This window comes from Rhizobium sp. GN54, assembly GCF_021026345.1.
Lineage (GTDB): Bacteria > Pseudomonadota > Alphaproteobacteria > Rhizobiales > Rhizobiaceae > Mycoplana.
Genome location: NZ_JAJNCZ010000001.1, coordinates 956,831 through 1,012,237, shown reverse-complemented (window position 1 = coordinate 1,012,237; position 55,407 = coordinate 956,831). Strand labels below are relative to the sequence as shown.

Sequence of the window (55,407 nt, the reverse complement as noted above, 5' to 3'; positions counted from 1 at the left end):
GATCCTTGCCGAGCAGCCAGAACATGATTCCGCCGGCGATCACCGTCAGCACGAGCGCGATAAAGGGCGACAGGATAGCGTAGAGGGCCGAGGCGCGGGGCCGCCTTTCCAGTTCAATGCGCATGCGCGGCCTCCGGCACCCTCTCGCCGTGCATGCCGCCCATCAGCAGACCGATCTTCTCGCGCGTCAGCGCGCGCGCCGGATAGGCGTCCGACAGCCGCCCCTCGCTGATGACGGCGATCTCGGTCGCCACCTCGAAGATCTCGTCGAGATCCTGGCTGATGACGAGCACGGCCGAGCCGGATCTGGCCAGATCGACCAGCGCCTGGCGGATGCGGCTCGCCGCCCCCGCGTCGACGCCCCAGGTCGGCTGGTTGACGATTAGGACCGCCGGCTGGCGGTCGAGTTCACGGCCGACGATGAACTTCTGCAGGTTGCCGCCCGAGAGCGAGCCCGCCGGCGGGTCCTCGCCGCTCTTGCGGACGTCCATCGCCGCGGAAATCCGTTTCGCGGCCATGTGCACGGCCGCGGACTTGATGATGCCGAGCACGCCGCCGCCGAGAAACGCCCTGCGGTCGGACTGGCTGCGGGCGAGCACGAGGTTGTCGGACAGCGACATGGCGGGGACGGCGGCGTGGCCGTGGCGCTCCTCGGGCACGAAGCCCGCCCCCATCAGCCGGCGCGCGGTGATGCCGAGGCTGCCGACGGGACGGCTGCGGATCAGCACGGCCTCGCCCTTCGATACCGGGTATTCGCCGGAAAGCGCGTCGAAGAGTTCGCCCTGGCCGTTGCCGGCAACGCCTGCGATCGCCAGCACCTCGCCGCCATGGACCTTCAGCGACACGTTCTTGAGCGAGACCGCAAAGGGCGTGCGGGCGGCGACGTCCAGGTCGCGCGCCTCCAGCAGCACCTCGCCCTTCGTGTTCGTTCCTTCCGCCGAGACGGCCGCGACATCGCTTCCGACCATCATGCGGGCGAGCGAGGCCGGCGTCTCCTGGCGCGGGTCGCAGGCGCCGGTGACCTTGCCGTGGCGCAGCACGGTGGCGCGGTCGCAGATGCGCTGCACCTCCTCCAGCCGGTGGCTGATATAGAGGACAGAGCGGCCCTCGCCCTTCAGCTTGGCCAGCGTCTCGAACAGGCGGTCGGCCTCCTGCGGCGTCAGCACCGAGGTCGGCTCGTCGAGGATGATCAGTTGCGGATCCTGCAGCAGCGCGCGAACGATCTCGATGCGCTGCCGCTCGCCGACCGAAAGGTCGGCGACATGCGCCTTCGGATCGAGCGGCAGGCCGTAGGCGTGCGACAGGCGGGCAGCCTCTTCGGCAACCCTGGCAAGCGAGATGCCCGGCGGCAGCGACAGGGCGATGTTCTCGGCCACCGTCAGCGCCTCGAACAGCGAGAAATGCTGGAAGACCATGCCGATGCCGAGCCTGCGGGCAGCCCCCGGGCTTGCGATCGAGACCGGCGCGCCCAGCCAGAGGATCTCGCCGGCCGTGGGCGCCAGAACGCCGAACAGCATCTTCACCAGCGTCGACTTGCCGGCGCCGTTTTCGCCGAGAAGCGCGTGGATCTCCCCCGGCCGGATGTCGAGATCGATGCCGTTGCAGGCGGCAAAAGTGCCGAAAAGCTTCGTCAGGTTGCGCACAGCCAGCAACGGGCTGCCCGCGGACGCTCCAGCAACTGACACTATGCCCCTCTCCTCTCGCGGCCCTTTCGCGACGTCGCCCTTCAGGGAATGAGCAACGTCGCTCCGCTTGTTTTTCTGGTTTCCAGATCCGTGTGCGCGCGCCCCGCCTCAGCCAACGGATAGGTCTGGTTGATATTGATACGCACTTTGTTGCTGCGCACAACATCAAACAGCGAGTTTGCACACGCATCGAGTTCAGGCCGCGTGGCGATGTACTGGAACAGCGTCGGGCGCGTCGCATAGAGCGAGCCCTTCTGCGCCAGAAGGCCGAGGTTGAAGGCGTCGACCGGGCCGGAGGAATTGCCGAAGGAGACGAACATGCCGCGCATCTTCAGGCAGTCCAGCGACTTCGGGAAGGTGTCCTTGCCGACGGAATCGTAGACGACGTCGCACTTCTTGCCGTCGGTCAGTTCCAGCACGCGGGCGACGAAGTCCTCCTTCGTGTAGTCGATGACGTGGTCGTAGCCGTGCGCCAGCGCCAGCTCGATCTTCTCCTTCGATCCTGCCGTGCCGATGACGGTGGCGCCGAGCGCCTTGGCCCATTGGCCGGCGATCAGGCCGACGCCGCCGGCCGCCGCATGGAAGAGGATCGTCATGCCGGGCTTGACCGGGAAGGTCTGCAGCAGCAGGTACTGCGCCGTCATGCCCTTCAGCATCATCGCCGCCGCCGTCTCCAGCGAGATCCCGTCCGGCACCTTGACCAGATGGGCCGTGTCGATATTGCGCTCGGCCGCGTAGGCCCCTTCCCCTGCCGCATAGGCGACGCGGTCGCCGACGGCAAAGTCCGACACCCCGTCGCCGAGCGCCGTCACCGTGCCTGCGCCCTCCTTGCCGGGAATGAAGGGGAGTTCCGTCTTGTAGAGGCCGGTGCGGAAATAGACGTCGATGAAATTCAGTCCGACGGCCGCCTGCTTGATGCGGACCTCGCCGGGCCCGGGCGGCGTAAGCTCGACCTCTTCGACCTTCAGAACCTCGGGGCCGCCGAGCGACCGGACGACGATTGCCTGTGTCATTTCATTCCTCCCGGATCAATGCTTACCGAGGCGCGGGAATATCTGAAGGATCGCGCCGATGAGATAGAGATAGAGGCCGGTTCCGACCACGCCCAGCACCACCCATTGCGGCGTCTCGAAATGCAACAACAGCGCATAGCCGCCGAGCGCGGACCAGGCGAAGAAGATGATCAGGTTGAGCGTCCGCAGCCGCTCGACGCGCACCGGATGCAGGAAGTTGATCGGCATGAAGGTCAGGAGTACCGAGACGAACACGACGATCGAGGCCGTCACCTCGCTCGCCTTGATGACGAACAGGGTAAAGACCACCATGTTCCAGACGACGGGAAAACCGGAGAAGAAGTACTCGTCCGTCTTCATGCCCATGTCGGCGTAGTAGATCGCACTCGACACGACGATGGCGCCGGCGGCGACGAAGGACCAGGGCTCGCCGATCATCCCGCTCTGGTAGAGCGCAAATGCCGGCAGGAGCACGTAGGTGACGTAGTCGATGACGTTGTCGAGCGTATCGCCCGACCAGTTCGGCAGCACTTCCTTCACCCGCACCTTGCGCGCGATCGGGCCGTCGATGCCGTCGACGAGCAAGGCGAGCCCCAGCCACCAGAACATGTCGACGAAACGGTGCTCGGCTGCGGCGACGACGCCGAGGAAGGCCAGGAACGAACCCGACGCCGTCAGGATATGGACGGAAAAGGCACGGATCTCCGCATAGGGAACGCGCTTGTAATTGAAGAACTTCATCGCTTGCCCTTGTCTTCTCCCAAGCGCCCCGGCCACTGCGCCGCATGGCAAGACCCGCCGTCATCGCAGGATTTTGCCCGGTAATATGCACCGATTGGCCGCCGCTTCCAGCGGAAATCCGGCACTTCGCCCCTCATGGCAGCCGATGCGGCGCCGCCGCGGCATTGGAACCCATGGATTTTGGCCGGTTCCGGGCGTAGTTTGCGGTTTCAGCCCCGCAGGCATTTCTGTGGGAAAGCATGAACGGAAAGCAAGACGTCGCATGGAAGCCTTTGATATCGCTATCGTCGGGGCCGGGCTCGCCGGCAATATCGCTGCACTCGCTCTTGCCGATTCGGGCAAGCGGGTGGCGCTCGTGGCACCGGCGGGCCGCAGCACCGACGGTCGCACGACGGCGCTGATGGCGCAGTCGATGGACTTCATCCGCGATCTCGGGCTGTTCGAGGAGATCGCCGCCGTCGCAGCTCCGCTGGAGACGATGCGCATCCTCGACGGCACCGGACGGCTTTTCCGTGCACCGCCGGTCAGCTTCCGGTCCAGCGAGGTCGGCCTGCCCGCCTTCGGCTACAACATCCCGAATGCGCCCTTCCTGGCCGAACTGGAGACGCGGATTTCCGCGCACCAGGCGATCACCCGCCTCGAGGCGAAACTCGAACGCCTCGTCCTCACCGAAAGCGCCGTCGAACTGCACCTTTCCGACAAGCGCTCGATCATCGCCGGGCTGGTTGCCGGCGCCGATGGCCGGCAGTCCGAGGTGCGGCGTCAGAGCGGCATTGCGGTGCGCGCGTGGACCTATCCGCAGACCGCGCTGGTCCTGAATTTCGCCCACGACCTGCCGCATGCGAACACCTCGACCGAGTTCCATACCGAGCACGGGCCGTTCACGCAGGTGCCGCTGCCGGGCCGCCGCTCGAGCCTCGTCTGGGTGCTCTCTCCCAGGGAGGCGGAGGCCACCCGTAGCCTGCCGCTCGAAGCACTCGGCCGCGCGGTCGAGGAGCGCATGCAGTCGTTGCTGGGCAAGGTCACCGTCGAGGCCGCGCCGCAGGCCTTCCCGCTTTCCGGCATGCAGGCGGAGCGCTTCGGCAAGGGGCGCGTGGTGCTGCTCGGCGAGGCCGCGCACGCCTTCCCGCCGATCGGCGCCCAGGGCCTCAACCTCAGCCTGCGCGACGTGATGGCGCTGCGCGACCTGCTGGCCGATCCCGCCCGGCCCGCCGCGACGATTGGTGAGGCCTTCGACCGCAGCCGCCGCGCCGACATCCAGAGCCGCACCATGAGCGTCGACCTGCTCAACCGTTCGCTGCTTTCCGGCTTCCTGCCGGTGCAGATCCTGCGGACGGCCGGGCTGCACATGCTGTCCGCCATCGGGCCGCTGCGCAGCGTGGTCATGCGCGAGGGCGTCGAGCCGGGCGGGTCGTGGAAGGCCGTCCGCGATACCTTAAGGGAACGGGTCACCCGGAAGCAGGCCTGACTTGATCGCATAGAGCAGGAGCGTGACGGTCGCGACCGAGAGCACGGTGGTGATCAGGATCGTCGCAGACGCGCGCTCGGGCCAGACCCCGTATTGCTGGCCGATGACGAAGACGTTCGTCGCCGTCGGCAGTGCGGCGAGCAGGACTGCCGTCTGCACCCAGACCGGATCGAAATTGCCGGCGGCACCCAGCAGCAGATACATCGTCAGCGGCAGCAGCAGGAGCTTTGCCGGCACGATGTAGCCGATCTCGGCCGGCACGCGCTTCAGCGGCCGCAGCGCCAGCGTCACGCCCATGGCGAACAGCGCGCAGGGGGCGGCCGCCTGCGCAAGATAGTCGATCAGCCGCTGCGCCGGCGCCGGCGCCTCGAAATGCCAGAAGGCTGCGAGGAAGCCCACCGCCGTGGACAGGATGAAGGGGTGGGTGACGATGCGGCGGACCACATCCCTGACGATCGCCGGCGTCCCCCGCCGGTCGCCGCCGGAAAACGACATCAGCGCCGGCGCGACCATGAAATGCAGCATGTTCTCGAAGCAGAAGACCAGCGCCACCGGCACCGCCGCCGGCTCGCCGAAGGCCAGCAGTGCCAGCCCGGGGCCCATGAAGCCGATATTGCCATAGGCGGCGGCCAGGCCGTGCATGGTCGCCTCGGCGACGCGAGCGCGCCGGAACGCGATGCCGATGGCAAAGATCAGGCCGAAGACGAGGTAGGTGGCACTGACATTGGCGAGGATGAAGTCGACGCGGGTCAACTGCTCGATCGGCGTCCGCGAGATGATCTTGAAGAACAGCGCCGGCAGAGCGATGTAGATGATGAAGGTGTTGAGCCAGCCGAGCGCCTCGGCCGGCTGGCGCGTGATCTTCGCGGCGACGTAGCCCAGCAGGATCATGCCGAAGAACGGCAGGACCAGTCCCATAATTTCCGCCATGCCGTCCGCCGATACCCGTACTTCGAATTGCCTTCGAATGCCTCTAGCGCAAGTCGGCGCCGACCGGAACAGCCGGTTGGAAAGAAACAGGCCCGCTCACCTGATCTGCTCAGCCGATCTGCGACAGGATCGGGAAGGTCTGCTGGAACCAGATCGCCACCGAGCTGATATAGCCGAACATGAAAGCCAGCCCGGTCAGGACGAGCAGCACGCCCATGATGCGCTCCACCATGCCGAGGTGCTTGCGGAAGCGCATCAGGAACCGCATGAAGGCGCCGGAAAAGCCTGCGGCGATCCAGAAAGGCACGGCGAGCCCCAGCGAATAGACGGCCAGCAGGGCTGCGCCCTCGCCCACCGTCTCGCGGGCGGCAGCGACGCCGAGGATCGCGCCGAGCACCGGGCCGATGCAGGGTGTCCAGCCGAAGGCGAAGGCGAGGCCCATCACATAGGCGCCGGACAACGTTGCCGGCTTGCCGCCGCCCTGGAAGCGCGCCTCGCGGGAGAACAGGCCGATCCGCAGCACGCCCAGGAAATGCAGCCCCATCAGGATGATGACGAGGCCGCCCACCTGCGCCAGGATATCCATGTGCCGCCTGAGCGCCATGCCGATCGTGGACGCACCCGCCCCGAGCGCGACGAAGACGGTGGCGAAGCCGAGGGTGAAACACAGGGCGGAGAACAGGACGGCCCGGCGCGCGCGGCCGTCGTCCACGGCGACGGCACCGGCGCCGGCGACTGCACCGTTGCGGAACTGCTCGACGGAAATGCCCGCCATGTAGCAGAGATAGGGCGGCACCAGCGGCAGCACACAGGGCGACAGGAACGACAGGGTGCCGGCCAGAAGCGCGCTCAGCAGGGATATTTCGGCAATCGACAACTGCTTCTCCACGGGAGGCCACGCCCCCATGGGACCGGCCCGCCTCTTCCGGGTCTCACCCGGATGCCATGTACAACCGTTCGACGCCGGTTGCGGTCTTCTGCTTGCGGCGCCGACGTCCATGGCATCCATAAACGCCCGGCCGGGCTGCGCCAAGCACGTTTCTCCCGGCGCGGCGAAATGCAGCAAAAGCCCGATTCGACGCGATTTTACGGGTTGACCGGAAAAAGACGCCTGCTATATGTCCGCCCACTTCCAGGGGGCCCGCGCCCGCTTTCGGGAGCGCGTAGCTCAGCCGGTAGAGCAACTGACTTTTAATCAGTAGGTCCAGGGTTCGAATCCCTGCGCGCTCACCAATAAAATCACTCATTTCGACGCAAGACCTGATGTTTTACTTCAGGAATGGCTGCCCTCATCCCGTCAAACCGGACGTCATTCTTTGCGCAACTGACCGAATGCAAACCGGTGGTCTCCTGTCGGCGGGCGCTTTGTCGGCTTTCCGGCAAGCGCTTGAAAAACATGATGCGCTTGCCGGCGCGGCGTGCCAAATAGACGTGCCTGCAGGCGTGCTCCTGCCGGCCCGGCCCGGGGAGCGGCCGGAGGGGCAGGACAGTCGGGCAGGAAGGCAGAAGCACAGAAGATGAGCCGTAAGATTCGATCGCTATCGTTCGTCGCCTCGCAGGCACCGGAGGCGGAGCAGGCCCGCGACCAGCTGGTCGAACGCTACGGGGACGCCCTGCCGGAGGAGGCCGACGTGATCGTCGCGCTCGGCGGCGACGGGTTCATGCTGCAGACGCTGCATACGACCATGAACTCCGGCAAGATGGTCTACGGCATGAACCGCGGCTCGATCGGCTTCCTCATGAACCGCTTCAGCCTGGCGGACCTGCCCGCCCGCATCGAACGGGCGGTGGCCAACATCTGCCGGCCGCTGGAAATGCGCACGGTCGATGCCGACGGCCAGGTCAGCGAGGCGCTGGCGATCAACGAGGTCTATCTCTTCCGCCAGTCCTACCAGGCGGCCAAGCTGAGGGTCGACATCGACGGGCGGACGCGGCTGCAGGAACTGATCTGCGACGGCCTGCTGCTGGCGACGCCGGCCGGATCGACCGCCTACAACCTGTCGGCGCACGGCCCGATCCTGCCGCTCGAGGCGCCGCTTTTGGCCCTGACGCCGGTCAGCCCGTTCCGGCCGCGGCGGTGGCGCGGGGCGCTGCTGCCGAACCGGGTCACCGTCGACATCGAGATCCTCGAGCCCGAGAAGCGGCCCGTCAACGCCGTCGCCGACTACACCGAGATCAAGTCGGTCCGCTCGGTGCGGATCGCCCAGTCGGAGAGTTCCACCGCCATCATCCTCTCCGATCCCGACCACTCCTGGTCGGAGCGCATCCTGTCCGAGCAGTTCCAGTACTAGCCCGAACCGATCGCTCAGGACCAGCCAGGCACGAAAGGCGCAACAGATGTCCCGTCCCTACCCCGCAATCATCGCCCTTACGGCCCTGCTCGCCGTCGCTCCTGCCGCAGCGGCGCAGGAACCCTCGCCGTTGCCCGCGAACGTGACCTTCGCCGTCAGCACCGGCTACTGGGAGGAACAGGCGGGCGACGAGGGCGGGAAGCAGGCCGCCTCCGGCGCCGCGACGCCGGAAGCGTCGGCGGTCCGGCGGGGCTACTACAAGCTGTTCTCGCTGCGCCAGCCGGACGGCACGGCGCAGATCCACCTGCAGCGGATCGAGGCGACGCCCGAGGGACCGGCGATCGCCTCGTCGACGGAGCTGGAGGAATTCTCGACGATGAAGGCCTATGTCACCGATATCCGGCCGGAAAGCTCCGACGGCGTGAAGGGCCAGCCGGGCATGTTCGCCACCGTCCATCTCAAGACGGACCCGCAAGCGGCGGAATCGACCGCCTGGACGGTGCTGATCGACGATATCGGCGAATTGACGGTGGAGAAGGCCAGCAACTGAGCGGGCCGCGGGGCGCTATCGCGTCCCCTGCAGGCCACCGGCATCGGCGCCTCTCCCGCTTCGGGAAACAGACGGCGCCTTGCGGCGCCGTCATCTATCAATGGACCGATAGGCCCGTCAGGCCAGGTCGTCCACGACCGCGTCGGCGCCGCCGCTCACGCGGTGGGCGAGCGCGGCTTCCATGAAGTCGTTGAGTTCCCCGTCGAGCACGTCGGAGGGCGACGTGCTTTCGACGCCGGTGCGCAGGTCCTTGACCAGCTGGTAGGGCTGCAGGACGTAGGAGCGGATCTGGTGGCCCCAGCCGATGTCGGTCTTCGACGCGGCCTCGGCATTGGCGGCCTCCTCGCGCTTCTTCAACTCGGCCTCGTAGAGGCGGGCGCGCAGCATGTCCCAGGCCTTGGCCCGGTTCTTGTGCTGCGAGCGTTCCTGCTGGCAGGCCACCACGATGCCGGAGGGAATGTGCGTGATCCGCACCGCCGAATCGGTCGTGTTGACGTGCTGGCCGCCGGCGCCGGACGAGCGATAGGTGTCGATGCGGCAGTCGCTCTCGTTGATGTCGATGCTGATCGAATCGTCGACGACCGGATAGACCCAGATCGACGAGAACGAGGTGTGGCGACGGGCATTGCTGTCATAGGGCGAGATGCGCACCAGCCGGTGCACGCCCGATTCGGTCTTCATCCAGCCATAGGCATTGTGGCCCTTGACGAGGATCGTCGCGGACTTGATGCCGGCCTCTTCGCCGTCGTGAATCTCGAGCAGCTCGACCTTGAAGCCCTGGCGCTCGGCCCAGCGGGTGTACATGCGCAGAAGCATGTTCGCCCAGTCCTGGCTCTCGGTGCCGCCGGCGCCGGAATGGACCTCGACATAGGTGTCGTTGCCGTCGGCCTCGCCGGAGAGCATCGCCTCCACCTGGCGGCGGTTGGCTTCCGTTCGAAGCTCCTTGAGCGCGGCCTCGGCATCCTTGACGATGTCGGCGTCGCCCTCTTCCTCACCGAGCTCGATCAGCTCGATGTTGTCCTTCAGCTGCTGCTCCAGCCCGCGCAGGCCGTTGATGCCGTCATCGAGCTGCTGGCGCTCGCGCATCAGCTTCTGCGCTTCGGATGCGTCGTTCCAGAGGCTCGGGTCCTCTGCCTTGTTGTTCAACCAGTCCAGTCGTCTTACCGCCTGATCCCAGTCAAAGATGCCTCCTCAGCAGGCTTATGGCCTGCTTGATTTCGTCGACTACGTTCTCGATTTCCGCGCGCATATCCGTTTTCTTCTGTGGTTTGCGAGTTGGCCCGTGAGATAGTCACATGGCCGAAAGATGTAAAGGCGGACGTCGGAGAACGCCCGCCTTTTTCATTCTGTCTGTCCGGTCAGGACGAGCGGCTCAGAACAGGCCGCTCTGGCCGCCGGTGACGGCCTGGTTGGCCTGCGGCGAGCTGCGCAGGATCTCTTCCGGCTCCATGAACTCGTCGCCGCCGATGACCGAGAAGACGTCGGCCGGGCCGGTGCCGGGCTTGAAGGCTTCCATGATGGTGTCGGGATCGCCCTCGGATGCGGCCATGCCGGTCTTGCGGTCGACCGCGATCATCTGCATGCCTTCGGGGACGAGGAACTTGGTCGGCGGGGTACCTTCGACCGCCGCCTGCATGAACTCGTTGAAGAGCGGTGCCGACAGAGAGCCGCCGGTCGAGCCACGGCCGAGCGGAGCCGGGCTGTCGAAGCCGATATAGAGGCCGGCGACGAGGTCCGGCGTATAGCCGACGAACCAGGCGTCCTTCTCGTCGTTGGTGGTGCCGGTCTTGCCGGCAGCCGGGCGGTCGAGCTTGATCTTGCCGGCGGCGGTGCCGCGCGTGACGACGCCTTCCATCATCGAGGTGATCTGGTAGGCGGTCATCGGATCGAGAACCTGCTCGCGGTTGTCGATCACGTTCGGCTCTTCCTGGTTCTCCCAGTCCTGGGCATTGCAGCCCTCGCAGGTCCGCTCCTCGTGGCTGAAGATCGTCTTGCCGTAGCGGTCCTGGATGCGGTCGATCAGCGAGGGCTTGATCTGCTTGCCGCCGTTGGCGAGCACGGAATAGGCCGAGACCATGCGGAGCACCGTGGTCTCGCCGGAGCCGAGCGACATGGCCAGCACCGGGTTCATCTTGTCGTAGACGCCGAAGCGTTCGGCATATTCCGCCACGAGGCCCATGCCCATGTCCTGGGCAAGGCGGACCGTCATCAGGTTGCGCGACTTCTCGATGCCGAGCCGCAGGGTCGAGGGGCCGGCCGAGCCGCCGCCGTAGTTCTGCGGGCGCCAGACCTCGCCGCCGGAGACGATCTCGATCGGGGCGTCCATGATGACGGAAGCGGGCGTATAGCCGTTGTCGAGGGCTGCGGCGTAGACGAAAGGCTTGAACGAGGAGCCCGGCTGGCGCATCGCCTGCGTCGCGCGGTTGAATTCCGACTGGCTGTAGGAGAAGCCGCCGACCATGGCGAGCACGCGCCCGGTATGCGGATCCATCGCCACCAGCCCGCCCTGCACGCGCGGCGGCTGGCGAAGCCTGTAGCTGCCATCGGTCTCCGTCGGCTCGACATAGACCACGTCGCCCGGCGACAGCACGCCTTCCGGCGAGCGGGCCGTCTTGCGGTCGCCCGTGGCCGAGCGGTAGGCCCATTTCATCGCGTCCGCCGCGATGCGGCCGGTGACGCGCTCCTCGGCCACCTTGCCGGACGGTTCCTTGCGCGGCTGCAGGCCGATGTCGGCGCCCTCGGCGTCGGTCGCGAGCACGACGGCGAGCTTCCATTCGGGCACGTCGCCGTAGCCTGCGACCTTGCTCAGTTCGATGCCCCAGTCGCTGCCGATCTCGACGGTTTTGATCGGGCCGTGAAAGCCGCGGCGCTCGTCATAGCTGATGAGGCCGCCCTGCAGGACCCTGCGGGCGATGACCTGCATGCGCGGGTCGAGCGAGGTGCGCACGGACAGGCCACCTTCGTAGAGCGCGTTGTCCCCGTAGCGCTCGATGATCTGCCGGCGCACCTCCTCGGCGAAATAGTCGGAGGCGAAGAGATAGGAGCCGCGGTTGCGCGGCGTCACGCCGAGCGGCTGTTTCTTGGCTTCGTCGCCTTCGCTGCGGGTGACGTAGCCGTTCTCGACCATGCGGTCGACCACCCAGTTGCGCCGCTCGATTGCAGCCTCGGTGCGGCGGAAGGGATGATAGTTGTTCGGCCCCTTCGGCAGGGCCGCGAGATAGGCCGTCTCGGCGATCGAAAGCTCGGTGACCGACTTGTCGAAATAGGTGAGCGCTGCGCCGGCGATGCCGTAGGAGTTCATCCCGAAGAAGATCTCGTTGAGATAGAGCTCGAGGATGCGGTCCTTGGAATAGGCCTGCTCGATGCGGAAGGAGAGGATCGCCTCCTTCACCTTGCGGTCGATGGTCTGGTCGGAGGAGAGCAGGAAGTTCTTGGCGACCTGCTGGGTGATCGTGGACGCACCGACCGGACGGCGCCCGGAGCCCATCTGCTGGAGGTTGGTGACGATCGCGCGGAAGAGGCCCGTCACGTCGACGCCGGGGTGGTTGTAGAAGTTCTTGTCCTCGGCGGAGAGGAAGGCCGCCTTCACCCGGTCGGGGATGGCCTGGATCGGCAGGTAGAGCCGCCGCTCGCGCGCATACTCGGCCATCAGCGCGCCGTTCGTCGCGTGCACGCGCGTGGTCACGGGCGGAGCGTAGCTGTTCAACACCTCGTAGTCGGGCAGATCCTTCGTGACATTGGCGAGATAGACCGCGACGAACGCGGCCACACCGAGGAAAAAGACGGTGCCGATCCCGAAAAAATATCCAATCAATCTGACCATGTGCCGTTACCGGTATCCTATCATTTCATCAGCCAGGACGATGAAGGCGCACCGCATCATGCGCGGGTACTGGCGACCTCGGCCATTGCGGCAGGCGACCAGAGAATTCGCCATCGAGTCGTCCGGATACATGACCCCGACTAGAGCCCCGAATGTGAGGAAAATAGGGCTTACTGCAAACAACGCGCGAAGGCCACGAAACAATTGCCCGTGCTGTCACTTTTTCGGCACATGCGTGCAAACTGACAGAGCAGCGACCGGTTTCCCGGCAGATCAGCCGCCATTGGCAATGACGACCGAGCGATAGCGCTGCACTGCCTCGGCGATCAGGCCCGCCACCTTCTTCTGCCAGGCCGGATCGAGCAGAAGCTGCTCGTCGTCCTTGTTCGACAGGAAGCCGAGCTCGAGCAGGACGGAAGGCACGTCCGGCGCGGTCAGCACGCGGAAGCCGGCGTGGCGATGCGGGTTGTTGATCAGCTTCACCTCGCCCTCGAAGGCACCGACCACCTCCCTGGCGAGGCTGATGGAGAAGGCCTGGGTTTCGCGGCGGGTGAGATCGATCAGGATGTCTGCGACCTCGGCCGGCTCGCCCTGCAGCGGCATGCCGGCGATCTCGTCGGACAGGTTCTCGCGCGCGGCGAGGTTGGCGGCAAGGCTGTCGGAGGCCTTGTCGGAGATCGTATAGACGGTAGCGCCGCGGATATCCTTCTGCCGCAGGGTGTCGGCATGGACCGAAATGAGCAGGTTGGCGCCCTGGTTGCGGGCGAGCTGGACGCGCTGCGACAGGGAGAGGAATTCGTCCTTGTCGCGGGTCAGCACCGCCTTCGTCGCGGGCGAAGCGTTCAGGGCGGTGGTCAATTCCCGGGCGAAGGCGAGCGTCACCGCCTTCTCGTGGGTCCCCGTCGCCGCCCCTTGTGCGCCGTTGTCGATGCCGCCATGGCCGGCGTCGACGGCGATCACGAACGTCCCGCCGTCGCCGGTCGCTGCCCCCGGCAGGACCGGCCGGGTCTCGGCCACCGCGGCGGCATCCTGCCAGCTCTGGCCGCTGAGGAGCTTCGCAAACGCGTCCTCGGTCACGATCGCGGTGTCGACGACGAGCCGATAGCCCGCGCCCCCCTCCTCCTTGCGCACCTCGGACGCGACGACGCTTGCCGGGCGGTCGGCGGTGAGGACGATGCGGGATTTTCCAGCGGCCATGCCGCCATAGCGGATGTCGGAGAAAAGCCCGCGCGCGGCGACGTCGTCCTTCTTCAGGGCAAACACCGTGTCGGGCAGGTCGATCAGGATGCGGTAGGGATTGGCGACATAATGCACCGAGATTTCCGGCCGCTTGTCGAAGTCGAGGATCAGCCGCGTGCGGGCGTCGTCGCCGGCGACCCGGCCCGAATAGGCGACCAGCGGCACCTTGTCGGCCGGAATGGAGGCGTCGGCCGGGATGGAGGCCGTCGGCACGTCCGCCCCCGCGGCACGCGACGGCGCGGGAACGAAGGCGAGGATGCCGGCCAGAAGGCACGCGGCACCGGCAAGCCGATGCATCGCAGAACGCCGCTTCGCCGCTTCGACCCTCACCCGGTCACTCCCTCGTCAAGAAACTGAACATCATGGCGCCGGGATCCAACCGCGATTCGGTCGCGCGCGCCAGCGGCGACACATCGGGCCGCCCGCGCACCAACTTGCATTCGCAGGGTTAACCAAAGCTTACCACCCGCCCGCACTCCATCCGGACCGGGGCCATTCCATCCGGCCGGATTCCATCATAATTGTGACGGTCAGGGCTTTTTCCTTGCCATTGTGACATATTGAACATAAAAGCGATTTCAAGGAAAAAGTACAGACGGGATAGAAGCCGCAGGCGGGCAGCCAACCATTTGGATTTGGCGCCGAAACTGGCCTTCATCCGCCGTCGCAATGCTTCTTCCCGAGCAATGGAATCGCGGTAATCCGGCGGTGGCCGGACCAAATTCAACGGTGGATATCCACCATGGGCACTCACGCCCGCTTCATCGGACCTTTTGGGTCTATGGCATTGGCATTCTCGTTTGGACGTTGATGTTGTCGCTGCGGTATTTGTCAGAGGTTAACAGGCTCCGGTGCGTGATCGTACCAGCCGTTGTCTGGCCGCGGCCCGCTCATCCAGCCCCGACGGGGAATCACTTATCCGGCGCAGCGCTCCCTCCCTCCGGTCCCCCGCCCTTTGGCGGGCGGTCGCCAGACAGGCTTGACCTGCGCCGAGGAGCAGAACTTTCATGGCAGACAAAATGCTTATCGATGCGTCTCATGCAGAGGAGACGCGCGTCGTTGTCGTACGCGGCAACCGCATAGAAGAATTCGATTTCGAATCCCAGCACAAGAAACAGATCCGCGGCAACATCTACCTTGCCAAGGTGACCCGCGTCGAACCCTCGCTGCAGGCAGCGTTCGTCGATTACGGCGGCAACCGGCACGGCTTCCTGGCCTTTGCCGAAATCCACCCCGACTACTACCAGATCCCGCTGGCCGACCGGCAGGCGCTGCTGCGTGCCGAGGCCGAGGAAGCCCGCCGCGACGACGACATCGAGCATGTCGAGACCGCGCCGGTCCCCGCCCAGCCGATAAAGGTCAGGCAGAAAGCCGCAGACGAGCCGGAAACGGCGGTCGAGGCCGTCGCCGTCGAAGACACCGTTGAAGCCGCTCCCGCCGCGGAAGCTGCCGTCGACGCCGAGGCTGCCCCCGTCGAGGAAGAGGCCAAGCCGAAGGCAAAGAAGCCCCGCAAGCCGCGCGCCAAGAAGGCTGCCGCGAAGGACGAGGCGGTTGAAACGGCCGAGGCCGCTGCTGCCGACGACGAGGACGGCAAGACGCCTTCCGGCGACATGGCCGCCGCCGTCGATACCGACGTGATCTCCGAGGACGTGCGCAAGCGCCCGGGCGACGACGACGATGACGACGACGATCACCACGAAGAAAAGGAAGTGATCGAATCGGTCGGCGCCGAAGACGCGATGGAAGAGGTTCCCGACCGCGCCGCGCGCCGCCCGCGCAAGCAGTACCGGATCCAGGAAGTGATCAAGCGCCGGCAGATCCTGCTGGTGCAGGTCGCCAAGGAAGAGCGCGGCAACAAGGGTGCGGCGCTGACCACCTATCTCTCGCTCGCCGGCCGTTACTCGGTCCTGATGCCGAACACCGCCCGCGGCGGCGGCATTTCCCGCAAAATCACCAACCCGCAGGACCGCAAGCGTCTGAAGGAGATCGCCCGCGACCTCGAGGTTCCGCAGGGCATGGGCGTGATCCTGCGCACCGCCGGCGCCAACCGCACCAAGGTCGAGGTCAAGCGCGACTTCGAATACCTGATGCGCCTGTGGGAGAACGTCCGCACGCTGACGCTGAACTCGACTGCCCCCTGCCTCGTCTACGAGGAAGGTTCGCTGATCAAGCGCTCGATCCGCGACCTCTACAACAAGGACATCGGCGAGATCGTCGTCGCCGGCGAGGAAGGCTACAAGGAAGCCAAGGGCTTCATGAAGATGCTGATGCCGAGCCACGCCAAGGTGGTTCAGCCCTATCGCGACATCCACCCGATCTTCTCGCGCTCGGGCATCGAGGCCCAGCTCGACCGGATGCTGCAGCCGCAGGTGACGCTGAAGTCGGGCGGTTACATCATCATCAACCAGACCGAGGCGCTGGTTTCGATCGACGTCAACTCCGGCCGTTCGACCCGCGAGCATTCGATCGAGGAAACGGCGCTGCAGACGAACCTCGAGGCGGCCGAGGAAGTGGCGCGGCAACTGCGCCTGCGCGACCTTGCCGGCCTCGTCGTCATCGACTTCATCGACATGGAGGAGAAACGCAACAACCGCGCCGTCGAGAAGCGCCTCAAAGACCACCTGAAGAACGACCGCGCCCGCATCCAGGTCGGCCGCATCTCGCATTTCGGCCTGCTCGAAATGTCGCGCCAGCGCATCCGCGCCTCGGTGCTCGAAAGCACGATGCAGATCTGCTCGCACTGCAACGGCACCGGCCATGTGCGCTCGCAATCCTCCGTGGCGCTGCACGTCCTGCGCGGCATCGAGGAGTACCTGCTCAAGAACACGACGCACAACATCACCGTGCGCACGACCCCGGATACCGCGCTCTACCTGCTCAACCACAAGCGCGGCACGATCGGCGACTACGAGACCCGCTTCGGCGTCCATATCGTCATCGACGCGGACGCCCATGTCGGCGCGCAACACTTTGCGATCGATCGCGGCGAGCCGGTGGAGAACCCGGTCAGGATCGACCAGTTCGTCCAGTTCGCTCCCGAGCCCGATGAAGACGACGACATCGTCATCGAGGAGGAGATCGACGAGGAAGCCGAGGCCGTGAAGCCGGCGGCAGCCGCTGCCGCCTCCGACGACCAGGCCGGCCGCAAGCGCAAGCGCCGCCGCCGCCGCCGCGGCCGTGGCGGCCAGGACGGCGCCGAGGGCAGCGACACCGCCTCCTTCGGCGGCGAACAGGCCGGCGACGAGGACGAGGACGGCGAGGATGCCGAGGGCGAGGCCAGCGAAGCCGAGGGCGATGCCGCCCGCATCGCCGCCGACGGCGACCAGTCCAAGCGTAAGCGCCGCCGGCGCGGCAAGCGCGGCGGACGCCGCAACCGCGGCGACGAAGGCGACATCGCTGCAGACGCGGATGCGGCCGACGGCTTCGAAGACGAAGGCGAGGCAGCGGTAGAGGCAGAGGCAGAGGCCGAAGTCGCGGCAGCCGCCGACGACAACCTGGACGCAGCCGCCGAGGCTGCGATCGAGGGACAGCCCGCTCCCGTCGAGGTCGTGACCGAGGTGGCGGAAGCCCCTGCGCCCAAGGCCCGCCGGACCCGCAAGGCGAAGGCAAAGACCGGCGACGAGGCGGTTGCCGCGGAGCCCGTAGAGAAGGCCGCAGCGGACGCGGCGGCACAGACCGCGGTCGAGGAACAGCCGGCGGAAGCGGCTGTCGAGCCGGCCGTCGAGGAAGCGGCAGCCGTGCTGGACGAGGCCAAGCCCGCCCGCGCCAACCGCGACCTTTCGACGATCGCAAGCGCGCCCGTCGTCAAGTCCTCGGCCAAGCCGGAAACCGAAGGCGACGAACCGGAAAAGCCCAAGAAGGGCGGCTGGTGGCAGCGTCGCGGCTTCTTCTGAGACGCCTGACATCACTGGAACAGAGGACCCGGCCTTCGCGCCGGGTCTTTTCGTTTTGCGCCGGAATCGGGTGGTTCCCCAATCGTGCGTCTGCGACACCGGCGCTCATCAGGAACCGGCAAGGGAGCCACCCATGACCCGCCTCACCAACAAGATCGCCATCATCACCGGTGCCAGCTCGGGGATCGGCCGCGCCGCCGCGCTACGCTTCGTGCGAGCAGGCGCAAAGGTCGTACTGTCCGCCCGTGGACGCGAACGGCTGGAGGCGGTCGCGCAGGAAATTCGCGCCGAGGGTGGCAGCGTGATCGCCGTTCCCGGCGATGTCGGCGAGGAAGCCCATCACAAGGCCCTTGTCGAAGCGGCGACGGCCGAATTCGGCGGCCTCGACATCGCCTTCAACAATGCCGGCACGACCGGCCGTGTCGGCCCCCTCCCCGAACTGTCGATGGCAGACTGGCAGGACGTACTGGCCGTCAACCTGACCAGCGGCTTCCTCGCCGCCAAGCATCAGTTGCCGGCCCTGGAGGCACGGGGCGGCGGCGCCCTCGTCTACACTTCCACCTTCGTCGGCCACACGGCGGGCTTTCCGGGGCTCGCCGCCTATGCCGCCTCGAAGTCGGGCCTCATCGGCCTCGTGCAGGTACTCGCTTCGGAATATGGGCCGAAAGGCATTCGCGTCAACGCGCTGCTGCCGGGCGCAACCGACACGCCCATGGGGCGGCACGTCGCGAACACGCCGGAGGCGCGGCAGTTCATTGCCGGCCTCAATGCCTTCAAGCGCATCGCCGCGCCGGAGGAAATCGCCGAGGCCGCCCTGTTCCTCTGCTCCGACGCCTCCAGCTTCATCACCGGCACGGCGATGCTGGTCGACGGCGGCGTGTCGATCAACCGTGTATGAGACGGCGGGTCTGTTTGCCGAGAACGATGCCGGCTCAACCCAGCCAGCGTGCGAGGCGGTCGACGGCCTCGCTCATCTCCTCGAAAGAACCGGCAAAGGAGAAGCGCACGGTGCGATGGCCGCCCACGGGGTCGAAGTCGTGCCCCGGCGTCGCCGCCACGTCGATCTCCGCCAGCATGCGCCTGGCAAAGGCCATGCTGTCATTGGTGAAGCGGCCGGCGTCGACATAGGCGTAGAAGGCGCCATCCATCGGCGAGGCGATCGAAAAGCCGATCTCGGGCAGCCGGGTGGCGAGCAGGTCGCGGTTGCGGCGGTAGGCGTCGCGATGGAGGTCGAGCTCGTCGCGCGCGCCAAGTGCTGCGAGCCCGGCGAGCTGCGAGATTTCCGGCGCCGATATATAGAGGCTCTGCGACAGCCGCTCGATCGAGCGGACGACGCCCTCGGGCAGCACCATCCAGCCGATCCGCCAGCCGGTCATGCAATAGTATTTGGAAAACGAGTTGATCACGACCACGTCGTCGGTCAGTTCCAGCGCGCTGGTCTCCTCGCCGGAAAACGTCAGCCCGTGATAGATCTCGTCGGAGATGAAGGCGATGTCGTTTTCCGTGCAGTAGTGCGCAAGCGCCTTCAGGTGGGCGCGGTTGGTGACGGTGCCGGTCGGATTGGCCGGGCTGGCGAGGAGCACGCCGGATAGCCTGCCGAACACGCTCTGCGCCGCCTCCAGGCTTTCCGGCGTGATGGTGAAGTCGTTTGCAGCGCTCACCTCGATCTCGATCGTCTCGATACCGAGTGCTGCCAGGATGTTGCGGTAGGCTGGATAGCCCGGCCGCGCGATCGCGACCCGGTCGCCGGGGTCGAACAGCGTCAGGAAGGCCAGGTTGAAGCCGGCCGACGAGCCGGTGGTCACGGCGATGCGGGCCGGATCGACCTCGACGCGGTGATGGCTGCGGTAGTGGTCGGCGATGCCGCGGCGCAGGGCGGCAAGGCCCAGCGCCTCGGTATAGCCGACCCGCCCGTCGGCAAGGGCTGCCCTTGCGGCATCGAGGGCGGCGCGCGGCGCCGGACAGGCCGGCTGGCCGACGGCCATCGAAATGACAGGGCGCCCCTGTGCACGCCGGCGCGTCGCGTCCGCCAGCACATCCATCGCATGGAAGGGTTCGACTGCGCTTCGTCGGGAGACTTTCATCTTCGCACCTGTCCTCGCTATTGCATGGGGCGACCGGGCATCTTCGATGCCATATGCACTAGCCGCAAGAAAGGCCTGTTCACAATCCCGGGATGACCGGATTTTCGCCGTCTTTGCGGTTTCGTTTGCGACAACCGCGCCATATGGTGGCCGCGATGCGCCGAAAGGCGCGACGGATAACGGCCGCGGCATCCGCCTGACGGCACTACGAGGACAAGATGTTTCGCACCAAAGCCAAATCGTTCGCTGCCGCGCTCGCACTCGCCGGCGCCGTCTTCCTGCCGCTTCAGGCGCAGGCGCTCGACGACAAGCAGAAGGAAGAGTTCGGCGCCTATATCAAGGAATATCTGCTCGCCAACCCGGAAATCCTGATGGACATGCAGGAGGCCCTGCAGCAGAAGCAGGCCCAGCAGCAGCAGGAACAGGCCACGGCCGCGATCACCGAGAACAAGGCCGCGATCTTCAACGGCAAGGACGACATCTCGCTCGGAAACCCCGATGGCGACGTCACGATCGTGGAATTCTTCGACTACAATTGCGGCTACTGCAAGCGAGCCCTTTCCGACATGGAAGCGGTGCTGGAAAACGACAAGAACGTGCGCTTCGTCCTGAAGGAACTACCGATCCTCGGCCCTGATTCGCTGGCCGCCCACAAGGTCAGCGCGGCCGTGCGCGATCTGGCGCCGGAGAAGTACGGCGAGTTCCACCGCACGCTTCTCGGCGGCGAGGAGCGCGCGACGGAGGAGACGGCGATCGCGGTGGCGACCGGGCTCGGCCTCAACGAGGCCGACATCCGCAAGCAGATGGAGACCAAGCCCCACGACGACGCCGTGCGCCAGGCCTATTCGCTGGCCCAGAGCCTCGGCATCACCGGCACGCCCTCCTACGTCATCTCGAACGAGGCGGTGTTCGGCGCCGTCGGCGTCGACGAACTGACCGCGAAGGTGGCCAATGTCCGCGCCTGCGGCAAGGCGGTCTGCTGAGCCGGGCGACGCACCCCGGCCAGAAAAACGATCCGCATGGTCCCGAACGACCCGCCCTGCCCCGGGATCATGCGCTTCCGCCATCTTTCCGCCATTCCCTTGCGGTTCAGCCTTCTTGGTTGTGGACAAGACGCGCGTGATTCCTTGGGGCTTTTCCTTGGGGAACCGGCGGTTTATAGGTAGCCCACGATCCAGCAAGCGGAAATCCGAATGGCATCCACCATCTTCGTCCTGAACGGCCCGAACCTCAATGCGCTCGGCAAGCGCGAGCCCGGGATCTATGGCGGGCATACGCTGGCCGATATCGAGGTCCTGTGCCGGGCCGAGGGCGAGCGGATCGGTTTCGCCATCGATTTCCGCCAGTCGAATCACGAGGGCACGCTGATCGACTGGATCCACGAGGCGGGCGACACGGCAGCCGGCATCGCCATCAACGCCGGCGCCTATACGCACACTTCGCTTGCCCTGCACGACGCCATCAAGGCGATCAGCATCCCGGTCGTCGAACTGCACATTTCCAACGTCCATGCCCGCGAGGAAGTCCGCCACAAGTCCATGATCGCATCGGCGGTCAAGGGCGTGATCTGCGGGTTCGGCGAGCAGAGCTACATCCTGGCGCTCCACGCGCTGAAATCCATCACGAAATAAGAAGAGAATAAGAGGCTTACTCCCATGGCTGACAAGAAACAGGGCATCGATCAGGTGCTGATCCGCGATCTCGCCAACATCCTCAACGAGACGGACCTGACCGAGATCGAAGTCGAGCAGGACGACCTGCGCATCCGCGTCTCTCGCGCCGGCACGCCGCAGTACGTCAGCGCCCCTGTTCCGACCGCGGTCGCGGCCGCTCCGGTGGCCGTGGCGGCAGCCCCCGTCGCCGCCGTGCGCGACAACAAGAACGCGGTCACCGCGCCGATGGTCGGCACAGCCTACCTGTCGCCCGCACCCGGCGCTCGCCCCTTCATCGAAGTCGGCTCCAACGTCCAGGAAGGCCAGACGATCCTCATCATCGAAGCGATGAAGACGATGAACCAGATCCCGGCGCCCCGCTCCGGCAAGGTCACCGAAATTCTCGTGGCAGACGCCGCGCCGGTCGAATATGGCGAACCGCTGATCGTCATCGAGTAAGGTCAGCCCGATGATCTCCAAAGTCCTCATAGCCAACCGCGGCGAGATCGCGCTCCGTGTCCTGCGGGCCTGCAAGGAACTCGGCATCGCCACGGTTGCCGTGCATTCGACGGCGGATGCCGACGCCATGCACGTCCGCCTCGCCGACGAGAGCGTCTGCATCGGCCCGCCGCCGTCGCGCGAAAGCTACCTCAATATCCACCAGATCGTCGCCGCCTGCGAGATCACCGGCGCCGACGCCGTGCATCCGGGCTACGGCTTCCTGTCGGAAAACGCCAAGTTCGCCGAGATCCTCGACGCGCACGGCATCACCTTCATCGGCCCGACCGCCGAGCACATCCGCCTGATGGGCGACAAGATCACCGCCAAGCAGACCGCCCAGGAACTCGGCATCCCCGTCGTTCCCGGCTCCGACGGCGAGGTGAAGCCGGAGAACGCGCTGGAAGTCGCCCGCAAGATCGGCTTCCCCGTGCTCATCAAGGCCACTGCCGGCGGCGGCGGCCGCGGCATGAAGGTGGCCAGGAGCGCGGCCGACCTCGACGAGGCCGTGGCGACGGCGCGCTCGGAGGCGGCCGCCGCCTTTGGCAACGACGCCGTCTACATGGAGAAGTATCTCGGCCATCCGCGCCACATCGAGATCCAGATCGTCGGCGACGGCTTCGGCAACGCGATCCATCTCGGCGAGCGCGACTGCTCGCTGCAGCGCCGCCACCAGAAGGTCTGGGAAGAGGCCAACTCCCCTGCCCTGAACGTCGAGCAGCGGATGAAGATCGGCCAGGTCTGCGCCGACGCGATGAAGAAGATGAAGTATCGCGGCGCCGGCACGATCGAGTTCCTCTACGAGGACGGCGAGTTCTATTTCATCGAGATGAACACGCGCCTGCAGGTGGAGCACCCGATCACCGAGGCGATCACCGGCATCGACCTGGTGCACGAGCAGATCCGCGTCGCCTCCGGCGCCGGGCTGTCGGTCACGCAGGAGGAGATCGAGTTCTCCGGACACGCGATCGAGTGCCGCATCAATGCCGAGGACCCGCGCACCTTCGTCCCCTCGCCTGGCACGATCACGCATTTCCACGCCCCCGGCGGGCTCGGCGTGCGCGTCGATTCCGGCGCCTATCAGGGCTACAAGATCCCGCCCTACTACGACAGCCTGATCGGAAAGCTGATCGTGCACGGGCGCACCCGCGTCGAATGCATGATGCGGCTCCGCCGCGTGCTCGACGAATTTGTCATCGACGGCATCAAGACAACGCTTCCCTTGTTCCAGGAATTGATTTCCAATCAGGACATCGCCAACGGCGACTATGATATCCATTGGCTGGAGAACTATCTGGCCAAGACCAAGGCCTAGGGGAAGCGCATGGCAGGGCGACGCGGCAGGTCCCCGGAAGTCACACCGGATCTCTTGCTGCGCGCCTATTCCATCGGACTGTTTCCGATGGCCGATTCGGCGGACGACCCGGAACTCTTCTGGGTCGAGCCCGACATGCGCGGCGTCATCCCGCTGGAGCAGTTCCACGTCTCGCGCAGCCTCGCCAAGAGGATCCGCCAGAAGCCCTTCGACATCCGCGTCGACACCGCCTTCGAGGCGGTGATCGCGGCCTGTGCCCAGGCAGCGCCCGACCGGCCCTCCACCTGGATCAATTCCAAGATCCGCACGCTCTACGCCACGCTGCATCAGATGGGGCATGCCCACAGCGTCGAGGCGTGGGAGGGCGACGAACTGGTGGGCGGCCTCTACGGCGTGTCGCTGGGGGCGGCCTTCTTCGGCGAAAGCATGTTCTCGCGGCGCACCGACGCCTCGAAGATCTGTCTGGTGCATCTGGTCGAGCGGTTGAAAGAGCGCGGCTTCCGCCTGCTCGACACACAGTTCACCACCGAGCACCTGAAGACCTTCGGCGCGATCGACGTGCCGAAGGCGGATTATGAGTGCATGCTCTCCAAGGCGCTGGCTTCGCCGAACCTGGCGTTCTGATTTTCGGCACCCGGGACAGGGCGCCCGGTCATGAGAACATCCGCCTGGCGCCAGTTGCGGCTCGAAGGCTGTTGTGGGTGCTCACGTGATTGGGGATTGTCATCCTTGCTTTTCACTTCACAAGAATTGCACATTTAGAAAAATGAAATGCTGGCGTGGCAGCTTGGCAATGCACGTGCGTGTGCCCTGCGCCAGGGCCGCATCGTCAGGCAGTGTGGGAAAGTGATTACTTGTTTACGCAACCGCAATTGATGTCGATCCTTTCTTCCCTTCCCGATCCCGCCTTCATCCTCACCCGCAGTGGCCGGTATGCAGCTATTTTCGGCGGCAAGGACCTCAGGCACTATCATGACGGCAGCAGCCTTGTCGGACGCAGCATGTTTGAAGTGCTGAAGGAGGAGAAGGCACGGTGGTTCGCTGACCATATTGAGAAGGCGCTGGATAGCGGCGTACTCCATATCGTCGAATACGAACTCAGCGGCAGCGACGTCAAGGGAGCGAGCGACGACGGCCCCAGTCATCCGATCTGGTTCGAAGGTCGCGTCCAGGCGCTGAATTTCCAGGTCGAGGGCGAGGCTGCGGTCGTCTGGGTCGCGAGCAATATCACCGAGAAGCATGCGGTTCAGCAAAAGCTGCAGAAACTGAGCGAAACAGACGCCTTGACCGGGCTATACAACCGGCGAAAGCTGATCGAGACCCTGGATCACCGGCTGGCGATCTTTGAACGGGAGAAGTCCCAGACTTCGGTGCTCGTCTTCGATCTCGACAATTTTAAACGGCTGAACGACGAGATGGGGCATCACGCGGGTGACGCGGCCCTCGTGGAAATTGCCCGCCTGTGCCGCCAGCACCTGCGTCAGAACGATGTCATCGCCCGTTTCGGCGGTGACGAATTCGTGGTCGTCATGCCCGGCACCCATCGTGACGATGCACTGGAAATCGCAGAGCGGCTGCGCGAGCACGTTCCCATCGCCCTCAGGGAAAACCTGCGCTACGAATCCACGATCAGCGGCGGCGTCAGCGAGTTCGATCCACCAGATCGCTTTTCCAGCGACATACTGAGACGCGCCGACGAGGGGCTGTATCTGTCGAAACGAGCCGGCCGCAACCGTGTATCGGCTCGATAAATAACGCAATGCCGATGACGATCTGGTCCGGAAGCGAACGGGCGCCCTGCTCTTGAAAACGACCGTCGCTCTCGCAGCCGATGAGTCCTACTGCGCGCTCGTTGTTTCCGGCGGCGGCACGTCGGACTGCATCTTGCACTCGGTCAGCCAGACGTCATAGACGGGGTGCTCGACGGCGTTGAGGCCGGGGCTCTCGGCGAACATCCAGCCGGTGAAGATGCGGCGGATCTTGCGGTCCAGCGTGATCTCGTCGACCTCGACGAAGGAATCAACCTTCTGCGCTTCCGTGTCGTCGCGGTTGTAGCAGACGCGCGGGGTGACCTGCAGGGCGCCGAACTGCACGGTCTCGCCGACATAGACGTCGAACGAGGTGATGCGGCCGGTGATCTTGTCCAGCCCGGAGAAGACGGCGACGGGATTGGAGATGCGGGCTGCCTCGGCGGGGGTGCCCGTGGCAAGGGCCGCCGCACCGAGGGCGGCGAGCGCGCATGCACTGCGCGAAGCGATTGTCAGCCTGCCTGCCAAGTCCGTCCCCTTCAAGTCTTCCGCATGTGAATCGGCCCGGCGCAATGCCCGGGCCCGTCTGCGCTAGCGGTCAAATGTGGCGAAAGCGGTTCAGCCGCGCGGGGTCCAGGCGTCGTAGTCGCCCGTGACGCGAGGGCGTTCGCCGCGGGCGGCGAGCGAGCCCGGCGGACGATAAGCCTGCGCCGTTCCGGTGCCGTTGGGGCGATGGTTCTTTTCCCACTCGCGCGGCTTGTAGTCTTCGTCGGCGGGGGAAACATCGGTGCGGTGGTGCATCCAGCCGTGCCAGCCGGCGGGGATCGCCGAGGCTTCGGCATAGCCGTTGTAAATCACCCAGCGACGGGTGCGGCCCTCGCTGTCGGTGCCGCCGCCCTGGTAATAGACGTTGCCGAACTGGTCCTCGCCCACCTTCTTGCCGAAGCGCCAGGTATGGAAACGCGTGCCGATGGTCTGTCCGTTCCACCAGGTGAAAATCTGCTTGAGAAGGTTCATGATGCCGTCCCTGACCGGTCGAGCACAGGGCCGACCGGATACCAATACCATGCCCGCTTATGCCCCGCCGGACTTTTCTTGTCCAGTGATTCCGCCGCGTTCACCCTCATTTCAGCGGCATGCGAAAGCCGAAATGGCTGCGCTCGAACCCGAGGCGCTCATAAAAGCGGTGGGCGCGCACGCGCGTCATGTTCGAGGTGAGGTAGAGCTTGGCCGCACCCCTGGCCCGCGCCTGCTCGATCGCCCATTTGACCATCCGTTCGCCGATGCCGCGCCCGCGCATGTCCTCGCGCGTCTGCACGGCCTCGAGCAGCAGGCTGGAACTGCCGCGGCCGGGCAGCGAGGTCAGAAGGGCTATCTGGAAGGTGCCGACGACCTCGCCTTCGCAGGTCGCGACATAGAGCGTCTGCAACGGCGAGGCGGCGATCTGCTCGAAAGCGGCGGCATAGTCGGAAAATGCCTCGGCGGCCGTCGTGTCACCGTGTCCGCCGACCGTATCGCTGGCAAAGAGCGCGATGATCTCGGCAAGGTCGCCACGCCCGGCTTCACGGATCGTTATGTCGGTCGTCACCACGGGTCCCCGGCTCGATTGCATTACCGGCGATGCAACAATCATCCGAAGACAACAGCGCCGTGACGGTCGCGACTTTTCCACAGGAATGGGCAGGCCGCGTCAGCCCAGCGGCTTCTCGTAGACCAGCGCCGGCAGGCCGGACTGGTCCTGGCCGCAATGGGCGGTCTCGCCCGTCCGGGCAAAGCCGTGCGCCTCGTAGAACGCGATCGCTGCGGCATTGCCGGGCTCGACTTCGAGCCGCATCACCTTCGCATCGGGGAAGCAGGTCTCGAGTTCGGCGAAGAGATCTCGGCCGATCCCCTGACGCTGGAACTGCGGCAGGACATAGAGCTGGTGCAGGAGTGCGACCTTCGGTTCGCCCTTCGACATGGCCGCATAGCCCATGCCGCCCAGCACCTTGCCGTCGTCGGCGACGACGAACTCGGCATCCCTGCGCTTCAGCTTCTCCGCCAGCGCCGGCACCGAATGCCACTTTCCGGTGATCTCGGCCACCTTGTCGGCGCCGTAGACTGTGTCATAGGTCGCATGCCACGCCTCAGCCAGGAGCGCGCTGATTTTCGCCAGGTCGTGCTCCGAGGCCGTTCGGACGAAGAACACGGGGCCTATTCCTCGATGCCGAGCTTGGCCTTGACGAGGGCCTGCACGGCCTGCGGATTGGCCTTGCCGCCGGTCGCCTTCATGACCTGGCCGACGAACCAGCCGGCGAGCGTCGGCTTGGCCTTGACCTTCTCGACCTGGTCCGGATTGGCGGCGATGATGTCGTCGACGGCCTTCTCGATCGCACCGGTGTCGGTCACCTGCTTCATGCCGCGGCTTTCCACGATCTCCGCCGGCACGCCGCCTTCCGCCCAGACGATCTCGAACAGATCCTTGGCGATCTTGCCGGAGATCGTGCCGTCCTTGATCAGGTCGATGATGCCACCGAGCTGGCCGGGCGAAACCGGAGTCTCTTCAATGGCTTTGCCGGCCTTGTTCAAGGCGCCCAGCAAGTCGTTGATGACCCAGTTGGCCGCAGCCTTGCCGTCGCGGCCGCTTGCCACGGCCTCGAAATAGTCGGCGATCGCCTTTTCCGAGACGAGCACCGAGGCGTCGTAGACGGACAGGCCGAGCTCGCGCACGAAGCGCTCCTTCTTGTCGTCGGGCAGTTCCGGCAGGTGCTGCTTCAGTTCCTCGACATAGGCGTCGTCGAATTCGAGCGGCAAGAGGTCCGGATCGGGGAAATAGCGATAGTCGTGCGCGTCTTCCTTCGAGCGCATCGAACGGGTCTCGCCCTTGCCCGGATCGAACAGGCGGGTCTCCTGGTCGATCGTGCCGCCGTCCTCGAGGATGCCGATCTGGCGGCGGGCCTCATATTCGATCGCCTGGCCGATGAAGCGGATCGAGTTGACGTTCTTGATCTCGCAGCGCGTGCCGAAGCCCTCGCCCGGCCGGCGCACGGAAACGTTGACGTCGGCGCGCATCGAGCCCTCGTCCATGTTGCCGTCGCAGGTGCCGAGATAGCGCACGATCGAGCGCAGCTTGGTCATGTAGGCCTTGGCCTCGTCAGACGAGCGCATGTCCGGCTTGGAGACGATCTCCATCAGCGCCACGCCGGAGCGGTTCAGGTCGACATAGGACATGGTGGGATGCTGGTCGTGCATCGACTTGCCGGCGTCCTGCTCCAGATGCAGGCGCTCGATGCCGATCTCGATGTCCTCGAAATTGCCCTGGCGATCGGGCCCGAGCGAGATGACGATCTGGCCCTCGCCGACGATCGGGTCCTTGTATTGCGAGATCTGGTAGCCCTGCGGCAGGTCGGGGTAGAAATAGTTCTTGCGGTCGAAGATCGAGCGGTTGTTGATCTTCGCCTTCAGCCCGAGGCCGGTACGGATTGCCTGGCGCACGCATTCTTCGTTGATAACAGGCAGCATGCCGGGCATGGCCGCGTCGACAAGCGAGACGTTGGCATTCGGCGCGTTGCCGAACACGGTCGCAGCGCCCGAGAAAAGCTTGGAATTGCTGGTGACCTGGGCGTGCACCTCCATGCCGATGATCACCTCCCAGTCGCCGGTGGCGCCGGGGATGAAGCGTTTCGGATCGGGGGTGCGGACGTCGACGATGGTCATGGACAAGCTCTTGAATATCGCTTCGGAATGGCTGATTTTCGAACTGTGTCGGTAGACCATATGGGCAGGCGGCGCAAGGCTTTCACCCTATCGGCTCCGCCCCTGACAACAGCACCCTCGTCAAAACCCCAAGCGATGCGTTAACCGGCATCGGGTAAGCACTCACGGCATGAGTGCCCTGTCTGTTGCCGCCGTCCTTGGTGCGATCAATGTCCTGACGTTCCTTGTCTTCTGGCGGGACAAGCAGGCGGCCCGCGCCGGCGGCCGGCGGGTTCGGGAAAGCACGCTTCTGGGCCTCGCCGCCCTCGGCGGCAGCCTCGGGGCGGTCGCGGCCCAGCGCATGTTTCGCCACAAGACACGCAAAGAGCCGTTCCGGACGGCGTTGCCGGTGCTCCTCGCCCTGCATGTTGCCCTCGGTATCGCCCTGATCGCGAACCCGGATCTTGTGCCCGATATGCTCCAGTCGCTCGGCCATTGACGACGTCGGCCCGGCTTCCTAGAAATCGACCGTTCTATCGGAGCCTTTATGTTCTCTATGTCTGAGACCCGCTGAGGGCCCTGCCCGCAAACTTCGCTTGCGCGCACGGGCCAGAAAAACGTTTCAGCCCCGCCGACCTTCGTCTGGCGGCAACGTTTTTTTTGCGTTCTCTCGAACGCCTCTCGGACTTCAACGACAATGGATATTTCACGCGCCGAACAGCGCATTCTCCACCTGCTCGCCCAGGGCGGCAGGATCGAACTCGAACGGGACCAGTCCCGGGCCATCCTCAATGTCCACTGCATCACGCGGGACGGCTGGCGCGCCGGCGGCCTGGACATGGAGCTCTTCCGCAAGCTGAAGCGGCGCAAATGCATCGCCTCGCAAGGCGGCAGACCGTACCGCATCACCCAGCGCGGACTGGTGCTGGTGCGCGCGCAACCGGACAACCGCTGACGACGGCATGCGCGGCCTCGGCCGCGCATGTCCGCTCACTCACTGCGGCGTTACCGAGAGGTGCCTAGAATCCGCCCGGCCCGTAGCCGATCGGCTGGTCCTCGATGAGCTGCCGGCGCAGGCCGACCGATTCCACGTCGCGGTCGAGCTTCGGCGAATAGGCGACAGATAGCCAGTTCACCGAATAGCCCCGGTTGCGGAAGAAGGCGAGCGCGGGCGTGTTGCGGGCATGGGTCTGCAGGTCCGCGGTCTCGACATCCGACCGGCGCATCTCGTCCTCGATCGCGCCAAGAAGGGCCGAACCGACGCCGCGGCGCTGCAGGGCGGGATCGACCCAGAGGTCGGTGATCTCCTCGTTGAGTTTCTCGCGCGCGGCCCAGCCGGCGATGCGCCCGCCGTCTTCGGCGACGATCACCTTGACCCAGTTCGCCGACAGGAACTGCAGGAAGGCGTTGCGGGCATTGTCGCGCAGGGCATTCAGGTCGGCGACCCCCGTCACCGCCTGTTCCCAGGCCCGCATGCCGACTTCGGCCAATGCGGGCACGTCTTCGCTATGTGCATATCGAATGGTCATCATCCAGCCTGCCCCTGTTCGGCGGCATCAAAGCATTCGAATCGATGGTTGGCGAGAGGGGCACGCATTACGGGAATCTTCGTCGCTCATGGACAATCGCGATCACCTCGATCTCCCTCTCAACCGGGAAATGATAGACGGCAAAATACGGAAGCCGAACGATCGGCAGTTCGCGCGTCTCCGGCACGCGTCCGTCCCGACCGAGGGTCGGAAAGTGTCTCAGCATGGCTATCGACTGCAGTATGCGCACGACGACCCGATCGGCAGCGATGGCATCGTCCTTCGCGATGAATTTGCGAATTGCTGTCAGGTCGGCAAGGGCACGGGACGAGAAGCTAAGGTTCAAGACCGAGCATCTTCCAGACTTCGTCCTCCGGAATGCGCGATTCGGGGCGCGCCTTGGCCTCTGCCAGCGCAGCCTCGATCTTGGCTACCGCCCATTCGCCATGGTCGGCGTCACCACCGAGGGGGCCGGCGGCGATGTTGTCATGATCGGGCTTTTGCTGCACCTTTCGCATGCAACGAAGCCTATCACACCGCACCGCACGGTGTCACGCCCGCAAGCAATGCGGGCGGTTCCCCTACCACCACTTCTTCGGCGCGAACCGGCCGGCGGCCTGCTCGATGACGTGGGCGGTCTTGAACAGGGTCTCTTCCTCGAAAGGCTTGCCGATCAGTTGCAGACCGAGCGGCAGGCCCTTGTGGTCGAGGCCGGCGGGGACGGCGATGCCGGGGAGGCCCGCCATGTTCACCGTCACCGTGAAGATGTCGTTCAGGTACATCTTGACCGGATCGGCAGCGAGGTCCTCGTCGGCGATACCGAAGGCCGAAGACGGGGTCGCCGGCGTCAGGATCGCGTCGACGCCGGCGTCGAAGGCAAGGTCGAAGTCGCGCTTGATCAGCGTGCGGACCTTCTGCGCCTGCAGGTAGTAGGCGTCGTAGTAGCCGGCCGAGAGCACATAGGTGCCGATCATGATGCGGCGCTTGACCTCCGTGCCGAAACCGGCGGCGCGGGTCTTCTCGTACATGTCGACGATGTCCTTGCCGTCGACGCGCAGGCCGTAGCGCACGCCGTCGTAGCGGGCGAGGTTCGAGGACGCCTCAGCGGGGGCCACGATGTAGTAGGCCGGCAGCGCGTATTTCGTGTGCGGCAGGGTGATGTCGACGATCTCGGCGCCGGCCTCCTTCAGCCAGGCGATGCCCTGCTGCCACAGCGCCTCGATCTCCTCGGGCATGCCGTCGACGCGGTATTCCCTGGGGATGCCGATCTTCATGCCCCTGACCGACTGACCGATGGCCTTCTCGTAGTCCGGCACCGGCCGGTCGACCGAGGTCGTATCCTTGGCGTCGACCGATGCCATCGACTTCAGGAGGATCGCCGCATCGCGCACGTCGCGCGCGATCGGGCCGGCCTGGTCGAGCGAGGAGGCGAACGCCACCACGCCCCAGCGCGAGCAGCGGCCGTAGGTCGGCTTGATGCCGACGGTTCCGGTGAAGGCCGCGGGCTGGCGGATCGAGCCGCCGGTATCGGTCGCGGTCGCGCCGGCGCAGAGGAAGGCGGCGACGGCTGCGGCCGAACCGCCCGAGGAGCCGCCGGGCACGAGGTCGAGATTGGAGCCCTCGGCGCGCCAGGGGTTCTTCACCGGGCCATAGTAGGACGTCTCGTTGGACGAACCCATGGCGAACTCGTCCATGTTCAGCTTGCCGAGCATGACCGCGCCGTCGTTCCACAGGTTCTGGGTGACGGTCGATTCGTATTTCGGCCTGAAGCCGTCGAGGATGTGGCTGCAGGCCTGGGTATGGACGTCGCGGGTGCCGAACAGGTCCTTGATGCCGAGCGGGATGCCTTCCAGCGCGCCGGCCTTGCCCTCGGCGATGCGGGCGTCCGACGCCTTCGCCATCCCGCGCGCCTTCTCGGGCGTGACCGTGACATAGGCGTTCAGCGTCTCGTTGGCCGCGTCGATCGCGGAAAGATAGGCGTCCGTCAGCTCGACGGCGGTGATCTCCTTGGCGCCGAGCTTCTCGCGGGCTTCGGCAATGGTCAGGCGGGTCAGGTCGGTCATGGCTCTATCTTTTTTCGGGTCACGCAGCGCTGGAGGAACGTCCAAGCTGCTTCTGGTAGAATATCGAATACGGGCTTTCGGGATAATCGAGAACAGGGCCGCAGCGGGTGAAGCCGGCTTTCTCGTAGATCGCCCAGGCGGCCGGATGCCGATCGCCGGTCTCGAGCACGAGTTCGCCGATCCCGTCCGCTTCGGCGGCGGCGACGATCTCGGCCAGGATCGCCCGGCCGATACCCCTGCCCTGCCATTGCGGCCGGGTGTACATCCGCTTCACCTCGCCGGTTTCGGCCGAATGCCGCTTCAGCGCGCCGCAGCCGACCACGCCACCGTCCTCGTCGCGGGCGATCCAGACGGTCACGCCGGGCTCGGCCATCTGCTCCACGCTCAGGTGGTAGCAGGCCTCGGGTGGCGACAGCGTCAGCAGCACCGCGTTGAGTTCGGCAATGAGCGCGCGCACCTCGTCCTGAAGCGGGCTTTCGACGGCGATCGTGAAGGCCAAGGGCTTACTCCACGACCTTCGGCACGAGGAAGAAGTTGCGGTCGGACACGGGCGCATTGGCGACAACGTCGTCTGCCTTGTCGCCGTCGGTGACGCGGTCGTCCCGTTCCTTCATGGCCATCGGCATCACCGAGGTCATGGGCTCGACGCCTGATACGTCGACCTCGCCCAGTTGCTCGACGAAGCCGAGGATGCCGTTCAGTTCGCCCATCATGCGCTGGGCTTCTTCTTCGCTGACCGCGATACGGGCAAGGTGGGCCACCCGCTTGACGGTGGCAAGATCGACAGACATCGGCATTCTCCGGTCGGAAATTTCACTCCCGCTATAATGAGAGTGCCCCGGCTGCGCAACGGGGGAATGTCGGCTGCCGGCGGCGGGAGCACCGGAAGCCTGTTGCGGAGCCGTTTCTCGAAGGCACGCGATCGGGGCGGCGCTGTCTCTACCGCGACACGACTTCGCCGACCTTCGGCACCTCGACCTTGGTCTTCGCCCCGTCCATCGCGGTCACGAAGGTGTCGGCCGTCTGGTCGATGATCGGGAAGGAGCCGTAGTGGCAGGGGATGACGGTGCCGAACTTGAAATAGCGCTGGCAGGCAAGCGCCGCCACCGCACCGCCCATGGTGAAGCGGTCGCCGATCGGCACCAGCCCGATCTCCGGTCCGTGCAGTTCATGCACCAGCGCCATGTCGGAGAAGATGTCGGTGTCGCCCATGTGGTAGAGTGTCGGCTCGTCCTCGAAATGCAGGACCAGGCCGTTGGCGCTGCCGAGCGAATGGGAGACGCCATCCTCGGTGACCTGCGCGGAGGAATGCAGCGCGTTGACGAAGGTGGTCGAGAAGCCGTCGAAATGGATGGTGCCGCCGGTGTTGCCCGCCTCGAGCCGTTTCACCCCCTTTGTGCCGAGCCAGGATGCGAGGTCGGCATTGGCGAGTACCGTGGCGCCCGTCTCCTTGGCGATCGCGACCGTGTCGCCGACGTGATCGCCGTGGCCGTGGGTGAGCAGGATATGGGTCAGGCCGGCGGTCGCCTCCTTGCGCCTTCCGGCATCGAAGGAGGGATTGCCGGTGAAGAACGGATCGATCAGGATCTTCGCCTTGCCCGTCTCGATCCGGAACGCGGCGTGGCCGAGCCAGGTGATCTTCATGATATTCTCCCGTTGTACTTCTGCCATCAAATGACATAGAGCATGGCGCGCACGTCGACAGCCCGGTTGCGCAGAAGACCCGCTTTGGGGTCGAGGAAAGCCGTATCGATGGCGGGCGCATGACGATCATGGAACCCGGTCCGGACAATGCGCCTGGCTCCAGCAATAACCAAGCTTCTTGACGGAGACAAGCATGGCCACGGATGACGACGAGTATGTCTACGACGAAGCAACGGGAGATTGGCGTCCGGCCTCCGAAGTGGCCGCAGCGGCCGCCGCGAAGCAGCCGGTAGCGCGCGATTCGGCCGGCAACCTGCTTGCCGACGGCGATGCCGTCACGCTCGTCAAGGACCTCAAGGTCAAGGGCACCAGCACCACCCTGAAGCAGGGCACGGTCATCAGGTCGATCCGCCTCACCGAAAATCCGGAGGAGATCGACTGCCGCCACGAGGCGGTCAAGGGCCTGGTGCTGCGCACCGAATTCGTCCGCAAACGGTGAGCCCGCCATGGCGACGGTGACGATCGAAGAACTTGCGGCCATCCTCGAACCGCGCCAGCCGATCGCAGGCCTCGACCTCGGCACGAAGACGATCGGCCTTTCGGTCTCCGACCTCGGACGCCGGCTGGCGACGCCGCGGCCGGTGCTGAAGCGGGTGAAGTTCGGGATCGACGCGGAGACGCTGCTTTCCTTCGCCGAGCAGGAAAAGGTCGCAGCCTTCGTCATCGGCCTGCCTGTCAACATGGACGGCAGCGCCGGTCCGCGCGTGCAGGCGACACGCGCCTTCGTGCGCTCGATGAGCGAGCGGACCGACATTCCCTTCGTCTACTGGGACGAGCGGCTTTCCACGGTCGCGGCCGAACGGACCCTCATAGAAATGGACGTGTCGCGGAAGAAGCGGGCGGAGCGGATCGATTCGGCCGCCGCCTCCTTCATCCTTCAGGGCGCGCTCGACAGGCTCTCGGCACTCGGCAGGTCCTGAGCGGACGCGGCCTGCCCGGCCGCACGACTGCGGCGCCACCATGCGACGATCTGCTTTCGCCTGCGGAAGGCGATGATGGCGAAGACGAACAGGCTGTCGACGGCGATGGCGCGCGCGACGAGCGGCGGGATCGTTTCCGGCGGAATGCCCAGAACGTTGCCGTAGATGCGGAAGACGAGGTCGTGGGCGTCGCGGGTCAGCATGAAGATGCCGAAGCTCATGTCGTAGTAGGACAGCCCGTACCAGCTGCCGAGCAACGCGATCGGGCCGGCCCAGAGGATCAGGAACCACTTCATGCCGTTCTCTCCTCGCCTATGAAGATGTCGCCGAATTCCAGCCCGAGTTCGCGAACGGCGACCAGGCCGATCAACACGGCCGCCGGCACGGCGATGTCCAGCGCCAGCGCTGCAAAGAAGGCCGTCATGGCCGCGGTCAGGACCGATTTCGGCATCGTGCCGTCCCCGATGGTTAACAATGCATTAATAACGGCACCTTCCATCGATCGCCGCGGGCGCGCAACGGAAACCCCGGATCAAGGTTAATTTCCACATCGACGCCCCTGCGCGGCCGCAGCGCCGGCGCCCATCAGAGCGAGGCCGCCGCCGACAAAACCGAGCTTCAGGATTGCCGTTTTCGCCCGTCCGTGAAATGAGAGGCCGATTGTCTCGCATACCGGTCCTGCTATGCTCGTCGTCTTCGAAAGCATCATCCCCGTCTTCCTGCTCGTCATGCTCGGCACCGCGCTCAAGCGATGGCGGAAGATCGACGACGGGCTGTGGCTGGGACTGGAGCAGCTCGGCTTCTACGTCCTGTTTCCGGCGCTCCTGTTCGCCACCCTCGCGCAGGCCGATTTCGCCGGCATGGAAGCGGGCGCGCTCTCCATCGCCTCGATCGGCGCGGTGACGCTGATGTCGGCGGCGATCCTTCTCGCCTGGCCGCTGTTTCGCAGGGCCGGCGTTTCCCGCGCCTCCTTCACCACGGTCTTCCAGACCTCGACGCGCTGGAACGGGTTCATGGCGCTCGCCGCCGCGGGCAAGCTCTACGGCCAGGAAGGGATCGGGATGCTGGCGCTGATCATGACGCTGATCATCATCCCGATCAATTTCTACAATATCGGCATCCTCGTCTGGTTCGGCGGCGGCGCGCGCGACGTGCGCAGCTTCCTCGTGCGGATCCTGACGAACCCGCTGATTCTCTCGTCCGCCCTCGGAACGCTCTTCAACCTGCTCGGCATCCATCTCTATGCGCCGGTGATGGAGACGATCAACCTGATGGCGGAAGCCTCGCTGAGCCTCGGCCTGATCATGGTCGGCGCGGGCCTGCATGTCGGCGACGCCCTGCGGCCGAGCGGGCCGGCCCTGATCTCCGTCGCCCTGAAGCTGTTCGCGATGCCGCTCGTCATGGTGAGCGCGGCGTGGCTTCTCGGGATAGAGGGCAATGCGCTGCTCGTGGTCGCGCTCGGCGCCAGCGTGCCGACGGCGATGAACGGCTATCTCCTGGCCAAGCAGATGGGTGGCGACGCACCGCTCTACGCCTCCGTCGCGACGCTGCAGACGGCGGCGTCGTTCCTCACCATTCCGCTGGTGCTGACGCTGACCGCCTACGCCGCCGGATAGAGCAGGTCGACGATGTAGGCCGAATCGAAGCGCGAATCGAGCATGCCGTAGGTCGAGCGCCAGCCCGCGGCCAGCCGCGTCTCGAGGAAGGCGTCGGCGATGCGTCCGGCGCCGATGCGGTTCAGTTCGGCGGCGGCGGCCGAAAGCGCCAGTTGCTCGACCAGCATGCGCGCCGCCCCCTCGTCGCGCTCGCACAAGGAGGTTGCCGCGCGCAGCACCTCGACCGTCTTGCGCCCCGAGGGACCGAGGTCGCGGGCAATGCCGGCGAAGACGGATTCGAACAGGTCCTTGCCTCGCGACAGCACGCGCAGCACGTCCAGCGCCATCACGTTGCCCGAGCCCTCCCAGATCGCATTGACCGGGGCCTCGCGGTAGTGGCGGGCGATCGGGCGCTCCTCGACATAGCCGCTGCCGCCGATGCACTCCATCGCCTCGTAGATCAGCGCAGGCGCGATCTTGCAGCACCAGTATTTCGTCACCGGCGTCATCACCCGGGCGTAAGCCGCCTCGTCGCCGCTGACCGGCGCGCGGTCGAAGGCCTCAGCGAGGCGCAGCGACAGGGCGGTCGCCGCCGCGACGTCGAGCGCCATGTCGGCGAGCACGCGCGTCATGATCGGCTGTTCGACGAGGGTCTTGCCGAACGCCTTGCGCCCGCGCGCATGGTGCACGGCCTCCGCCAGCGAGGCGCGCATGATACCGCTGGAAGCGAGCGCGCAATCGAGCCGGGTCAGCGTCACCATGTCGAGGATGGTGCGGATGCCGGCATCCGGCGCCCCGAGAAGGAAGCCGAAGGTGTCGTTGAACTCGACCTCGGACGATGCGTTGGAGCGGTTGCCGATCTTGTCCTTCAGCCGCTGGAAGCGCAGTCCGTTGGCGGTGCCGTCCTCCAGCAGGCGCGGGACGAGGAAGCAGCCGATGCCGTCGCGCGTCTGCGCCAGCATGACGAAGGCGTCGCTCATCGGCGCCGACATGAACCACTTGTGGCCGCTGAGACGGTAGATGCCCTCGCCCACCCGCTCGGCGGTCGAGGTGTTGGCGCGCACGTCGGTGCCGCCCTGCTTCTCCGTCATGCCCATGCCGATGGTGATGGCGCTCTTCTGCATGGCCGGGCGGTTGGTGCTGTCGTACTTGCGCGACAGGATACGGCCGGCCCATTCGCGCTGCACCACCGGAGAGGCGGAAATGGCGGCGACCGAAGCGCTCGTCATCGTCAGCGGGCAGAGATGGCCGCATTCGAGCTGCGCCGAAAGATAGAAGCGGACGGCGCGCGCCTTGTGTGCCCTGCCCTTTTCGTCGGGAAGGTTCTCCCAGATCGACGAATGCAAGCCGTTGCCCATCGAGCGGCGCATCAACGCGTGCCATGCCGGATGGAAATCGACCACGTCGAGGCGCTCGCCGCGCGGGCCGTGCGTTCGCAGCTGCGGCGGCGATTCGTTGGCCATCCGCGCCAGTTCCTGCGCCTCGGGGGCAGTCACGTAGCGGCCGAGCGCGTCGAACTCGTCCCGCAGGCCCTTGGGCAGCGCGGCCGTGCCGTCGACGAGCAGCGGATCGGACCGGTAGGCGTTGATGCCCGTCCACAGCTTCGGCTGGTTCAGGTCTGCAAGAGCTTGTTCGGTCCGGGTCATCTGAGTCATGCTGGCGTTCTATCCTAACTGCGCGGCCCGCGAAACGGGGACGCAACCGCCGTACCCCGAAAGAATGCTTGAAAACAAACGCGATCCGCCGGCCGGGCGGTGCGGCCGCCTTGCCGCATGGCGGCATAGCCTCTATAGACCCCGCGTATTCACGACATCGAGGCGACCCCCATGGATTCCTTTCCGCATCGCCACCTGCTCGGCATCAAGGGATTGCCCGAGCCGGAAATCAACTTCCTGCTCGACAAGGCGGACGCGGCCGTCGAGATCAGCCGGCAGCGGGAAAAGAAGACCTCGACATTGCGGGGCCTCACCCAGATCAATCTGTTTTTCGAAGCCTCGACGCGGACGCAGTCCTCCTTCGAACTCGCCGGGAAACGGCTCGGCGCGGACGTGATGAACATGTCGGTCGGCAATTCCTCGGTGAAGAAGGGCGAGACGCTGATCGACACGGCGATGACGCTGAACGCCATGCACCCGGACGTGCTCGTGGTGCGCCACTCGTCTGCCGGTGCGGCCGCCCTGCTCGCCCAGAAGGTATCCTGCTCGGTCGTCAACGCCGGCGACGGGCAGCACGAGCATCCCACCCAGGCGCTGCTCGACGCACTGACGATCCGCCGCGCCAAGGGCAAGCTGTCGCGCATCATCGTCGCCATCTGCGGCGACGTGCTGCATTCGCGCGTCGCCCGCTCCAACATCCTTTTGCTCAATGCGATGGGCGCCCGCGTACGGGTCGTGGCGCCGGCGACGCTGCTGCCGAACGGCATCGCCCAGATGGGCGCGGAGGTCTACCACTCGATGGAGGAAGGCCTGAAGGACGCCGACGTGGTGATGATGCTCAGGCTGCAACGCGAGCGCATGTCGGGCGCCTTCGTGCCCTCGGTGCGCGAGTACTTCCGCTATTTCGGGCTCGACGCCGAGAAGTTGAAGGCGGCCAGGGAGGATGCGCTGGTGATGCATCCCGGCCCGATGAACCGGGGCGTGGAGATCGCCTCGGAGATCGCCGACGGCCCCCAGAGCGTCATCGAACAGCAGGTGGAAATGGGCGTCGCCGTCCGCATGGCGGTGATGGAAACCCTCCTCGTCTCGCAGAACCAGGGATCGCGCGCATGACCCGCCCGACCGTCATCAAGAACGTCCGCATCATCGATCCCTCGCAAGGCATGGACGAAACCGGCACGATCGTCGTCAAGGACGGCCGCATCGCGGCTGCCGGCAAGGCCGCGCAGAACCAGGGCGCGCCCGAGGGCGCCGACATCGTCGACGGCACCGGCCTCGTCGCAGCACCCGGTCTGGTCGATGCCCGGGTGTTCGTCGGCGAACCGGGCGCCGAGCACCGCGAGACGATCGAATCCGCATCGCGCGCGGCGGCCGCGGGCGGGATTACGACCTTCATCATGATGCCCGACACCGATCCGGTGATCGACGACATCGCGCTGGTCGAATACGTGCTGAAGACGGCGCGCGACAAGGCGCTGGTGCATGTGCATCCGGCCGCCGCCCTGACCAAGGGACTGGCCGGCACCGAGATGACGGAGTTCGGCCTGTTGCGGGAAGCCGGCGCCGTCGCCTTCACCAATGGCCGCCAGGCGATCCACGACGCGCAGGTGCTGCGCCGGGCGATGACCTATGCCCGCGAATTCGGCGCGGTGATCGCGCTCGAGACCCGCGACGAACACCTTGGCGCCGGCGGGGTGATGAACGAGGGACTGCTCGCAAGCTGGCTCGGCCTGTCGGGCACGCCGCGCGAGGCGGAGGTCATTCCGCTGGAACGCGACCTGCGGCTCGCCACCCTGACGCGTGCGGCCTACCACGCCGCCCAGATCTCCGTTCCGGAATCGGCCGAGGCGATACGGGTGGCCCGCACCCGCGGCGCCAACGTCACCTGCGGCATCTCGGTCAACCACCTGACGCTGAACGAGAACGACATCGGCGAATACCGCACCTTCTTCAAGCTTTCGCCCCCCCTGCGCGGAGAGGACGACCGCACCGCCATGGTGCAGGCGCTCGCCGACGGAACGATCGACATCATCGTCTCCTCGCACGATCCGCAGGACGTCGACACCAAGCGGCTGCCCTTTGCGGAGGCGGCCGACGGGGCGATCGGGCTGGAGACGATGCTTCCCGCAGCGCTTCGCCTGCATCACAGCGGCGAGGTCTCGCTGACGCGCCTGATCGACGCCATGTCGACCCGCCCCGCCCGGATCTTCGGCCTCGACGCCGGCAGCCTGAAGGCCGGCGCGGTCGCCGACATCGTGCTGATCGACATCGACGAACCATGGCTCGCCACCAAGGACCGCTTCATCTCGCGCTCCAAGAACACCCCGTTCGAGGATGCCCGCTTTACGGGACGCGCGGTCAGCACCTATGTTGCGGGCAAGCTCGTGCATATCGGGCGGTAACGGCTGACTTGGAGCTGGACTGGGCGAATACAGACGTTTGCCCCTCATCCGGCTGCCGCCACCTTCTCCCCGTGAACGGGGAGAAGGGACATCGCCGAACCGCTGCGGCAGCTTGTGACGAGCGTTGCTAGGAACGTCCTTCTCCCCGCCTGCGGGGAGAAGGTGGCGGCAGCCGGATGAGGGGCATCGCAAGGCTGCGGCAAGACACGACAGATCGGCAATCTCGGGGGAAACACTAGAGTGTCTGACATCCTGACCTGGCAGCTTGCAGCGCTGCCGACGCTTCTGAGCCTCGCCTTCGGCTATCTTCTGGGCTCCATTCCCTTCGGCCTGATCCTGACCCGGATGGCCGGGCTCGGCGACGTGCGGCAGATCGGATCCGGCAATATCGGCGCCACCAACGTGCTGCGCACCGGCAACAGGAAACTCGCCGCCGCCACGCTGCTGCTGGATGCGCTGAAGGGGACGACCGCGGCGGCGATCGCCTCGCGATGGGGGCTGGATGCCGGCATCGCCGCCGGCCTTGCCGCCTTCCTCGGCCACCTCTATCCCGCCTGGCTCGGCTTCAAGGGCGGCAAGGGCGTCGCCACCTATCTCGGCGTGCTGCTCGGGCTGGTTCCGTTCATGCTGGCCGTCTTCGCCGCGATCTGGCTCGCGGTCGCCTTCATCAGCCGCTACTCCTCCCTTTCCGCCCTGGTTGCAATGGCCGCCACTCCGGTTGTATTGTGGTTTTCGGGGAACGAGAAGGTTGCACTGCTGTTCGCCGTCATGAGCGCGATCTCGTGGTGGAAGCACCGCGCCAACATCGTGCGCCTGATCAACGGCACCGAGAGCAGGATCGGCAGCAAGGGCTAGGACAAGAGGGGCAGATGTCCGAGGGCGCAGGCAGGCAGGGAATTGCGCTTTCGGACAGACAGAGGATCGCCTGGCTGCGGCTGATCCGCAGCGACAATGTCGGCCCGGTCACCTTCCGCGACCTGATCAACCATTTCGGCACGGCCGAGGCGGCGCTGGAGATGCTGCCGGAGCTTTCGCGCCGCGGCGGCGCCGTCCGGGCGATCCGAATCGCGAGCCGCGCCGACGCCGAGCGCGAACTCGACATGGCGGAGCGGCACGGCGCGGCCTTTGTCGGCATCGGCGAGCCGGACTATCCGGCACTCCTGCGCAAGATCGACGGTGCGCCGCCGTTGCTGGCGACGAAGGGCAACCGGAAGATCGCCTCGGACCTCGCCGTCGGCATCGTCGGCTCCCGCAACGCATCGATCGCTGGCGCAAAGTTCGCCGGCATGCTGGCAAGGGACCTCGGCGCCGCCGGCTATGCCGTCGTCTCCGGGCTTGCCCGCGGGATCGATACGGCCGCCCATCGCGCCAGCCTTGCCACGGGCACGATCGCGGCGCTGGCAGGCGGCCTCGACCGGCCCTACCCGCCCGAGAACGTCGGGCTCCTGGAGGAGATCGCCTCCGGCAACGGCCTCGCCGTCAGCGAGATGCCGTTCGGCTGGGAGCCAAGGGCGCGCGATTTTCCGCGCCGCAACCGGCTGATCGCCGGCATCGGCCTGGGGCTCGTGGTCGTCGAGGCGGCCAACCGTTCCGGCTCGCTGATCACCGCGCGCAATGCCGCCGATTTCGGCCGCCTCGTCTTTTCCGTGCCCGGTTCGCCGCTGGATCCGCGCGCCCACGGGACGAATGCCCTGTTGAAGGATGGTGCGATCGTGACGACGGGGGCGGCCGACATCCTGGACGCGCTGGCGCCGCTGCGCGAACCGGACCTGTTTTCAGGACCGGTCGGCGCCGACGAGCCACCGCGCGAGGACGTCACCCTGCCTCCCAGCGACGGCGACCGAGGCCGGATCGCCTCCGCGCTCGGCCCCACGCCCGTCGAGATCGACGAAATCATCCGCCACACGGAGCTGCCGGCCGCGAGCGTCTATCTCGTTCTCCTAGAACTGGATCTTGCCGGCCGCCTTCACCGGCACCCCGGCGGCCTTGTCTCGATCGCCGCCGATTGACAGCGGCCGCACGCCCGACTGGATGTCCCCCGCCTCGACATAGGCCATCTCGATCAGGTAGCGCAGCATCTCCGCGCCCTCCATGTCGGCGACGGCGCGAAGCTCGCCGAGCATCTGGCGAATATAGGCCACGTTCTCCTGCGTCCGCCCGGTGGGAGGCGCCGCAATGATGGGTTTGGTATTCATTTCCACATCCTGTCCGAATACCGTTGCGCAGCCGCACGTCATCGCCGCAGCTTTCACTCCCTGAAGACGATACAACCTTTATTTTAAATTGCAACACACTCAAGGACCCTCTTAGGTTGCATACCCTGAACGCCAGTTATTTTGGCCCTTCCTCTTGACCGGGACGTTTTCCCTGTTCATTTCGAGGGCCAAGACAACGCCGGCGCGCATCGCTAATCAGAAGGGCCATCCCGCCGGGAACGGCCCCCGGCACAGAGAACGACGATGAATGTTGTAGTGGTGGAATCGCCTGCCAAGGCCAAGACGATCAACAAGTATCTGGGTTCGGGCTACAAGGTGCTCGCCTCCGTCGGCCACGTTCGCGACCTGCCGGCCAAGGATGGATCCGTGCGTCCCGACGAGGACTTCGAAATGTCCTGGGAGGTCGACAGCTCGGCAGCCAAGCGCATGAAGGACATCGCCGACGCGGTGAAATCCTCCGACGGCCTGATCCTTGCGACCGACCCGGATCGCGAGGGCGAAGCGATCTCCTGGCACGTGCTGGACCTTCTGCGGAAGAAGAAGGTGATCGGCGACAAGCCGGTCAAGCGCGTCGTCTTCAACGCCATCACCAAATCGGCGGTGCTCGACGCGATGAAGGCGCCGCGCGACATCGACATGTCGCTGGTCGATGCCTATCTCGCCCGCCGCGCGCTGGACTACCTCGTCGGCTTCAACCTGTCGCCGGTGCTGTGGCGCAAGCTGCCGGGCGCGCGGTCGGCCGGCCGCGTACAGTCGGTGACGCTGAGGCTCGTCTGCGACCGCGAGGCCGAGATCGAGCGCTTCGTCTCCGAGGAATACTGGAACCTGTCGGCGCTCCTGAAGACGCCGCGCGGCGACGAGTTCGAGGCGAAGCTCGTCTCGGCCGACGGCAAGCGCCTGCCACCCCGCGCAGTCGGCAACGGCGAGGAAGCCAACCGGCTGAAGGACCTGCTCGAGGGCGCGGCCTACCGCGTCGAGAGCGTCGAGGCCAAGCCGACGCGGCGCAATCCGGCGCCGCCGTTTACCACCTCGACGTTGCAGCAGGCGGCCTCCTCCAAGCTTGGCTTCTCCTCCTCGCGCACCATGCAGGTGGCGCAGCGGCTTTATGAGGGCGTCGACATCGGCGGCGAGACCGTCGGTCTCATCACCTACATGCGTACCGACGGCGTGCAGATGGCGCCCGAGGCGATCGATGCGGCCCGCCGCGCCATCGGCGACCAGTTCGGCGACCGCTACGTGCCGGAAAAGGCGCGCTTCTACTCCACCAAGGCGAAGAACGCCCAGGAAGCGCACGAGGCGGTGCGGCCGACCGATTTCAACCGCGTGCCCGATCAGGTCCGCCGGTTCCTCGACCCGGACCAGGCGCGGCTGTACGACCTGATCTGGAAGCGTGCCATCGCCAGCCAGATGGCGTCGGCCGAGATCGAGCGCACCACCGTCGAGATCGACGCGGACAATGGCGGCAGGCATGCGGGCCTGCGCGCCACGGGTTCCGTCATCCGCTTCGACGGCTTCATCGCCGCCTATACGGACCAGAAGGAAGACGGCGAGCAATCGGACGACGGCGACGACGACGGCCGCCTGCCGGAGATCAATGCGCGCGAAGCCCTCGCAAAGCAGAAGATCAACGCCAGCCAGCACTTCACCGAACCGCCGCCGCGCTATTCCGAAGCCTCGCTGATCAAGAAGATGGAAGAACTCGGCATCGGCCGGCCCTCCACCTATTCGGCGACGCTGAAGACGCTCAGCGATCGCGAATATGTCACGATCGACAAGCGCAAGCTGATCCCCGAGGCCAAGGGACGGCTGGTGACGGCTTTCCTCGAAAGCTTCTTCACCCGCTATGTCGAATACGACTTCACCGCGTCCCTGGAAGAGAAGCTCGACCAGATCTCGGCCGGCGAACTGAACTGGAAGGACGTGCTGCGCGACTTCTGGCGGGACTTCATCGCACAGATCGACGACACCAAGGAACTGCGCGTCACCAACGTGCTGGATGCGCTGAACGAGATCCTCGCACCGCTTGCCTTCCCCAAGCGCGAGGATGGCGGCGATCCGCGCGCCTGCCCCTCCTGCGGCACCGGCAAACTGTCCTTGAAGCTCGGCCGCGGCAGCGGCGCCTTCATCGGCTGCTCCAATTATCCCGAATGCCGCTACACCCGCCCCTTCGGCGCGGAAGCGGCCAATGGCGAGGGCCAGGTCTCCAACGAGCCGAAGGCGCTCGGCAAGGATCCGCACACCGGCGAGGAGATCACGCTGCGCTCCGGCCGCTTCGGCCCCTATGTCCAGCGCGGCGACGGCAAGGAGGCCAAGCGCTCGAGCCTGCCCAAGGGCTGGGCGCCCGACAGCATCGACCATGAGAAGGCGGTGGCGCTGCTGTCGCTGCCGCGTGATATCGGCGCCCATCCCGAGACGGGCAAGATGATCTCGTCGGGGCTCGGCCGCTACGGGCCGTTCGTGCTGCATGACGGCACCTATGCCAATGTGGAGAGCATCGAGGACGTGTTCTCGATCGGCCTCAACCGCGCCGTCTCGGTGCTGGCCGACAAGCAGAGCAAGGGCGGCGGCCGCGGCCGCGGCGGCACGCCGGCGGCGCTGAAGACGCTCGGCGACCATCCCGACGGCGGGCCGATCACCGTGCGCGACGGCCGCTACGGCCCCTATGTCAACTGGGGCAAGGTCAATGCGACGCTGCCGAAGGGCAAGGATGCGCAGGCCGTGACGCTCGAGGAGGCGCTGGTGTTGATCGCCGAGAAGGCCGGCAAGGGTGGCGGCGCCAAGGGCAAGGCCAAGACCGCCAAGGCGAAGACCGCGGCCGCAAAGGCGGACGGCGAGAAGACCACGAAGGCGAAGACGACGAAGAAGGCCGCCGGCACGAAGGCCAAGGCTGCTGCGAAGCCCCGGAAGGCAAGCGCCAAGAAGGTAGACGAATGACGCATGACCCGCGCGACCGGTCGAGGCAGAGCAAGCGTCCCGGCCGCGCGGGCCGCGACCTGCCGCCGGGTGCCGAGATCCCGCTGATCCACGGCGAAATCCCGCCGCGCGAGGTGCTGCTGCGCTTCATCGCCGAACATCCGGACAAGGCCTCCAAGCGCGAAATCTCCAAGGAATTCGGGCTCAAGGGCGAAAAGCGGGTCGAGTTGAAGCAGATCCTGAAGAGCTTCGAGGAAGAGGGCCTGCTTTCGAAGCGGCGCAAGTCGCTGGTCCGCCCCGGCGCCCTCCCCCCCGTCACCGTGCTCGACATCACCACCCGCGACGTCACCGGCGATCTCATCGGCCGGCCCGCCGAATGGCTGGACGACCTCGGCGTGGCGCCGGCCGTGACGATCCGCCAGCCGAGCGTCGGCAAGTCGGCCGGCAAGGCGCCGGTCGCGGGCCTCGGCGACCGGGTTCTCGCCAAGATCTTCCCGGCCAAGGACCGTGGCGGCCCGGCCTACACGGCCCGCGTCATCAAGGTCCTCGACAAGCGCAAGAATGCCGGCATGGGCGTGTTCCGCGCCATGCCGGACGGCGGCGGCCGGATCCTGCCGATCGACAAGCGCGGCGAGGAACTTGCCGTCGATAGCGATTTCACGGCAGGAGCCAAGGACGGCGACCTCGTCGAGATCGACGTGCTCCGCATCGGCCGCTACGGCCTGCCGCGGGCGCAGGTAAAGTCGGTGATCGGCTCGGTCGCCTCCGAAAAGGCGATCTCGATGATCGCGATCCATGCACACGGCATTCCCCATGTCTTCCCCGACAGCGTGCTGAAGGAAGCCGCCGACGCCGGTCCCGCCACCATGGCGCACCGCGAGGACTGGCGCGACCTGCCGCTGATCACCATCGACCCCGCCGACGCCAAGGACCATGACGACGCGGTCTATGCCGAGGCCGACACGGCACCCGAGAACCCGGGCGGCGTGATCGTCACCGTGGCGATCGCCGACGTCAGCTACTACGTCCGCCCCGGTTCGGCGCTCGACCGCGAGGCGCTGAAACGCGGCAACTCGGTCTATTTCCCCGACCGCGTCGTGCCGATGCTGCCGGAGCGGATCTCCAACGACCTCTGCTCGCTGAAGGAAGGCGTAGACCGCCCCGCACTCGCCGTGCGCATGGTGTTTTCGAAGGAAGGCCGCAAGGCGAGCCACACCTTCCATCGCATCATGATGAAGAGCGCGGCCAAGCTTTCCTACCAACAGGCGCAGGCGGCGATCGACGGCGCGCCGGACGACAGGGCCGGACCGATCCTCGAGACGATCCTGAAGCCCTTGTGGCATGCCTACCGCGTGCTGACGGTCGGTCGCGATCGGCGCCAGCCGCTGGAACTCGACATGCCCGAGCGCAAGATCCTGCTGAAGGAGGACGGCACCGTCGACCGCGTGGTCGTGCCGCCGCGGCTCGACGCGCACAAGCTCATCGAGGAGATGATGATCCAGGCGAACGTCGCCGCCGCCGAAACGCTGGAGAAGCGGCAGCAGTCGCTGATCTACCGCGTGCACGATGCGCCCTCGCTTTCCAAGCAGGAGACGCTGCGCGAATTTCTCGGCACGCTCGACATCTCTCTCGCCAAGGGCGGCAACATGCGCGCCAACCATTTCAACGGGATCCTGAAGAAGGCCGAGGACAAGCCGTTCCAGCAGATGGTCAGCGAGATGGTGCTGCGCTCGCAGAGTCAGGCGATCTACAGCCCTGACAATATCGGCCATTTCGGCCTGAACCTGATGAAGTATGCCCACTTCACCTCGCCGATCCGCCGCTATGCCGACCTGATCGTGCATCGCGCGCTGGTGGCCTCGCTCAAGCTCGGCGAAGGCGGCATCACCATGGAGGAGGAGGCAGCACTTGACGACATCGCCGCCGAGATCTCCACCTTCGAGCGGCGCGCCATGGCCGCCGAGCGCGACACGGTGGACCGGCTGATCGCCCACCATCTCGCCGGCCGCATCGGCGAGGAATTCGCAGGCCGCGTCTCCGGCGTCACCAAGGCCGGGCTCTTCATCGTGCTGCCCGCCTATGGCGCCGACGGTTTCGTGCCCATTTCCACGCTCGGGCGCGACTATTATATCTACGACGAGGCGCACCAGGCGCTGTCGGGCGAGAAGACCGGGCTCGGCTACCGCCTCGGCGACGAGGTGCAGGTCAGGCTGGCCGAAGCCGTGCCGCTGGCGGGCGCGCTGCGCTTCGAGATGTTGAGCGAGGGCCGCCAGATGCCGACGGGCGTGCGCTCGTTCCACAAGGCCAACCGGCGTGACCGCGCCGGATCGCGGCGCCAGCCGGGAACGCGGCCGCCGCGCGGCAGGCGCTAGGTCATGCCGTGCAAAAGCGTGCGGCTGTTGGCAGCGAAGCAAGGGTTGTGACGATGCAGACGACATTCGAACAGAAGCGGACCGGACCGGCCACGGTGTATACGGAGGATCGGCCGACCGGTCGTTCCATCCGCCGCGGCCTGCTCTGCCGCTGCCCGCGCTGCGGCGAGGGCCGGCTGTTCAAGTCGTTCCTCAAGCCGGTCGACGCCTGTTCGGTCTGCGGCGAGGAAATGCATCATCACCGCGCCGACGACCTCCCCCCGTACCTCGTCATCACCATCGTAGGCCACCTCGTGCTTGGCGGTTACATGATGACCGACCTGATCCTGCCGTTCAGCACCTGGATGCACCTGGCGATCTGGGTGCCTGTGACGCTGCTCGGCGCGCTGGCGCTGATGCAGCCGGTCAAGGGCGGCGTCATCGGCCTGCAATGGGCATTGCGCATGCACGGCTTCGGCGGCCAGGAGCCTGCGCCGGAAGAAGGCCTGCCGCCGCGCGACGCCGACGCATGAGCGGGCAGCGGCCGCTGCGTCCGGTGGATGCGGCATCGGTCCTCCTCATCGACCGGTCGGACGATCGCTTTCGCGTGCTCGTGGGCAAGCGCAGCAACCGGCACGTCTTCATGCCCGACGTCTACGTCTTTCCCGGCGGGCGGCGCGATGCGTCCGATTCGCGCGTTCCCGTGCAGGCTCCGCTCCATCCGGCCGCCACCGAGCGACTGCTGCTGCGCACGCCAGTGCGGACCGGGGTCGCGACGCTGCGCGGGCTCGGCGTCGCCGCCCTGCGCGAGCTCTACGAGGAGGCCGGCCTAGTGGTCGGTGCAGCGGCGGCAGAAGCGCCCGGCGCGGGCGCCACCCCTTTTCGGCCGGACCTGTCGCAATTGCGCTTCGTCGCGCGCGCCGTCACCCCGCCCGGGCCGCCGCGCCGCTACGACACCCGCTTTTTCGCCCTATTTACCGACGATGTCGGGGTCGACCCCCAGGCGGTCCGGGACAGCCACGAGCTTTCCGACCTGCAATGGATTGACATCTTCCAGACATTGAAAGTCGATATGCCCGCGATCACGGTCTTCATCCTCGAGGAACTGAAGATTGCCCTCCGGAACGATCCGTCGCTGCCGTTCGGCGGTCAGGCGGCCTTCTTCCTGCACCGTCGTGGAAAACTTGTCAGGGACACACTCTAGAGCGATGGATTCTCGCATGCCAGATCCCAAGTCCGGGAGTGCTTCCACGCCCGACAGCATTCACTGGCGCTCGCTGATCGCAGCCATGGCCTCGATCGCCGCCGTCGGCATCGCAATCGGCCTCGGCCTGCCGCTGCTCAGCATCATCATGGAGAAGCGCGGCATCCCGACGACGCTGATCGGGCTGAATTCCGCCATGGCCGGCGTCGCCGCCATGCTCTGCGCCCCGTTCACGGCGCGGCTGGCGCACCGGTTCAGCACTTCCACCGTCATGGTGGCCGCCATCGTCCTTGCCGCCGGCAGTTCGCTCGGCTTCTACTACATCCAGAATTTCTGGCTCTGGTTTCCCCTGCGCATCGTCTTCCACGGCGCGACCACGATGGTCTTCATCCTCTCGGAATTCTGGATCAACGCCGCCGCCCCGCCGCGACGGCGAGGGCTCGTGCTCGGCATCTATGCCACCGTCCTGGCGCTCGGCTTCGCCAATGGTCCCCTGCTCTTCTCGCTGCTCGGCAGCGATGGTCCGCTTCCCTTCGCGGTCGGCGCCCTCGTCATCCTGCTTGCGGCCGTGCCGATCCTGATCGCCCGCAAGGAGAGCCCGGACATCTACGAGAAGCCGGAAATGCATTTCATGCGCTATATCCTGTTGGTGCCGACGGCGACGGCCGCCGTCTTCGTCTTCGGCGCGGTGCAGGTCGGCGGCCTGTCGCTGTTTCCGGTCTATGCCACCCGCGCCGGCTTCAGCGAATCGCAGGCGGCGCTGCTGCTGACCGTGATGGGCGTGGGCAATTTCCTGTTCCAGATTCCGCTCGGGCTGTTGTCCGACCATATGAAGGACCGGCGGCGGCTTCTGTCCATCATGGCGCTGGTGGGCATGGTCGGCGCGGCCTCGCTGCCGCTCCTGTCGCAGAACTGGTTGCTGATGGCGGTGGTGCTGCTCTTCTGGGGCGGCTGCGTCTCCGGGCTCTACACGGTCGGGCTCAGCCATCTCGGATCCCGGCTGACCGGCGCCGACCTCGCGGCCGCCAATGCCGCCTTCATCTTCTGCTATGCGGTGGGGACCGTCGCGGGGCCGCAGGTGGTGGGCGTCGCCATCGACGTCGCCGGCGACGACGGCTTTGCCTGGTCGATCGCCTTCTTCTTCGGCCTTTATGTCGCGCTTTCCCTCGCCCGCATGGTGTTTCGGCCAAAACGGGCTTGACTTTTCAGGCGGGATTCGTAGTTTCGCGCCACATTTGAAGCTCCAATGCCGTGGAACCGGACTGGTCGTCCACGGCTTCGTTTTTGTAAAGGCAGGACGACCATGGCCAAGGCTACCACCATCAAGATCAAGCTGCTGTCGACGGCCGACACCGGCTTCTTCTACGTCACGACGAAGAACAGCCGCACGATGACGGAAAAGATGACCAAGACGAAGTACGATCCGGTCGCGCGCAAGCACGTCGAGTTCAAGGAAACGAAGATCAAGTAATCCTTGTCGCTTCGGAACCTTCCGTAAGGCGCATCGCTCCGGCGGCGCGCCTTTTTCTTTGCGCGCAGTTCGTCGTCAGGACCACGACGGCCGCCGGCGGACGGAGCCCACCGACGCCCGCCCCTGAAATGCGAAACGCCGCCTCCTTGCGGAAGCGGCGCTGATCGGGGGCCGGCTGGGGAAGACAACGGCACGAGGATTCCGTTTATGTCGTCACCAGCCGGCCAACCCCACGACCCAGGAGATGCGGCGGACCTAGCATCATGGGGTAACTCGCGGCGGACTTTTCGCCCGCCTTTCCATAAAGATCGCGCGGAATTGGAAAAAAATCAATGAATTCTTGCGCGCCGCTGCAACAGTGTCAGCCGCGATGGTTAAATCGTTTCCCCGCACCGAGAGGATTCAGGCGAGGAAAACGCTCTTTACAGCAACAGTTCCGTGTGCCCCACTCAACAACCCGCGGATGTATGACTTCCGGCAGGGATGACCTGACGTAAGGTAAGCCCCAATTACCTCGCCACCAGAAGATCTTGAATACATTATCAAACCCGAACAATAATATAAATTGCCAAAAGTAGCCTATCCGACACTGTTTTTACGGCAGACCGGAGCGGCCGAACCGGCAAGACTTGCGCATTGCCAGGCGCCTCGAAAATTGACGCTGTGTCATTTTCCACCCAAATGAAGGGCAGAAAATCTGTGGATAAGTGAATTAGACGGGAAGACTGTGTCGATGTCGCCACGATTCGGTAGACCGGGCTGAAGCGACCGGGGTGCGTTTCAGGCCGCGGCGGCGACGACGCGGTTGCGGCCGGCGCGCTTGGCCTCGTAAAGCGCGTTGTCCGCCCGCTTCAGCAGCGTGTCGGGCGCGTCTCCCTGCGGCAGCAGCGAGGCGATGCCGATCGAGGCGGTGACCTTGAGCGGCACCCCTCCTGCCGAAAGGCGGAAAGGCTCCTCCTCGATCGTGATGCGCAGGCGCTCGGCCACCGCAGCCGCGGTCTCCGCCGACGTGTCGGGCATCAGCAGCACGAATTCTTCGCCGCCATAGCGGCAGGCGAGATCGGCGCCGCGCACGGCGGTGCGCAGCCGGTTGGCGAATTCGCGCAGGACCGCGTCGCCAACGTCGTGGCCATAGGTATCGTTGATCAGCTTGAAGCGGTCGATGTCGGTCATGCAGATCGACATCTGCCGGCCCCGGGCCACCGAGCGGTCGATCAGCAGCTTCAGGTGGCTGTCGAGATAACGCCGGTTGTGCAGCCCGGTCAGTCCGTCGGTGACGGCGAGTTCGATCGTCTGCTTCACGCTGGCGCGCAGGCGGTCGTTGTAGCGCTTGCGCCGGATCTGCGTCAGGCTGCGCGCCAGAAGCTCGTTGGCATCGACCGGCCGCATCAGATAGTCGGTCACGCCGAGATCGAGGGCGCGCACGATCATGTCGTCGTCGCCCTGCTCGGCGATCAGGAGGATCGGAAGGAACCGCGTCCGCTCCAGCGAGCGGAGCTGCGAGCACAGGCGAAGCGGGTCGAAATCGCTGAAATTGGCGTTGACGATGACGAGTTCGAACGGATGCTCGGCAGCATCGAATAGCGCCGCCTGCGGGTCCGACATGCAGGTGACGTCGGCGATCGGCTTCAGCGCGCGGACGATGCGTTCCTGCGAACTGGCCCTGCCGTCGACGAGCAGGACAGCCCCCGGCTCGTCGCCGATCGCAGCCCCCAGCCCCGTCTCCACGCCGATCGCTTCTGCCGTGGCCGCCCGCACGCGCAATTCGTCGGTCAGCGTCTTCAGCCGGACGAGGCTCTTGACGCGCGACATCAGCTGCAGGTCGTTGACGGGCTTGGTGAGAAAATCGTCGGCGCCGGCCTTCAGCCCCCGCACGCGGTCGGAGGGCTGGTCCAGCGCCGTCACCATGACGACCGGGATATGCGCCGTGCGCGGGTTTTCCTTCAGCCGCTCGCAAACTTCGAAGCCGTCGATCCCCGGCATCATGACGTCGAGCAGGATGAGGTCCACCTGCGTCCGCTCGCAGATCGCCAGCGCGTCGTAGCCGTTGTCCGCCGTCAGGACGTCGAAATACTCCGCCAGAAGCCGGGCTTCCAGGAGCTTCACGTTTGCGGGGATATCGTCAACGACGAGGATGCGCGCGGTCATCTGTCGGAATCCAGCCTCATGCGTCACCCAGGTAGGTCTTGATGGTCTCGATGAATTTCGGAACCGATATCGGCTTGGACACGTAGGCCTCGCAACCGCCCTGGCGGATGCGCTCCTCGTCGCCCTTCATGGCAAAGGCGGTGACGGCGATGACGGGGATGACGTGCAGTTCGTCGTCCTCCTTCAGCCATTTCGTCACCTCCAGCCCGGAGACTTCCGGAAGCTGGATGTCCATCAGGATCAGGTCGGGGCGATAGCGGCGCGCGAGATCCAGCGCCTCCATGCCGTTGCGGGTCTGGATGGTGCTGTAGCCCGAGGCCTCGATGAGGTCACGGAAGAGCTTCATGTTGAGCTCGTTGTCCTCGACTATCATCACCTGCTTCGGCATCACGTGTCCCTGCCCCTCGCTCCAGCCTTGCAACACCTCTGGAGATATATAAGTTGCCGTAATACCGACTTCACCCAGCGCGAACCTCGCGACAGTAGCGGCATTTGGTTGACTAAAAGGTAACTTTTCCGGGAAATTGCCATGCAAAGCCAAAAAGATACATCGGCCCAGGACGCCGAATCGACGGCGATCGCCGTGCTTGCCTGGCTCGCCGGCGAACCGGAACTCCTGTCCCGTTTTCTGTCGCTCACCGGCATGGATCCGGCCGGCCTGCGCGCCTCCGCCGGCGACCGCGGCTTCCTTTCCGGCCTGCTCGATTTCCTCATGGGCCACGAGCCGACGCTGATGGCCTTCTGCGAGGCGACCGGGACGACGCCCGAACGGGTGGTGCGGGCGCATGCGCTGCTGACCGGTCCGGGTGCTGCAGGCGAATGGTCATGACCGCCCGGCCAACCATGCCGCCCGGCACGGTCCCGCTCGACCATGTCCGGCTCGCCGACCGGCCGCTCCTGGTCTGCGACGTCGACGAGGTCGTGCTGGAATATCTCTCGCCGCTCGACGCCTTCCTGCGCTCGCGCGGCCACGAGCTGCTGCCGCGCTCGTTCCGCCTGCACGGCAACATCGTCGACAGCCGCACGGGCGAGGCCGTGCTGGACGCGGCGATCAAGGCCCTGCAGGAGGATTTCTTCGCCACCCAGGACGAATGGCAGAAGCCCGCCGAACGCGCGGTGGAAACGCTGGAAGCACTCGGAAAGGACGCCGACATCGTGTTCCTGACGGCGATGCCGCCGCGCCATGCCGAGGTGCGTCGCCGGCTGCTCCACCGTTTCGGACTGGATTTTCCGATGGTCGCCACGGAGACGGCAAAGGGCCCGGTGGTCCGTGCGCTGCATGGCGGGCGCCCGCTGCCGCTCGCCTTCGTCGACGACATCCCCTCCAACCACCATTCGGTGCGCGAGCATGCGCCGGATGCCCTTCTCTTGCGGCTGATGGCCAACCAGGTGTTTCTTGCCATGGCGCCGGATCCCGGCGAACACGTCATCGCCGCGCGCGACTGGCGCGATGCCGAACAGCGGATCCGCGCCCACTTCGAAAACCCCGCCGGCCGATGACGCACCCGTCCGGCACCGGCGGGCCGGTGCGGCGGCAGTGCGGCATGTGACGCGGCTATCCATGCGTTCCTCGCTGGACGGGCTTGAGACTCGCAAGTTTAGAGGCTAATCTGCGAATGTTCAATATTTGTTCCAGAGATGCAGCCAGACGAGACGCGCCATCCGGGTTTCTGCCGTGACTGCCTGACGGGGCAATCCGCGGGCATTCGCCGCTGCAGGCAATGCGGAAGCCCGCGCCTTCTCTACCATGACGAGCTCTACCGGCTGACGCTCGCCCATATCGATTGCGACGCCTTCTACGCCTCGGTCGAGAAGCGCGACAATCCGGAACTCGCCGACAAGCCGGTGATCATCGGCGGCGGCAAGCGTGGCGTCGTCTCCACCGCCTGCTACATCGCCCGCATCCACGGGGTGCGTTCGGCGATGCCGATGTTCAAGGCGCTGGAGGCCTGCCCGCAAGCCGTCGTGATCAAGCCGGACATGGAGAAATACGTGGCCGTCGGCCGCCAGATCCGCACCATGATGCAGGACCTGACGCCGCTGGTGCAGCCGCTGTCGATCGACGAGGCCTTTCTGGAACTGAAGGGCACAGAACGGCTGCATCACGACCCGCCGGCGCGCGTGCTCGCCCGTTTCGCCCGGCGCGTCGAACACGAGATCGGGATCACGATCTCGGTGGGCCTCTCCTACTGCAAGTTCCTCGCCAAGGTCGCCTCCGACCTGCAGAAGCCGCGCGGGTTCTCCGTCATCGGACAGGCCGAGGCGCTGGAGTTCCTCCGGACGAAGCCGGTGCGGCTGATCTGGGGCGTCGGCAAGGCCTTTGCCGAGACGCTGGAGTGCGACGGGATCCGCGACATCGGCCAGTTGCAGACCATGGAGGAGACCGAACTGATGCGCCGCTACGGCGTCATGGGCCGGCGGCTCTACCACCTCTCCCGCGGCCAGGACGACCGCGAGGTGCATGCGAACGACGCCGCCAAGAGCGTTTCCGCGGAAACGACCTTCTTCGACGACATCTCCGCCTATGACGACCTCGTCACCCACCTGCGCCGGCTCAGCGAGCAGGTGGCCGCGCGGCTGCGCAAGGCCGGCGTCGCCGGCCAGACCGTGGTGCTGAAGCTCAAGACCGCG

General features: G+C 65.9%; 58 protein-coding genes and 1 tRNA gene (2 of these 59 only partly in view). 30 read left to right on the top strand and 29 right to left on the bottom strand.

Annotation, left to right across the window (positions count from 1 at the left end; all coding sequences use genetic code 11):
- The 4 genes in view from LQK81_RS04835 to pcsA are tightly spaced (at most 41 nt apart) and all read right to left on the bottom strand, a layout consistent with a single transcriptional unit that may run on beyond the window.
- A protein-coding gene (locus LQK81_RS04835; protein ID WP_230803920.1) for an ABC transporter permease crosses the window boundary here: on the bottom strand, window positions 1–124 show its 5' end (the start). The gene continues 974 nt to the left of window position 1, outside the view; only the first 124 of its 1,098 coding nucleotides appear in the window; the start codon lies at window positions 122–124; the stop codon falls past the left edge of the window.
- Window positions 114–1,685 (bottom strand): ABC transporter ATP-binding protein, encoded by a 1,572-nt coding sequence (locus LQK81_RS04830; protein WP_230803919.1) that lies wholly within the window; start codon window positions 1,683–1,685, stop codon window positions 114–116. Before LQK81_RS04830 ends, LQK81_RS04835 begins: the two co-directional genes overlap by 11 nt.
- A gap of 41 nt (window positions 1,686–1,726) precedes the next feature.
- Window positions 1,727–2,698 (bottom strand): quinone oxidoreductase family protein, encoded by a 972-nt coding sequence (locus LQK81_RS04825; protein WP_230803918.1) that lies wholly within the window; start codon window positions 2,696–2,698, stop codon window positions 1,727–1,729.
- A 15-nt stretch (window positions 2,699–2,713) separates the two neighbouring features.
- Entirely contained in the window at window positions 2,714–3,439 is a 726-nt protein-coding gene (gene pcsA / locus LQK81_RS04820; RefSeq protein ID WP_230803916.1) for a phosphatidylcholine synthase, read from the bottom strand.
- A gap of 262 nt (window positions 3,440–3,701) precedes the next feature.
- Between pcsA and LQK81_RS04815 the strand changes: the two genes are divergently transcribed.
- Entirely contained in the window at window positions 3,702–4,907 is a 1,206-nt protein-coding gene (locus LQK81_RS04815; protein ID WP_230803915.1) for a UbiH/UbiF family hydroxylase, read from the top strand.
- On the opposite strand, the gene LQK81_RS04810 is transcribed toward LQK81_RS04815, so the two are convergent.
- Together LQK81_RS04810 and LQK81_RS04805 are read right to left on the bottom strand one after the other, a co-directional pair.
- Window positions 4,875–5,837 (bottom strand): AEC family transporter, encoded by a 963-nt coding sequence (locus LQK81_RS04810; protein ID WP_230803914.1) that lies wholly within the window; start codon window positions 5,835–5,837, stop codon window positions 4,875–4,877. The genes LQK81_RS04815 and LQK81_RS04810 overlap by 33 nt on opposite strands.
- A gap of 109 nt (window positions 5,838–5,946) precedes the next feature.
- Window positions 5,947–6,714, bottom strand: a complete 768-nt coding sequence (locus LQK81_RS04805; protein ID WP_230803913.1) for a cytochrome c biogenesis CcdA family protein — start codon at window positions 6,712–6,714, stop codon at window positions 5,947–5,949.
- A gap of 280 nt (window positions 6,715–6,994) precedes the next feature.
- Here LQK81_RS04805 and LQK81_RS04800 point away from each other — a divergent pair.
- The 3 genes from LQK81_RS04800 to LQK81_RS04790 all read left to right on the top strand — a co-directional run bounded on the left by LQK81_RS04800 (window position 6,995) and on the right by LQK81_RS04790 (window position 8,678).
- A tRNA-Lys gene (locus LQK81_RS04800) sits at window positions 6,995–7,070 on the top strand.
- Window positions 7,071–7,354: 284 nt separating this feature from the next.
- Window positions 7,355–8,128 (top strand): NAD kinase, encoded by a 774-nt coding sequence (locus tag LQK81_RS04795; protein ID WP_230803912.1) that lies wholly within the window; start codon window positions 7,355–7,357, stop codon window positions 8,126–8,128.
- A gap of 46 nt (window positions 8,129–8,174) precedes the next feature.
- Window positions 8,175–8,678 (top strand): hypothetical protein, encoded by a 504-nt coding sequence (locus LQK81_RS04790; RefSeq protein WP_230803910.1) that lies wholly within the window; start codon window positions 8,175–8,177, stop codon window positions 8,676–8,678.
- Window positions 8,679–8,795: 117 nt separating this feature from the next.
- Here LQK81_RS04790 and prfB read toward each other — a convergent pair.
- The 4 genes from prfB to LQK81_RS04770 form a co-directional block, all read right to left on the bottom strand.
- Window positions 8,796–9,927 (bottom strand): peptide chain release factor 2 gene (gene prfB / locus LQK81_RS04785; protein WP_230803908.1). Its coding sequence is split into 2 segments (ribosomal slippage): window positions 8,796–9,857 and window positions 9,859–9,927, totalling 1,131 coding nucleotides; the frame shifts between segments, so codons are not numbered across the junction.
- A 123-nt stretch (window positions 9,928–10,050) separates the two neighbouring features.
- A complete protein-coding gene (locus tag LQK81_RS04780; protein ID WP_230803906.1) occupies window positions 10,051–12,501 on the bottom strand; it encodes a penicillin-binding protein 1A in 2,451 nt (816 codons plus the stop codon).
- A 273-nt stretch (window positions 12,502–12,774) separates the two neighbouring features.
- Window positions 12,775–14,037 (bottom strand): N-acetylmuramoyl-L-alanine amidase, encoded by a 1,263-nt coding sequence (locus tag LQK81_RS04775; RefSeq protein WP_230803902.1) that lies wholly within the window; start codon window positions 14,035–14,037, stop codon window positions 12,775–12,777.
- Window positions 14,038–14,188: 151 nt separating this feature from the next.
- Window positions 14,189–14,494, bottom strand: a complete 306-nt coding sequence (locus LQK81_RS04770) for a hypothetical protein (protein WP_230803900.1) — start codon at window positions 14,492–14,494, stop codon at window positions 14,189–14,191.
- Between the two features lie 253 nt (window positions 14,495–14,747).
- Here LQK81_RS04770 and LQK81_RS04765 point away from each other — a divergent pair, with 253 nt between their 5' ends.
- Together LQK81_RS04765 and LQK81_RS04760 are read left to right on the top strand one after the other, a co-directional pair.
- Window positions 14,748–17,633: an Rne/Rng family ribonuclease gene (locus LQK81_RS04765; protein ID WP_230803898.1), complete on the top strand. Its 2,886-nt coding sequence runs from the start codon at window positions 14,748–14,750 to the stop codon at window positions 17,631–17,633.
- 133 nt (window positions 17,634–17,766) lie between these two features.
- Entirely contained in the window at window positions 17,767–18,531 is a 765-nt protein-coding gene (locus tag LQK81_RS04760) for an SDR family oxidoreductase (protein WP_230803896.1), read from the top strand.
- Between the two features lie 34 nt (window positions 18,532–18,565).
- Here LQK81_RS04760 and LQK81_RS04755 read toward each other — a convergent pair whose 3' ends face one another.
- Entirely contained in the window at window positions 18,566–19,717 is a 1,152-nt protein-coding gene (locus LQK81_RS04755; RefSeq protein ID WP_230803893.1) for a pyridoxal phosphate-dependent aminotransferase, read from the bottom strand.
- 218 nt (window positions 19,718–19,935) lie between these two features.
- On the opposite strand from LQK81_RS04755, the gene LQK81_RS04750 reads away from it, so the two are divergent.
- The 6 genes from LQK81_RS04750 to LQK81_RS04725 all read left to right on the top strand — a co-directional run bounded on the left by LQK81_RS04750 (window position 19,936) and on the right by LQK81_RS04725 (window position 24,933).
- Entirely contained in the window at window positions 19,936–20,700 is a 765-nt protein-coding gene (locus tag LQK81_RS04750) for a DsbA family protein (RefSeq protein ID WP_230803890.1), read from the top strand.
- 210 nt (window positions 20,701–20,910) lie between these two features.
- Entirely contained in the window at window positions 20,911–21,348 is a 438-nt protein-coding gene (gene aroQ / locus LQK81_RS04745) for a type II 3-dehydroquinate dehydratase (protein WP_230803887.1), read from the top strand.
- A 24-nt stretch (window positions 21,349–21,372) separates the two neighbouring features.
- Window positions 21,373–21,828 carry an acetyl-CoA carboxylase biotin carboxyl carrier protein gene (gene accB / locus LQK81_RS04740; RefSeq protein WP_230803877.1) on the top strand — a complete coding sequence of 152 codons (456 nt, stop codon included), beginning with the start codon at window positions 21,373–21,375 and terminating at the stop codon, window positions 21,826–21,828.
- Between the two features lie 10 nt (window positions 21,829–21,838).
- A complete protein-coding gene (gene accC / locus LQK81_RS04735) occupies window positions 21,839–23,182 on the top strand; it encodes an acetyl-CoA carboxylase biotin carboxylase subunit (RefSeq protein ID WP_230803874.1) in 1,344 nt (447 codons plus the stop codon).
- A gap of 9 nt (window positions 23,183–23,191) precedes the next feature.
- Complete coding sequence (gene aat, locus LQK81_RS04730; RefSeq protein ID WP_230803871.1) at window positions 23,192–23,806, top strand: leucyl/phenylalanyl-tRNA--protein transferase; 615 nt, start codon at window positions 23,192–23,194, stop codon at window positions 23,804–23,806.
- A gap of 230 nt (window positions 23,807–24,036) precedes the next feature.
- Window positions 24,037–24,933, top strand: coding sequence for a GGDEF domain-containing protein (locus LQK81_RS04725; protein WP_230803868.1), 897 nt, complete (start codon window positions 24,037–24,039; stop codon window positions 24,931–24,933).
- Window positions 24,934–25,020: 87 nt separating this feature from the next.
- On the opposite strand, the gene LQK81_RS04720 is transcribed toward LQK81_RS04725, so the two are convergent.
- The 5 genes from LQK81_RS04720 to gatB form a co-directional block, all read right to left on the bottom strand.
- Entirely contained in the window at window positions 25,021–25,446 is a 426-nt protein-coding gene (locus LQK81_RS04720; RefSeq protein WP_230804436.1) for a DUF2155 domain-containing protein, read from the bottom strand.
- A 102-nt stretch (window positions 25,447–25,548) separates the two neighbouring features.
- On the bottom strand, window positions 25,549–25,947 hold the full coding sequence (locus LQK81_RS04715) for an NADH:ubiquinone oxidoreductase subunit NDUFA12 (protein WP_230803865.1): 399 nt from the start codon (window positions 25,945–25,947) through the stop codon (window positions 25,549–25,551).
- A 106-nt stretch (window positions 25,948–26,053) separates the two neighbouring features.
- The gene (locus LQK81_RS04710) at window positions 26,054–26,542 is read right to left on the bottom strand and encodes a GNAT family N-acetyltransferase (RefSeq protein WP_269064611.1); all 489 of its coding nucleotides are present in this window, start codon (window positions 26,540–26,542) and stop codon (window positions 26,054–26,056) included.
- Window positions 26,543–26,620: 78 nt separating this feature from the next.
- Window positions 26,621–27,118 carry a GNAT family N-acetyltransferase gene (locus LQK81_RS04705; protein ID WP_230803860.1) on the bottom strand — a complete coding sequence of 166 codons (498 nt, stop codon included), beginning with the start codon at window positions 27,116–27,118 and terminating at the stop codon, window positions 26,621–26,623.
- 5 nt (window positions 27,119–27,123) lie between these two features.
- Window positions 27,124–28,626 (bottom strand): Asp-tRNA(Asn)/Glu-tRNA(Gln) amidotransferase subunit GatB, encoded by a 1,503-nt coding sequence (gene gatB / locus LQK81_RS04700; RefSeq protein ID WP_230803858.1) that lies wholly within the window; start codon window positions 28,624–28,626, stop codon window positions 27,124–27,126.
- A gap of 169 nt (window positions 28,627–28,795) precedes the next feature.
- On the opposite strand from gatB, the gene LQK81_RS04695 reads away from it, so the two are divergent.
- Window positions 28,796–29,104, top strand: coding sequence for a DUF1294 domain-containing protein (locus LQK81_RS04695; RefSeq protein ID WP_230803856.1), 309 nt, complete (start codon window positions 28,796–28,798; stop codon window positions 29,102–29,104).
- A gap of 198 nt (window positions 29,105–29,302) precedes the next feature.
- The gene (locus tag LQK81_RS04690) at window positions 29,303–29,560 is read left to right on the top strand and encodes a YjhX family toxin (RefSeq protein WP_230803854.1); all 258 of its coding nucleotides are present in this window, start codon (window positions 29,303–29,305) and stop codon (window positions 29,558–29,560) included.
- A 64-nt stretch (window positions 29,561–29,624) separates the two neighbouring features.
- Here the strand turns inward: LQK81_RS04690 and LQK81_RS04685 are convergent, their stop codons facing one another.
- From LQK81_RS04685 to LQK81_RS04655, 7 genes are all read right to left on the bottom strand, one after another.
- Window positions 29,625–30,137 (bottom strand): GNAT family N-acetyltransferase, encoded by a 513-nt coding sequence (locus LQK81_RS04685; protein WP_230803853.1) that lies wholly within the window; start codon window positions 30,135–30,137, stop codon window positions 29,625–29,627.
- A 64-nt stretch (window positions 30,138–30,201) separates the two neighbouring features.
- Complete coding sequence (locus LQK81_RS04680; protein ID WP_230803850.1) at window positions 30,202–30,480, bottom strand: type II toxin-antitoxin system RelE/ParE family toxin; 279 nt, start codon at window positions 30,478–30,480, stop codon at window positions 30,202–30,204.
- Window positions 30,470–30,652 carry a hypothetical protein gene (locus LQK81_RS04675; protein WP_230803849.1) on the bottom strand — a complete coding sequence of 61 codons (183 nt, stop codon included), beginning with the start codon at window positions 30,650–30,652 and terminating at the stop codon, window positions 30,470–30,472. The genes LQK81_RS04680 and LQK81_RS04675 overlap by 11 nt, the downstream gene beginning before the upstream one ends.
- Before the next feature lie 63 nt (window positions 30,653–30,715).
- The gene (gatA, locus tag LQK81_RS04670) at window positions 30,716–32,197 is read right to left on the bottom strand and encodes an Asp-tRNA(Asn)/Glu-tRNA(Gln) amidotransferase subunit GatA (protein WP_230803848.1); all 1,482 of its coding nucleotides are present in this window, start codon (window positions 32,195–32,197) and stop codon (window positions 30,716–30,718) included.
- A 19-nt stretch (window positions 32,198–32,216) separates the two neighbouring features.
- Window positions 32,217–32,696, bottom strand: a complete 480-nt coding sequence (locus LQK81_RS04665; protein ID WP_230803842.1) for a GNAT family N-acetyltransferase — start codon at window positions 32,694–32,696, stop codon at window positions 32,217–32,219.
- Between the two features lie 4 nt (window positions 32,697–32,700).
- A complete protein-coding gene (gatC, locus tag LQK81_RS04660) occupies window positions 32,701–32,988 on the bottom strand; it encodes an Asp-tRNA(Asn)/Glu-tRNA(Gln) amidotransferase subunit GatC (RefSeq protein WP_230803840.1) in 288 nt (95 codons plus the stop codon).
- Between the two features lie 148 nt (window positions 32,989–33,136).
- The gene (locus LQK81_RS04655; protein WP_230803829.1) at window positions 33,137–33,841 is read right to left on the bottom strand and encodes a metal-dependent hydrolase; all 705 of its coding nucleotides are present in this window, start codon (window positions 33,839–33,841) and stop codon (window positions 33,137–33,139) included.
- Window positions 33,842–34,034: 193 nt separating this feature from the next.
- Between LQK81_RS04655 and LQK81_RS04650 the strand changes: the two genes are divergently transcribed.
- Window positions 34,035–34,340 (top strand): alkylphosphonate utilization protein, encoded by a 306-nt coding sequence (locus tag LQK81_RS04650; RefSeq protein ID WP_230803826.1) that lies wholly within the window; start codon window positions 34,035–34,037, stop codon window positions 34,338–34,340.
- A 7-nt stretch (window positions 34,341–34,347) separates the two neighbouring features.
- Window positions 34,348–34,821 (top strand): Holliday junction resolvase RuvX, encoded by a 474-nt coding sequence (ruvX, locus tag LQK81_RS04645; RefSeq protein ID WP_230803824.1) that lies wholly within the window; start codon window positions 34,348–34,350, stop codon window positions 34,819–34,821.
- On the opposite strand, the gene LQK81_RS04640 is transcribed toward ruvX, so the two are convergent.
- Both LQK81_RS04640 and LQK81_RS04635 read right to left on the bottom strand, forming a co-directional pair.
- A complete protein-coding gene (locus LQK81_RS04640; protein WP_230803821.1) occupies window positions 34,779–35,117 on the bottom strand; it encodes a DUF6105 family protein in 339 nt (112 codons plus the stop codon). The genes ruvX and LQK81_RS04640 overlap by 43 nt on opposite strands.
- Window positions 35,114–35,272, bottom strand: coding sequence for a hypothetical protein (locus tag LQK81_RS04635; protein WP_230803818.1), 159 nt, complete (start codon window positions 35,270–35,272; stop codon window positions 35,114–35,116). The genes LQK81_RS04640 and LQK81_RS04635 overlap by 4 nt, the downstream gene beginning before the upstream one ends.
- 232 nt (window positions 35,273–35,504) lie before the next feature.
- Here LQK81_RS04635 and LQK81_RS04630 point away from each other — a divergent pair, with 232 nt between their 5' ends.
- Complete coding sequence (locus LQK81_RS04630) at window positions 35,505–36,437, top strand: AEC family transporter (RefSeq protein ID WP_230803815.1); 933 nt, start codon at window positions 35,505–35,507, stop codon at window positions 36,435–36,437.
- On the opposite strand, the gene LQK81_RS04625 is transcribed toward LQK81_RS04630, so the two are convergent.
- Entirely contained in the window at window positions 36,422–38,071 is a 1,650-nt protein-coding gene (locus LQK81_RS04625; RefSeq protein WP_230803812.1) for an acyl-CoA dehydrogenase family protein, read from the bottom strand. The genes LQK81_RS04630 and LQK81_RS04625 overlap by 16 nt on opposite strands.
- 171 nt (window positions 38,072–38,242) lie before the next feature.
- Between LQK81_RS04625 and LQK81_RS04620 the strand changes: the two genes are divergently transcribed.
- From LQK81_RS04620 to dprA, 4 genes are all read left to right on the top strand, one after another.
- Window positions 38,243–39,184: an aspartate carbamoyltransferase catalytic subunit gene (locus tag LQK81_RS04620; RefSeq protein WP_230803811.1), complete on the top strand. Its 942-nt coding sequence runs from the start codon at window positions 38,243–38,245 to the stop codon at window positions 39,182–39,184.
- Entirely contained in the window at window positions 39,181–40,473 is a 1,293-nt protein-coding gene (locus LQK81_RS04615) for a dihydroorotase (RefSeq protein ID WP_230803810.1), read from the top strand. Before LQK81_RS04620 ends, LQK81_RS04615 begins: the two co-directional genes overlap by 4 nt.
- A 240-nt stretch (window positions 40,474–40,713) precedes the next feature.
- A complete protein-coding gene (gene plsY, locus LQK81_RS04610; protein ID WP_230803809.1) occupies window positions 40,714–41,328 on the top strand; it encodes a glycerol-3-phosphate 1-O-acyltransferase PlsY in 615 nt (204 codons plus the stop codon).
- Window positions 41,329–41,342: 14 nt separating this feature from the next.
- Window positions 41,343–42,482, top strand: a complete 1,140-nt coding sequence (gene dprA, locus LQK81_RS04605; RefSeq protein WP_230803808.1) for a DNA-processing protein DprA — start codon at window positions 41,343–41,345, stop codon at window positions 42,480–42,482.
- On the opposite strand, the gene LQK81_RS04600 is transcribed toward dprA, so the two are convergent.
- Window positions 42,414–42,668: a hypothetical protein gene (locus LQK81_RS04600; protein ID WP_230803807.1), complete on the bottom strand. Its 255-nt coding sequence runs from the start codon at window positions 42,666–42,668 to the stop codon at window positions 42,414–42,416. The genes dprA and LQK81_RS04600 overlap by 69 nt on opposite strands.
- Window positions 42,669–42,932: 264 nt before the next feature.
- Between LQK81_RS04600 and topA the strand changes: the two genes are divergently transcribed.
- The 6 genes from topA (at window position 42,933) to rpmG (ending at window position 50,628) form a co-directional block, all read left to right on the top strand.
- Window positions 42,933–45,623, top strand: coding sequence for a type I DNA topoisomerase (gene topA / locus LQK81_RS04595; protein WP_230803805.1), 2,691 nt, complete (start codon window positions 42,933–42,935; stop codon window positions 45,621–45,623).
- Window positions 45,620–47,974, top strand: a complete 2,355-nt coding sequence (rnr, locus tag LQK81_RS04590; protein WP_230803803.1) for a ribonuclease R — start codon at window positions 45,620–45,622, stop codon at window positions 47,972–47,974. Before topA ends, rnr begins: the two co-directional genes overlap by 4 nt.
- 53 nt (window positions 47,975–48,027) lie before the next feature.
- Entirely contained in the window at window positions 48,028–48,486 is a 459-nt protein-coding gene (locus LQK81_RS04585) for a DUF983 domain-containing protein (RefSeq protein ID WP_230803801.1), read from the top strand.
- Complete coding sequence (locus tag LQK81_RS04580) at window positions 48,483–49,157, top strand: NUDIX hydrolase (RefSeq protein ID WP_230803800.1); 675 nt, start codon at window positions 48,483–48,485, stop codon at window positions 49,155–49,157. Before LQK81_RS04585 ends, LQK81_RS04580 begins: the two co-directional genes overlap by 4 nt.
- A 16-nt stretch (window positions 49,158–49,173) precedes the next feature.
- Window positions 49,174–50,358, top strand: coding sequence for an MFS transporter (locus tag LQK81_RS04575; RefSeq protein ID WP_230803799.1), 1,185 nt, complete (start codon window positions 49,174–49,176; stop codon window positions 50,356–50,358).
- Between the two features lie 102 nt (window positions 50,359–50,460).
- Complete coding sequence (gene rpmG / locus LQK81_RS04570; RefSeq protein WP_097138867.1) at window positions 50,461–50,628, top strand: 50S ribosomal protein L33; 168 nt, start codon at window positions 50,461–50,463, stop codon at window positions 50,626–50,628.
- A 780-nt stretch (window positions 50,629–51,408) separates the two neighbouring features.
- On the opposite strand, the gene LQK81_RS04565 is transcribed toward rpmG, so the two are convergent.
- Window positions 51,409–52,776 carry a PleD family two-component system response regulator gene (locus tag LQK81_RS04565; protein ID WP_230803798.1) on the bottom strand — a complete coding sequence of 456 codons (1,368 nt, stop codon included), beginning with the start codon at window positions 52,774–52,776 and terminating at the stop codon, window positions 51,409–51,411.
- Between the two features lie 16 nt (window positions 52,777–52,792).
- The gene (locus LQK81_RS04560; protein WP_097138872.1) at window positions 52,793–53,164 is read right to left on the bottom strand and encodes a response regulator; all 372 of its coding nucleotides are present in this window, start codon (window positions 53,162–53,164) and stop codon (window positions 52,793–52,795) included.
- A 141-nt stretch (window positions 53,165–53,305) separates the two neighbouring features.
- Between LQK81_RS04560 and LQK81_RS04555 the strand changes: the two genes are divergently transcribed.
- The 3 genes from LQK81_RS04555 to LQK81_RS04545 all read left to right on the top strand — a co-directional run.
- The gene (locus LQK81_RS04555) at window positions 53,306–53,605 is read left to right on the top strand and encodes a DUF3572 domain-containing protein (RefSeq protein WP_230803797.1); all 300 of its coding nucleotides are present in this window, start codon (window positions 53,306–53,308) and stop codon (window positions 53,603–53,605) included.
- Window positions 53,602–54,276: a hypothetical protein gene (locus LQK81_RS04550; RefSeq protein WP_230803796.1), complete on the top strand. Its 675-nt coding sequence runs from the start codon at window positions 53,602–53,604 to the stop codon at window positions 54,274–54,276. Before LQK81_RS04555 ends, LQK81_RS04550 begins: the two co-directional genes overlap by 4 nt.
- 138 nt (window positions 54,277–54,414) lie before the next feature.
- Window positions 54,415–55,407, top strand: the 5' portion of a protein-coding gene (locus LQK81_RS04545) for a DNA polymerase IV (protein ID WP_230803795.1). Its footprint extends 294 nt past the window's final position; the window shows 993 of its 1,287 coding nt (coding positions 1–993); its start codon is at window positions 54,415–54,417; its stop codon lies off the right edge, out of view.

Coding starts and splice junctions, on each gene's coding strand:
- LQK81_RS04825 (WP_230803918.1), bottom strand. CDS start 2,698: ATGACACAGGCAATCGTCGTCCGGTCGCTCGGCGGCCCCGAGGTTCTG.
- pcsA (WP_230803916.1), bottom strand. CDS start 3,439: ATGAAGTTCTTCAATTACAAGCGCGTTCCCTATGCGGAGATCCGTGCC.
- LQK81_RS04815 (WP_230803915.1), top strand. CDS start 3,702: ATGGAAGCCTTTGATATCGCTATCGTCGGGGCCGGGCTCGCCGGCAAT.
- LQK81_RS04810 (WP_230803914.1), bottom strand. CDS start 5,837: ATGGCGGAAATTATGGGACTGGTCCTGCCGTTCTTCGGCATGATCCTG.
- LQK81_RS04795 (WP_230803912.1), top strand. CDS start 7,355: ATGAGCCGTAAGATTCGATCGCTATCGTTCGTCGCCTCGCAGGCACCG.
- LQK81_RS04790 (WP_230803910.1), top strand. CDS start 8,175: ATGTCCCGTCCCTACCCCGCAATCATCGCCCTTACGGCCCTGCTCGCC.
- LQK81_RS04780 (WP_230803906.1), bottom strand. CDS start 12,501: ATGGTCAGATTGATTGGATATTTTTTCGGGATCGGCACCGTCTTTTTC.
- LQK81_RS04775 (WP_230803902.1), bottom strand. CDS start 14,037: ATGCATCGGCTTGCCGGTGCCGCGTGCCTTCTGGCCGGCATCCTCGCC.
- LQK81_RS04765 (WP_230803898.1), top strand. CDS start 14,748: ATGGCAGACAAAATGCTTATCGATGCGTCTCATGCAGAGGAGACGCGC.
- LQK81_RS04760 (WP_230803896.1), top strand. CDS start 17,767: ATGACCCGCCTCACCAACAAGATCGCCATCATCACCGGTGCCAGCTCG.
- LQK81_RS04755 (WP_230803893.1), bottom strand. CDS start 19,717: ATGAAAGTCTCCCGACGAAGCGCAGTCGAACCCTTCCATGCGATGGAT.
- LQK81_RS04750 (WP_230803890.1), top strand. CDS start 19,936: ATGTTTCGCACCAAAGCCAAATCGTTCGCTGCCGCGCTCGCACTCGCC.
- aroQ (WP_230803887.1), top strand. CDS start 20,911: ATGGCATCCACCATCTTCGTCCTGAACGGCCCGAACCTCAATGCGCTC.
- accB (WP_230803877.1), top strand. CDS start 21,373: ATGGCTGACAAGAAACAGGGCATCGATCAGGTGCTGATCCGCGATCTC.
- accC (WP_230803874.1), top strand. CDS start 21,839: ATGATCTCCAAAGTCCTCATAGCCAACCGCGGCGAGATCGCGCTCCGT.
- aat (WP_230803871.1), top strand. CDS start 23,192: ATGGCAGGGCGACGCGGCAGGTCCCCGGAAGTCACACCGGATCTCTTG.
- LQK81_RS04715 (WP_230803865.1), bottom strand. CDS start 25,947: ATGAACCTTCTCAAGCAGATTTTCACCTGGTGGAACGGACAGACCATC.
- LQK81_RS04710 (WP_269064611.1), bottom strand. CDS start 26,542: ATGCAATCGAGCCGGGGACCCGTGGTGACGACCGACATAACGATCCGT.
- gatB (WP_230803858.1), bottom strand. CDS start 28,626: ATGACCATCGTCGACGTCCGCACCCCCGATCCGAAACGCTTCATCCCC.
- LQK81_RS04695 (WP_230803856.1), top strand. CDS start 28,796: ATGAGTGCCCTGTCTGTTGCCGCCGTCCTTGGTGCGATCAATGTCCTG.
- LQK81_RS04690 (WP_230803854.1), top strand. CDS start 29,303: ATGGATATTTCACGCGCCGAACAGCGCATTCTCCACCTGCTCGCCCAG.
- LQK81_RS04685 (WP_230803853.1), bottom strand. CDS start 30,137: ATGATGACCATTCGATATGCACATAGCGAAGACGTGCCCGCATTGGCC.
- LQK81_RS04675 (WP_230803849.1), bottom strand. CDS start 30,652: ATGCGAAAGGTGCAGCAAAAGCCCGATCATGACAACATCGCCGCCGGC.
- gatA (WP_230803848.1), bottom strand. CDS start 32,197: ATGACCGACCTGACCCGCCTGACCATTGCCGAAGCCCGCGAGAAGCTC.
- gatC (WP_230803840.1), bottom strand. CDS start 32,988: ATGTCTGTCGATCTTGCCACCGTCAAGCGGGTGGCCCACCTTGCCCGT.
- LQK81_RS04655 (WP_230803829.1), bottom strand. CDS start 33,841: ATGAAGATCACCTGGCTCGGCCACGCCGCGTTCCGGATCGAGACGGGC.
- LQK81_RS04650 (WP_230803826.1), top strand. CDS start 34,035: ATGGCCACGGATGACGACGAGTATGTCTACGACGAAGCAACGGGAGAT.
- ruvX (WP_230803824.1), top strand. CDS start 34,348: ATGGCGACGGTGACGATCGAAGAACTTGCGGCCATCCTCGAACCGCGC.
- LQK81_RS04640 (WP_230803821.1), bottom strand. CDS start 35,117: ATGAAGTGGTTCCTGATCCTCTGGGCCGGCCCGATCGCGTTGCTCGGC.
- LQK81_RS04635 (WP_230803818.1), bottom strand. CDS start 35,272: ATGCCGAAATCGGTCCTGACCGCGGCCATGACGGCCTTCTTTGCAGCG.
- LQK81_RS04630 (WP_230803815.1), top strand. CDS start 35,505: ATGCTCGTCGTCTTCGAAAGCATCATCCCCGTCTTCCTGCTCGTCATG.
- LQK81_RS04625 (WP_230803812.1), bottom strand. CDS start 38,071: ATGACTCAGATGACCCGGACCGAACAAGCTCTTGCAGACCTGAACCAG.
- LQK81_RS04620 (WP_230803811.1), top strand. CDS start 38,243: ATGGATTCCTTTCCGCATCGCCACCTGCTCGGCATCAAGGGATTGCCC.
- LQK81_RS04615 (WP_230803810.1), top strand. CDS start 39,181: ATGACCCGCCCGACCGTCATCAAGAACGTCCGCATCATCGATCCCTCG.
- dprA (WP_230803808.1), top strand. CDS start 41,343: ATGTCCGAGGGCGCAGGCAGGCAGGGAATTGCGCTTTCGGACAGACAG.
- LQK81_RS04600 (WP_230803807.1), bottom strand. CDS start 42,668: ATGAATACCAAACCCATCATTGCGGCGCCTCCCACCGGGCGGACGCAG.
- topA (WP_230803805.1), top strand. CDS start 42,933: ATGAATGTTGTAGTGGTGGAATCGCCTGCCAAGGCCAAGACGATCAAC.
- rnr (WP_230803803.1), top strand. CDS start 45,620: ATGACGCATGACCCGCGCGACCGGTCGAGGCAGAGCAAGCGTCCCGGC.
- LQK81_RS04585 (WP_230803801.1), top strand. CDS start 48,028: ATGCAGACGACATTCGAACAGAAGCGGACCGGACCGGCCACGGTGTAT.
- LQK81_RS04580 (WP_230803800.1), top strand. CDS start 48,483: ATGAGCGGGCAGCGGCCGCTGCGTCCGGTGGATGCGGCATCGGTCCTC.
- LQK81_RS04575 (WP_230803799.1), top strand. CDS start 49,174: ATGCCAGATCCCAAGTCCGGGAGTGCTTCCACGCCCGACAGCATTCAC.
- rpmG (WP_097138867.1), top strand. CDS start 50,461: ATGGCCAAGGCTACCACCATCAAGATCAAGCTGCTGTCGACGGCCGAC.
- LQK81_RS04565 (WP_230803798.1), bottom strand. CDS start 52,776: ATGACCGCGCGCATCCTCGTCGTTGACGATATCCCCGCAAACGTGAAG.
- LQK81_RS04560 (WP_097138872.1), bottom strand. CDS start 53,164: ATGCCGAAGCAGGTGATGATAGTCGAGGACAACGAGCTCAACATGAAG.
- LQK81_RS04555 (WP_230803797.1), top strand. CDS start 53,306: ATGCAAAGCCAAAAAGATACATCGGCCCAGGACGCCGAATCGACGGCG.
- LQK81_RS04550 (WP_230803796.1), top strand. CDS start 53,602: ATGACCGCCCGGCCAACCATGCCGCCCGGCACGGTCCCGCTCGACCAT.